Source organism: Cupriavidus lacunae (assembly GCF_003353055.1).
In the GTDB taxonomy this organism is placed as follows: Bacteria; Pseudomonadota; Gammaproteobacteria; order Burkholderiales; family Burkholderiaceae; genus Cupriavidus; species Cupriavidus lacunae.
Genome location: NZ_QKWJ01000007.1, coordinates 169,341 through 217,779, shown reverse-complemented (window position 1 = coordinate 217,779; position 48,439 = coordinate 169,341). Strand labels below are relative to the sequence as shown.

38 protein-coding genes, 6 tRNA genes and 1 other RNA gene (1 of these 45 running past the window's edge) are annotated in these 48,439 nt (G+C 67.6%); 31 read left to right on the top strand and 14 right to left on the bottom strand.

Features of this window, described 5'->3' with window-relative positions:
- Window positions 1-333: 333 nt before the first annotated feature.
- On the bottom strand, window positions 334-585 hold the full coding sequence (locus DN412_RS09235) for a DUF1488 family protein (protein ID WP_078196870.1): 252 nt from the start codon (window positions 583-585) through the stop codon (window positions 334-336).
- Window positions 586-816: 231 nt separating this feature from the next.
- Here DN412_RS09235 and DN412_RS43760 point away from each other — a divergent pair, with 231 nt between their 5' ends.
- The gene (locus tag DN412_RS43760) at window positions 817-954 is read left to right on the top strand and encodes a hypothetical protein (RefSeq protein ID WP_164704854.1); all 138 of its coding nucleotides are present in this window, start codon (window positions 817-819) and stop codon (window positions 952-954) included.
- Complete coding sequence (locus DN412_RS43755) at window positions 951-1,121, top strand: hypothetical protein (protein ID WP_164704853.1); 171 nt, start codon at window positions 951-953, stop codon at window positions 1,119-1,121. The genes DN412_RS43760 and DN412_RS43755 overlap by 4 nt, the downstream gene beginning before the upstream one ends.
- A gap of 20 nt (window positions 1,122-1,141) precedes the next feature.
- Here DN412_RS43755 and DN412_RS09225 read toward each other — a convergent pair whose 3' ends face one another.
- A complete protein-coding gene (locus tag DN412_RS09225; RefSeq protein WP_115014190.1) occupies window positions 1,142-2,044 on the bottom strand; it encodes a LysR family transcriptional regulator in 903 nt (300 codons plus the stop codon).
- 104 nt (window positions 2,045-2,148) lie between these two features.
- Between DN412_RS09225 and DN412_RS09220 the strand changes: the two genes are divergently transcribed.
- Together DN412_RS09220 and DN412_RS09215 are read left to right on the top strand one after the other, a co-directional pair.
- On the top strand, window positions 2,149-3,249 hold the full coding sequence (locus DN412_RS09220; RefSeq protein WP_115014205.1) for an NADH:flavin oxidoreductase/NADH oxidase: 1,101 nt from the start codon (window positions 2,149-2,151) through the stop codon (window positions 3,247-3,249).
- Between the two features lie 147 nt (window positions 3,250-3,396).
- Entirely contained in the window at window positions 3,397-4,641 is a 1,245-nt protein-coding gene (locus tag DN412_RS09215; protein ID WP_115014189.1) for an MFS transporter, read from the top strand.
- A gap of 101 nt (window positions 4,642-4,742) precedes the next feature.
- Here the strand turns inward: DN412_RS09215 and fabI are convergent, their stop codons facing one another.
- Window positions 4,743-5,531, bottom strand: a complete 789-nt coding sequence (gene fabI / locus DN412_RS09210) for an enoyl-ACP reductase FabI (RefSeq protein WP_115014188.1) — start codon at window positions 5,529-5,531, stop codon at window positions 4,743-4,745.
- Window positions 5,532-5,740: 209 nt separating this feature from the next.
- Between fabI and DN412_RS09205 the strand changes: the two genes are divergently transcribed.
- The 5 genes from DN412_RS09205 to DN412_RS09185 all read left to right on the top strand — a co-directional run bounded on the left by DN412_RS09205 (window position 5,741) and on the right by DN412_RS09185 (window position 12,624).
- On the top strand, window positions 5,741-7,642 hold the full coding sequence (locus tag DN412_RS09205) for an extracellular solute-binding protein (protein WP_115014187.1): 1,902 nt from the start codon (window positions 5,741-5,743) through the stop codon (window positions 7,640-7,642).
- Between the two features lie 49 nt (window positions 7,643-7,691).
- Window positions 7,692-8,741 (top strand): microcin C ABC transporter permease YejB, encoded by a 1,050-nt coding sequence (locus tag DN412_RS09200; RefSeq protein ID WP_115014186.1) that lies wholly within the window; start codon window positions 7,692-7,694, stop codon window positions 8,739-8,741.
- Window positions 8,738-9,874 carry an ABC transporter permease gene (locus tag DN412_RS09195; protein ID WP_115014185.1) on the top strand — a complete coding sequence of 379 codons (1,137 nt, stop codon included), beginning with the start codon at window positions 8,738-8,740 and terminating at the stop codon, window positions 9,872-9,874. The genes DN412_RS09200 and DN412_RS09195 overlap by 4 nt, the downstream gene beginning before the upstream one ends.
- Complete coding sequence (locus tag DN412_RS09190) at window positions 9,871-11,532, top strand: ABC transporter ATP-binding protein (RefSeq protein ID WP_115014184.1); 1,662 nt, start codon at window positions 9,871-9,873, stop codon at window positions 11,530-11,532. The genes DN412_RS09195 and DN412_RS09190 overlap by 4 nt, the downstream gene beginning before the upstream one ends.
- Window positions 11,533-11,937: 405 nt before the next feature.
- A complete protein-coding gene (locus DN412_RS09185; RefSeq protein ID WP_115014183.1) occupies window positions 11,938-12,624 on the top strand; it encodes a C40 family peptidase in 687 nt (228 codons plus the stop codon).
- Window positions 12,625-12,699: 75 nt separating this feature from the next.
- Here DN412_RS09185 and DN412_RS09180 read toward each other — a convergent pair whose 3' ends face one another.
- Entirely contained in the window at window positions 12,700-13,620 is a 921-nt protein-coding gene (locus DN412_RS09180; RefSeq protein WP_115014182.1) for a patatin-like phospholipase family protein, read from the bottom strand.
- 247 nt (window positions 13,621-13,867) lie between these two features.
- Here DN412_RS09180 and gltX point away from each other — a divergent pair, with 247 nt between their 5' ends.
- The 7 genes from gltX (at window position 13,868) to DN412_RS09145 (ending at window position 16,506) form a co-directional block, all read left to right on the top strand.
- Window positions 13,868-15,268, top strand: a complete 1,401-nt coding sequence (gltX, locus tag DN412_RS09175) for a glutamate--tRNA ligase (protein WP_115014204.1) — start codon at window positions 13,868-13,870, stop codon at window positions 15,266-15,268.
- 274 nt (window positions 15,269-15,542) lie between these two features.
- Window positions 15,543-15,618 (top strand) — tRNA-Ala (locus DN412_RS09170).
- Between the two features lie 66 nt (window positions 15,619-15,684).
- A tRNA-Glu gene (locus DN412_RS09165) sits at window positions 15,685-15,760 on the top strand.
- 69 nt (window positions 15,761-15,829) lie between these two features.
- Window positions 15,830-15,906, top strand: a tRNA-Asp gene (locus DN412_RS09160).
- Window positions 15,907-16,103: 197 nt separating this feature from the next.
- A tRNA-Ala gene (locus DN412_RS09155) sits at window positions 16,104-16,179 on the top strand.
- A 106-nt stretch (window positions 16,180-16,285) separates the two neighbouring features.
- Window positions 16,286-16,361, top strand: a tRNA-Glu gene (locus DN412_RS09150).
- A 68-nt stretch (window positions 16,362-16,429) separates the two neighbouring features.
- Window positions 16,430-16,506: transfer RNA gene (locus DN412_RS09145), tRNA-Asp, on the top strand.
- Window positions 16,507-16,641: 135 nt separating this feature from the next.
- Here the strand turns inward: DN412_RS09145 and DN412_RS09140 are convergent.
- The 7 genes from DN412_RS09140 to trxA all read right to left on the bottom strand — a co-directional run bounded on the left by DN412_RS09140 (window position 16,642) and on the right by trxA (window position 24,005).
- Window positions 16,642-17,193, bottom strand: a complete 552-nt coding sequence (locus tag DN412_RS09140) for a GntR family transcriptional regulator (protein ID WP_244222598.1) — start codon at window positions 17,191-17,193, stop codon at window positions 16,642-16,644.
- Between the two features lie 126 nt (window positions 17,194-17,319).
- On the bottom strand, window positions 17,320-18,672 hold the full coding sequence (locus tag DN412_RS09135; protein ID WP_115014181.1) for an MATE family efflux transporter: 1,353 nt from the start codon (window positions 18,670-18,672) through the stop codon (window positions 17,320-17,322).
- A gap of 115 nt (window positions 18,673-18,787) precedes the next feature.
- Entirely contained in the window at window positions 18,788-20,575 is a 1,788-nt protein-coding gene (locus DN412_RS09130; protein WP_115014180.1) for an ArnT family glycosyltransferase, read from the bottom strand.
- Window positions 20,576-20,820: 245 nt separating this feature from the next.
- Window positions 20,821-21,081 carry a type B 50S ribosomal protein L31 gene (locus DN412_RS09125; protein WP_078196858.1) on the bottom strand — a complete coding sequence of 87 codons (261 nt, stop codon included), beginning with the start codon at window positions 21,079-21,081 and terminating at the stop codon, window positions 20,821-20,823.
- A gap of 200 nt (window positions 21,082-21,281) precedes the next feature.
- Entirely contained in the window at window positions 21,282-22,133 is an 852-nt protein-coding gene (locus DN412_RS09120) for a M90 family metallopeptidase (protein ID WP_115014202.1), read from the bottom strand.
- A gap of 102 nt (window positions 22,134-22,235) precedes the next feature.
- Entirely contained in the window at window positions 22,236-23,498 is a 1,263-nt protein-coding gene (gene rho / locus DN412_RS09115) for a transcription termination factor Rho (protein WP_039014884.1), read from the bottom strand.
- Between the two features lie 180 nt (window positions 23,499-23,678).
- Window positions 23,679-24,005, bottom strand: coding sequence for a thioredoxin TrxA (gene trxA / locus DN412_RS09110; RefSeq protein WP_010814265.1), 327 nt, complete (start codon window positions 24,003-24,005; stop codon window positions 23,679-23,681).
- Between the two features lie 442 nt (window positions 24,006-24,447).
- Between trxA and DN412_RS09105 the strand changes: the two genes are divergently transcribed.
- From DN412_RS09105 to DN412_RS09095, 3 genes are all read left to right on the top strand, one after another.
- On the top strand, window positions 24,448-24,720 hold the full coding sequence (locus DN412_RS09105; protein WP_013957248.1) for a hypothetical protein: 273 nt from the start codon (window positions 24,448-24,450) through the stop codon (window positions 24,718-24,720).
- 147 nt (window positions 24,721-24,867) lie between these two features.
- The gene (locus DN412_RS09100; protein ID WP_115014179.1) at window positions 24,868-27,735 is read left to right on the top strand and encodes a PD-(D/E)XK nuclease family protein; all 2,868 of its coding nucleotides are present in this window, start codon (window positions 24,868-24,870) and stop codon (window positions 27,733-27,735) included.
- Window positions 27,732-31,346: a UvrD-helicase domain-containing protein gene (locus tag DN412_RS09095; RefSeq protein WP_115014178.1), complete on the top strand. Its 3,615-nt coding sequence runs from the start codon at window positions 27,732-27,734 to the stop codon at window positions 31,344-31,346. Before DN412_RS09100 ends, DN412_RS09095 begins: the two co-directional genes overlap by 4 nt.
- Window positions 31,347-31,534: 188 nt before the next feature.
- Here the strand turns inward: DN412_RS09095 and ffs are convergent.
- Window positions 31,535-31,633: signal recognition particle sRNA small type (ffs, locus tag DN412_RS09090), an RNA gene on the bottom strand.
- 167 nt (window positions 31,634-31,800) lie between these two features.
- On the opposite strand from ffs, the gene DN412_RS09085 reads away from it, so the two are divergent.
- From DN412_RS09085 to DN412_RS09035, 11 genes are all read left to right on the top strand, one after another.
- Window positions 31,801-34,284 carry an adenosylcobalamin-dependent ribonucleoside-diphosphate reductase gene (locus DN412_RS09085; protein WP_115014201.1) on the top strand — a complete coding sequence of 828 codons (2,484 nt, stop codon included), beginning with the start codon at window positions 31,801-31,803 and terminating at the stop codon, window positions 34,282-34,284.
- 120 nt (window positions 34,285-34,404) lie between these two features.
- Window positions 34,405-36,759: a DNA polymerase III subunit gamma/tau gene (locus tag DN412_RS09080; RefSeq protein WP_115014177.1), complete on the top strand. Its 2,355-nt coding sequence runs from the start codon at window positions 34,405-34,407 to the stop codon at window positions 36,757-36,759.
- Between the two features lie 70 nt (window positions 36,760-36,829).
- Window positions 36,830-37,162 carry a YbaB/EbfC family nucleoid-associated protein gene (locus DN412_RS09075; protein ID WP_062800650.1) on the top strand — a complete coding sequence of 111 codons (333 nt, stop codon included), beginning with the start codon at window positions 36,830-36,832 and terminating at the stop codon, window positions 37,160-37,162.
- A gap of 8 nt (window positions 37,163-37,170) precedes the next feature.
- Window positions 37,171-37,785, top strand: coding sequence for a recombination mediator RecR (recR, locus tag DN412_RS09070; protein WP_010814257.1), 615 nt, complete (start codon window positions 37,171-37,173; stop codon window positions 37,783-37,785).
- Window positions 37,786-37,852: 67 nt separating this feature from the next.
- Entirely contained in the window at window positions 37,853-38,758 is a 906-nt protein-coding gene (locus tag DN412_RS09065) for a LysR family transcriptional regulator (RefSeq protein ID WP_115014176.1), read from the top strand.
- Between the two features lie 179 nt (window positions 38,759-38,937).
- A complete protein-coding gene (locus DN412_RS09060) occupies window positions 38,938-40,134 on the top strand; it encodes a CaiB/BaiF CoA transferase family protein (RefSeq protein ID WP_115014175.1) in 1,197 nt (398 codons plus the stop codon).
- Window positions 40,131-41,099: a hydroxymethylglutaryl-CoA lyase gene (locus DN412_RS09055; RefSeq protein ID WP_115014174.1), complete on the top strand. Its 969-nt coding sequence runs from the start codon at window positions 40,131-40,133 to the stop codon at window positions 41,097-41,099. Before DN412_RS09060 ends, DN412_RS09055 begins: the two co-directional genes overlap by 4 nt.
- A 49-nt stretch (window positions 41,100-41,148) precedes the next feature.
- Complete coding sequence (locus tag DN412_RS09050; protein WP_115014173.1) at window positions 41,149-42,174, top strand: Bug family tripartite tricarboxylate transporter substrate binding protein; 1,026 nt, start codon at window positions 41,149-41,151, stop codon at window positions 42,172-42,174.
- 178 nt (window positions 42,175-42,352) lie between these two features.
- Entirely contained in the window at window positions 42,353-43,396 is a 1,044-nt protein-coding gene (locus DN412_RS09045; RefSeq protein WP_115014172.1) for an ABC transporter substrate-binding protein, read from the top strand.
- A 141-nt stretch (window positions 43,397-43,537) separates the two neighbouring features.
- Complete coding sequence (locus DN412_RS09040; protein WP_115014171.1) at window positions 43,538-44,350, top strand: ABC transporter ATP-binding protein; 813 nt, start codon at window positions 43,538-43,540, stop codon at window positions 44,348-44,350.
- Between the two features lie 30 nt (window positions 44,351-44,380).
- Window positions 44,381-45,172, top strand: a complete 792-nt coding sequence (locus tag DN412_RS09035; protein ID WP_115014170.1) for an ABC transporter permease — start codon at window positions 44,381-44,383, stop codon at window positions 45,170-45,172.
- Window positions 45,173-45,251: 79 nt separating this feature from the next.
- Here DN412_RS09035 and DN412_RS09030 read toward each other — a convergent pair whose 3' ends face one another.
- The gene (locus DN412_RS09030) at window positions 45,252-46,667 is read right to left on the bottom strand and encodes a sensor histidine kinase (protein WP_115014169.1); all 1,416 of its coding nucleotides are present in this window, start codon (window positions 46,665-46,667) and stop codon (window positions 45,252-45,254) included.
- Window positions 46,664-47,338, bottom strand: a complete 675-nt coding sequence (locus tag DN412_RS09025) for a response regulator (protein ID WP_078196842.1) — start codon at window positions 47,336-47,338, stop codon at window positions 46,664-46,666. The genes DN412_RS09030 and DN412_RS09025 overlap by 4 nt, the downstream gene beginning before the upstream one ends.
- Window positions 47,339-47,729: 391 nt before the next feature.
- Between DN412_RS09025 and DN412_RS09020 the strand changes: the two genes are divergently transcribed.
- On the top strand, window positions 47,730-48,439 hold the 5' portion of the coding sequence (locus DN412_RS09020) for a porin (RefSeq protein ID WP_115014168.1). The gene runs 349 nt beyond the window's last position; the window shows 710 of its 1,059 coding nt (coding positions 1-710); the start codon lies at window positions 47,730-47,732; its stop codon lies beyond the right edge, outside the window.

Here is a 48,439-nt window from a genome sequence, read left to right as displayed (position 1 = left end):
GATACGCCCTCGTGGAGACTCGCCAACCGCTGAGAACGCTCGATCAGCGCGACACCGTCTCAAAAGCCGCGGCGCACCGATCCATCGGATTCCCTCGGGCTCAAGTCCGACGGACTCCTAGGCTGGATTTCACCTGTCCAAGAGACCAGTAATTAACCTGGCTTGGCGAATGCACACAGACTGCGTGTGGGAGCACCGTTTGTGCTGGTCCAGAAGCAGCACAGCATGGCGCAGAACCCCGGCGGATTGAACTGACCTGGCGCCAAGCGTAGCGGGCAGTACAAAGCAGCGCGGCGGTGGGGTGCCACCGCCGCGCTGCGTTTGCGGCCTTGTTCAGGAGATCGTGTAGGTGGTGCGTTCCCCTGGGTTGTAGAGCTCTCTCGCCAGTTGCAGGATCTGGTCCCGATGATGGTCGAAGGTGGCGAGAAGGGCTGCTTCCTCGGCGGTGCCCTGGTGGCTCAGGCGCAAAAGGATGTCATCCGAGACCTGGAATGCGACCTCGCGCGCGTTGTCGTAGCCCCAGAAGCAAACACAGTGCCGCGCCGAATCGTAGCTGCGGCTGGGATTGGGGAAGTTCAGTGCCATTGCAGACTCCTGTCCGGTGATGGAACGCCGTGCAAGCTTGGCTCGCAGGCGCCGGCGGGTGCTGCCGATCCGACCCTAGTATGCGCCTGTTTGCCGGGAGCCGGGCATCTGTTCGCCGTCGCTTGCCGCGGCGCATGGACGCTGTTCCAGGAAAGATATTTCTTTGGCCGGCGATTTAGCGCGTATGCTGGGGTTGCCATTATCTCCAGGCAAGCCACTCAGGAGTTCATCATGGCCAAGAGTCAACTACGCAGCAGCCGCGAAGCCAAGAAACCCAAGCAACCGAAGAAGCCATCCGCGCCGGCCTCCCCCTTCAGCACGGTCCAGGTCCGGGGCGGGCACGATGATGTCGCCAAGAAGAAAAAATGATTGAAGCCGGCGGCACAGGGATCATCTGGCCCCTGGTCTTCCTGGCAGTGCTGGTCGGGCTTTACGGCTACATCATCCGGGTTGGCATCCACCATAAGCCGGTGTTCGGCATAGCGAAGCATTCGCTTCGGTACTGGTGGCACCGGCTGGCCCACGTGACCAGGTAACCGTGCGCAACGCAGGCCAGTCAGGCCGGCGCGGGGAAAGGTGTTGTCGCGCAACCCCACACATGCTGCCGCAGATAGTCGAGCACCCGCGTCGCGCGGGCGGACAGCGGCCACTCCGACCGGTGGATCAGCCATAGCGTGTCGACCACCGGCGACCCGCAATCGACCACCCTGACCGCGTCCGCGCGGGCAAAGGCCTGGTGCGCGTAGCGCGGGATCACCGTGAAGCCCAGCCCGCGCGCCACCGGTTCCAGGATCAGCCCGATGTGGTTGCAGAAGCCGCGGCAGGGCAGGCTGCCCACGCCGGGGTTGGCGGGAAAGCGCCGGCTGAGCAGCCGGCTCGCCATTGCCTGCCCGTCGGGGTGGTCGATAAAGCCAATGCGCGCCAGGTCCTCCCAAGTGTGGGCCGTCTCCTGCGCTGGGACCACCAGTTCGAGCGACTCCGAGGTGAAGGGGCTGGCCGTCAGGCGCGCATCGTCCGGCGGCAGCGTGACCAGGCCCAGTTCATAGCGGTTCTGCAGCACTGCTTCCACCACCTCCGGGTCCGGGGCGAAGCGATGGCGCACGACCACGCCGCGGTTGGCCTGCTGGAACGCCAGCAAGACCGGGTACAGGTACAGCCCGATGCTGCCCGGCGTGATCAGCGAGACTTCGCCGTTGGTGCCATCCGCATCCGACAGGCGCGTGCGCAGCCGCTCGTCGGCCTTGTACAGTTCCCGGCAGTAGTCCAGCAGCGCGTTGCCGGCGGGCGTCAGCTCGAGCGCGCGCGGGCGGCGGATCAGCAGCGGCCCGAACTCGCTCTCCAGATGGCGTACATGCTGGCTGACGGCGGCCTGGGTCAGCCCGAGCTGGTCAGCCGTGCGGGTGAAGTTGCCCAGTTCGGCGAGCGTGGCGAACGAGCGGAGCCACTGTGGATGCACCATAATGAATATTTATCACGACAATAATCGATGGGTGGTTTTCATTATAGTGGCTCGGGCCTAGCATAGCGGTCATGCCAACCTCCGCAATGCAGGAATCCAAGAGCATGTCTGCCCTGTTTACCCCGTTCGACCTGAAGGATGTCACGCTGCGCAACCGCATCGCGATCCCGCCGATGTGCCAGTACAGCGCTGTCGATGGCCTCACCAACGACTGGCACCTGGCCCACTACACCGGCCTGGCGCGCGGCGGCGCCGGCCTGGTCATCGTCGAAGCGACCGCCGTGTCCGCCGATGGCCGCATCACCCCGGGCTGCACCGGCTTGTGGAACGATGCGCAGATGGCCGGCATGGCCCGCATCGCTGCCGCGATCAAGGCCGGCGGCGCGGTGCCGGGCATCCAGATCGCGCATGCCGGGCGCAAGGCCAGCGCCAACCGCCCCTGGGAAGGGGACGACCATATCGCCGAAGGCGACCCGCGCGGCTGGGACACCCTGTCGCCGTCGGCCGTGGCATTTGGCGCACACCTGCCCAAGGTGCCCCGGGCCATGACCCTCGACGACATTGCCCGGGTCCAGCGCGACTTTGTCGACGCGGCGCGCCGGGCGCGCGAAGCCGGCTTTGAATGGCTCGAACTGCATTTCGCCCACGGCTACCTGGCGCAGAGCTTTTTCTCGCGCCACGCCAACCAGCGCAATGACGCATACGGCGGTAACGCCGCCGGCCGCAGCCGCTTCCTGCTGGAGACGCTGGCCGCGGTGCGCGAGGTATGGCCCGGGCACCTGCCACTGACCGCGCGTTTCGGCGTGATCGAATTCGACGGCCACGACGAGCAGACGCTGGCGGAATCCATCGAGCTGGCGCGCGCCATGCGCGAGGGCGGGCTGGACCTGCTCAACGTCAGCGTTGGCTTTTCCACGCCGGAAGCGAAGATCCCCTGGGCGCCGGCGTTCCTTGCGCCGATTGCCGGCCGCGTGCGCAGCGAAGCCCGGTTGCCGGTCGCTTCCTCGTGGGGCATCGACGATCCGCAGCTTGCGGACCGCGCGGTGGCGGACGGGCAGATGGACCTGGTGATGGTCGGCCGCGCGCTGCTGGCCAATCCGCACTGGCCCTATCACGCCGCCAGGCGCCTGCAGGTGCAGAGGCCGTCGTGGGTGCTGCCGGCGCCCTATGCACACTGGCTGGAGCGCTACCAGCTGCAGGGCTGACCTGGCGCGGCGCCGGCACGATTTGCGGTTTTGCCGCACAATACCGCCTGCGCGCCGCACAGGAGCACGCTGGATCGATCAGAGGCGAGGGCACTGACCTCGTCCGTCAGCGGGCGGCATTTTGTTGAACATCCTGCAATCCTGTACATGGCCGCCCCACATGCACAATCGGCCGCGGATCCCGTCCGCGGCGCCGACGCTTCCCTTGCTTCCGGCGATAACAATCCACCCGGCCGCCTGCCGCTGCTGGCGCTCGGCGTCGGCAGTTTCGCCATCGGCACCGGCGAGTTCGTCATCATGGGTTTGCTGCCCGATGCCGCGAGCGATCTCGCCATCTCCATCCCGCAGGCCGGCCACCTGATCAGCGCCTATGCGCTGGGCGTGGTCATCGGCGCGCCGCTGCTGGCGGTGCTGGGCGCGCGCTGGCCGCGGCGCAACCTGCTGATCGCGCTGATGGCGGTGTTTGCCGCCGGCAATATCGCCAGCGCGCTGGCACCTTCCTATCTGTCGATGATGGTGGCGCGCCTGCTCACGGGCTTTCCGCATGGCACGTACTTCGGCGTGGCGTCGCTGGTTGCCGCCAGCCTGGTCCCGCGCGAGCGGCGTGCGCAGGCGGTGGGGCTGGTGATGCTGGGCCTGACCAGCGCCACGCTGGTGGGCGTGCCGATCGCGGCCACCGTCGGCACCTGGCTGGGCTGGCGTTCGGCCTTCCTGATCGTCGGCGCGCTCGGCGCGCTGACGACGCTGCTGGTATGGCGCTGGGTGCCATTCGTGCCGGCCGACCGCCGTGCCAGCCCGTTGCGCGAGCTGTCGGCGCTCAGGCGCAAGCAGGTGTGGCTGACGCTGGGCATCGGCGCGGTCGGCTTTGGCGGCATGTTCTCGGTGTTCAGCTACATCAAGCCGACCATGCTGGAGCTGGCGCATATGCCGGCGGCGGGCATCCCCGTGGTGCTGGCGCTGTTCGGCATCGGCACGGTGGCGGGAAATCTCGCCGGCGCGAAGCTGGCCGACAAGGCACTGATGCCGACCATCGGCGCCGTGCTGGTGTGGGCGGCGCTGGTGCTGGGCGCCTTCACCTTCACCGCGTCGCATCCGTGGCTGGGTGCCATCAATGTGCTGCTGGTCGGCACCACGGTGGCACTGGGCCCGGCGTTGCAGATCCGGTTGATGGATGTCGCCGGCGACGCGCAGACGCTGGCCGCGGCCCTCAACCACTCGGCCTTCAACATGGCCAACGCGCTCGGTGCATGGCTGGGCGGTGTGACCATCGCCTCCGGCTACGGCTGGGAGTCCACCGGCTGGGTCGGATTGCTCCTGGCGCTGGGCGGGCTGGTGGTCTATGCCTGGTCGATGCTGAGCATGGGCCGGCAGGGCGCGCCCGTCGTGGCGTAGGGTGTCAGGGCGCACCTGGCGCGCGCTCACGTCCGCAGGCAAGAAAAAGGGGTGCCACGCCGGCACCCCTTTTTCATCCGCGTCCCGCAAACGGGCCGGGCTTACTGCACGTCCGCGACGCTTGCGCCGACCACGTTGAAGCCGCCGTCGACATAGGTGATCTCACCGGTCACGCCGCTGGCCAGGTCGGACAGCAGGAAGGCGGCCACATTGCCGACTTCTTCGATGGTGACGTTGCGGCGCAGCGGCGCGGCGTCCTCGAAGTGGCTGAGCAGCTTGCCGAAGCCCTTGATGCCCGAGGCGGCCAGGGTCTTGATCGGGCCGGCCGAGATGCCGTTGGCGCGGATGCCGCGCGGGCCGACCGAGGAGGCCAGGTAGCGCACGCTGGCTTCCAGCGAGGCCTTGGCCAGGCCCATGGTGTTGTAGTTGGGGACCACGCGCTCGGCGCCCAGGTAGGTCAGCGTCAGCAGCGAGGCCTTGTCCGACAGCAGCGGCAGCGCGGCCTTGGCCAGTGCCGGGAAGCTGTAGGCGGAAATGTCATGGGCGATGCGGAAGCCTTCGCGCGACAGGCCATCCAGGAAGTCGCCGGCGATGGCTTCGCGCGGCGCGAAGCCGATCGAGTGAACCAGGCCGTCGAACTTTTCCCAGCGCTGGCCCAGCGCCGCGAAGGTTGCCGCGATCTGCTCGTCGCTGCCGACGTCGCACTCGAATACCAGGTCGCTGCCGAATTCCTTGGCAAAGTCGCTGATCCGGTCCTTGAACCGTTCGCCGACGTAGGTGAAGGCCAGTTCGGCGCCTTCGCGCTTGCACGCCGAGGCGATGCCGTAGGCGATCGAGCGGTTCGAGAGCAAGCCGGTGATCAGGATCCGCTTACCTGCCAGAAATCCCATAAATTCTCCAAGGTGGTGTATCAGGCACGCTTCGTGCGTCCGCCGTGCGGCCGTGCGCGTGCCGGGCTGTCCTGCGGCCCTTTTATTGCGCCGCGCAGAGGGAATGTCCGGATGGCTGGAGCCACCCCAGACGCATGTAAAATTGTCTCATACTTGGCCCGGCCGCAGAACGCCGGGCCCCACAGGTGATAGTGGAGGAATCCAAGGGGATGCGTATTCAAGCACGTTGGCCGCTTCAGGCGGCATGGCAGTGCTTCCGGCGGGATGCGGTAGTGCGTGGTTGGGCGGCAATGGGGCTGGCGTTGACGCTGGCGGCGGGGGGGACTCTCTTTTCCAGTCCGGCACTGGCGGCGCATGGCTTCGCGCTGCACGGGGACCTGAAGTACAAGGCCGATTTCTCGCATTTCGACTATGCCAATCCCAATGCACCGGTCGGCGGCACGCTGACGCTCGCGAATCCGGACCGGCGCACCAGTTTCGACAAGTTCAACCCGTTCACGTTGAAGGGCACCGCCGCGCCCGGCCTGAACGCACTGATGTTCGAGTCGCTGCTGATCAGCAGCGCCGACGAGAGCGCCAGCGCCTATGGCTTGCTCGCGGACGATGTCACGGTGGCGCCGGACGAGTTGTCCGTCACGTTCACGATCCGCCCGCAGGCGCGCTTCTCCAATGGCGACCCGGTGCTCGCATCGGATGTCAAATATTCATATGACATGCTGATGAGCAAGGCTTCGAGCCCGGGCTACCGCAGCATGTGTACCGATGTGAAGGCGGTGACCGTCACCGGCGAGCGCTCGGTGCGCTTTGATTTCAAGCAGCGCAACCGTGAACTGCCGCTGATCGTCGGCTCGTTGCCGGTGTTCTCGAAGAAGTGGACCGACAAGGTCCCGTTCGAAAAGCTGACGTTCGAGCCGCCCGTCACCAGCGGGCCCTACCTGATCGAGCGCTACGACGCCGGCCGCGGCATTATCTTCCAGCGTGATCCGAAGTACTGGGGCAAGGACCTGGCGGTGCGGCGGGGGAGCTTTAATTTCGCGCGCGTGGTCTACCGGCTCTACAAGGACGAGACCGCCAGGCTGGAGGCATTCAAGGCCGGCGAGTTCGATGCCATCGTCGAATACAAGGCCAAGAACTGGGCCAAGAGCTACCAGGGCACGCGCTTTCGCAACGGCGAACTGCTCAAGACCGAGTTCCCGCACCGCAATGGCGCCGGCATGCAGGGCTACGTCATGAACCTGCGCAAGCCGGTGTTCCAGGATGTGCGCGTGCGCCAGGCGCTGATTCTTGCGCTGGACTTCGAGTGGCTGAACCGGCAGTTGTTCTATGGCGCCTACAAGCGTCTGGACAGCTGGTTCTCCAACAGCGAACTGGCCGCCAGCGCCACCTTCGATGGCCGCCCCGGCCCGGGCGAACTGCTGCTGCTGGAACCGCTGCGCGCGCAGTTGCCCCCGGAGGTGTTCGGCCCCGACGTGGTCCAGCCCAGCACCGCGGCGCCGCGCTCGCTGCGCGACAACCTGCGCCTGGCGCGGCGCCTGCTGGCCCAGGCCGGCTGGACCTATACCGATGACGCGCTGCGCAATGCCAAGGGCGAGCCGCTGGTGTTCGAGTTCCTTGACGACGGCGGCGCCATGAGCCGCGTGATCACCACCTATGTGCGCAACCTGGAGAAGCTTGGCATCCAGGTGCACCAGCGCACCACGGATTTCGCGCTGTACCAGAAGCGGCTGGAAGACTTCGACTTCGACATGGTGTCGATCCGCTTCCCCGACTCGCAAAGCCCCGGCAACGAACTGCGCGACCGCTTCTCCAGCGAGGCGGCCGGCACGCCGGGCTCGGACAACCTGTTCGGGCTGAAGTCGCCGGTGGTCGACAAGCTGGTGGACAATGTGCTGCACGCCCATACCAGGGAAGAGTTGGTCACCTCCGGGCGCGCGCTGGACCGGGTGCTGATGCATGGCTATTACATCGTGCCGAACTGGTACAGCGCCTCGCACCGGGTTGCATACCGCAAGACGCTGGCCTATCCGGAGCGGCTTCCGTATTTCTACACGGCTGAAGGCTGGATCCTGAGCCACTGGTGGCGCACGGACCTGCAGGCGCAGGCCCGTTGAGGCGCACGGGCGCTGACGCGTTCAGCAAGGACAAAGGAAGGAACGGGCCATGCTTGCCTATCTGCTCAAGCGCATCCTGCTGATGATCCCGACGCTGGTCGGGGTCATCACGCTGACCTTCGTCGTGATCCAGTTCGTACCGGGCGGTCCGGTCGAGCAGATGATGATGGAGCTGAAAGGGCGCGGCGCCGCTAGCGAAGCCAGCGGCGGCGGTGCCGAATACCGTGGGCGGCGCGGCGTCGACCCCGACAAGATCAAGGAGATTCAGGCGCTGTACGGGTTTGACAAGCCGCCGCTGGAGCGCTACTTCCTGATGCTCAAGCGCTTTGCGCAATTCGACCTGGGGCAAAGCTACTTCCAGCACCGCAGCGTGTGGGAGCTGGTCAAGTCCAAGCTGCCAGTGTCAGTCAGCATCGGTTTGTGGACCTTCTTCCTGACCTACCTGATATCGGTGCCGCTGGGCATCTCCAAGGCGATCCGGGCGGGCAGCCGTTTCGACGTGGTGACCAGCATCATCGTGCTGGTGGGCTATGCCATTCCGGGCTTCGTGCTGGGCGTGCTGCTGCTGGTGCTGTTCGGCGGCGGCACCTTCGTGCAGTGGTTCCCGCTGCGCGGGCTGACCTCCGACAACTGGGAGCAGCTGTCGCTGATGGGCAAGGTGATGGACTACCTGTGGCACCTGGTGCTGCCGATCACAGCCTCGGTGGTGGGCAGCTTCGCAGTGGTGACCATGCTGACCAAGAACGCCTTCCTCGAGGAAATCCGCAAGCAGTATGTGCTGACCGCGCGCGCCAAGGGCCTGGGCGAGCGCCGCGTGCTGTGGAAGCACGTGTTCCGCAATGCCTTGATCCCGCTGGTGACCGGCTTCCCGGCGGCGTTCATCGGTGCCTTCTTCACCGGCTCGCTGCTGATCGAGACACTGTTCTCGCTGGACGGGCTGGGCCTGCTGTCCTATGAGGCGGTGCTGCGGCGCGACTATCCGGTGGTGCTGGGCACGCTCTACCTGTTCACGCTGATCGGGCTGTTCACGCGCCTGATCTCCGATGTCTGCTACGTGCTGGTGGACCCGCGCATCCATTTCGAAGGCCTGCACCGATGAAACCCTTCACGCACGCGGTGCCCAACGGGCTGCCGCATTCGCCGTCGCCGCGCCAGCGCGCCTGGCAGCGCTTTCGCCGCAACCGGCGCGGCTATTGGAGCCTGGTGATCTTTGTCGCCATCTTCGTGCTGAGCCTGGGCGCCGAGCTGCTGTCCAGCAACCGGCCGCTGGTGGTGCATTACAAGGGCGAATGGTATTTCCCCATCGTCAAGGTCTACCCCGAAACCGCCTTTGACGGCGATTTCGCCACGCCCGCGGATTACCTGGATCCGTATATCCGCGACCGCATCACCACCAACGGCAATTTCGCGGTGTTTCCGCTGAACCAGTATTCATACGACTCGCTCAACTACTTTGCCAAGGAGCCCAATCCGGCGCCGCCGTCGGCGGAGAACTGGCTGGGCACCGATGACCGTGGCCGCGACGTGCTGGCGCGGCTGCTGTATGGCTTCCGCGTGTCGGTGCTGTTCGCGATGGCGCTGACCGTGATCGGCGTGCTGGTCGGCACGCTGACCGGGGCGCTGATGGGCTTCTTCGGCGGGCGCTTTGACTTGTTCTCGCAGCGGGCCATCGAGATCTGGAGCTCGATGCCCGAACTGTACCTGCTGATCATCTTCGCCTCGATCTTCGAGCCCAGCCTGGCGCTGCTGATCATCCTGCTGTCGCTGTTCGGCTGGATGGGTTTGTCCGACTACGTGCGCGCCGAGTTCTACCGCAACCGCTCGCTCGACTACGTCAAGGCCGCGCGGGCGCTGGGGCTGTCCAACGTGCAGATCATGTGGCGCCATATCCTGCCCAACAGCCTGACGCCAGTGATCACCTTCCTGCCATTCCGCATGAGCGCCGCGATCCTGGCCCTGACCAGCCTGGACTTCCTCGGCCTGGGCGTGCCGCCGACCACGCCCAGCCTGGGCGAACTGCTGGCGCAGGGCAAGGCCAACCTGGATGCGTGGTGGATTTCGCTGTCGACCTTCGCGGTGCTGGTGGTCACGCTGCTGCTGCTGACCTTCATGGGCGATGCGCTGCGCGATGCCTTCGATACCCGGCTGGGCCTGGCCGCGCTGCGCGGCCGCGTCGAACCCAAGATCCCGGCGGGCGCGCCCACCGGGGCGGCACCGGAGGCCACGCCATGACCGCGGTGTCTCCCGTGATCCAGCCGGATTTGGCGCCGGCGGAGGTGCCCGCGCCCGGCTCCCTGCTGATGTGCGTGGACAAGCTGTCCGTCACCTTCGGCCATGGCGAGCATGCCACCCGCGCGGTGCGCGAGGTCAGCTTCGACCTGCGCGCCGGCGAGCGCTATGCGCTGGTGGGCGAGTCGGGCTCCGGCAAGACCGTGACCGCGCTGGCGATGCTGCGGCTGGTGGAAGACGCGTACTACGACGGGGCGATCCGCTTCGAGGGCAAGAACCTGCTGGAGGTATCGGACCGCGAGATGCGCGGCATCCGCGGCGCCGAGATCGCGATGATCTTCCAGGAGCCGATGACCGCGCTCAACCCGCTGTACACCATCGGCAACCAGATCGTCGAAACCCTGGCCCTGCACGAGGGCCTGGACCGCCGCGCCGCGCGCGAGCGCGCCATCGCGCTGCTGGAGCGCACCGGCATCAGCGACGCCGCCCACCGTTTCGACAGCTTTCCGCACCAGCTCTCGGGCGGCCAGCGCCAGCGCGCCATGATCGCCATGGCGCTGGCGTGCCGCCCCAAGCTGCTGCTGGCCGACGAGCCCACCACGGCGCTGGACGTGACCATCCGCGCACAGATCATGGACCTGCTGCGCGACCTGCAGGCCGAGTTCGGCATGGCGGTGATGCTGATCACCCACGACCTCAACCTGGTGCGCGCCTTCGCGCAGCGCATAGGCGTGATGGAGAAGGGCGTGCTGGTCGAGACCGGCGAGACCGCCAGGGTGTTCGCCGCCCCCCAGCATCCCTATACCCGCAAGCTGATCGACAGCCGCCCCCGGCGCGAGGTACTGCCGCTGGTGCCGCTGGCGCCGGTGCTGCTGGAGGCCCGCAAGCTGGGCGTCAACTATGCGCGCAAGCGCCGTGGCCTGGCCGGCTGGTTCGGCAAGGACCAGTTCGCCGCGGTCAAGGATGTGGACTTCCTGCTGCGCGAGGGCGAGACCCTGGGCATCGTTGGCGAGTCCGGTTCGGGCAAGACCACGCTGGCGCATACCGTGCTGGCCCTGCAGCGCAAGAGTGCGGGCACCATCCATTTCCTCGGACGCAGCTTCGACACCGCCACCCGCGAGGATCGCCGCCAGTTGCGCGCGCGCATGCAGGTGGTGTTCCAGGATCCGTTCGGGTCGCTGGCGCCGCGCATGACCATCGAGCAGATCGTTGGCGAAGGCCTGGCGCTGCACCAGCCCGGGTTGTCGCGCGAGGGCACGCGCCAGAGCGTGATCGAGGCGCTGCGCGAGGTCGGCCTGGACCGCACCGCGCTGGGGCGCTATCCGCATGAATTCTCGGGCGGTCAGCGCCAGCGCATCGCCATTGCCCGGGTCCTGATCCTCAAGCCGCAGGTGCTGGTGCTGGATGAGCCAACCTCGGCGCTGGATGTCTCGATCCAGCAGCAGGTGCTGGCGCTGCTGTCCCAGTTGCAGCACAAGTACAACCTCAGCTACCTGTTTATCAGCCACGACCTGGCAGTGATCCGTGCCATGGCGCACCGGGTCATCGTGATGAAGGCGGGGGAGGTAGTCGAGGCCGGCGACACCGAAGTGGTGCTGGGCGCACCGCAGCATCCCTATACGCGCAAGCTGATGGCGGCAGCGCAGGTCGGCGCGGCTTGAATGGCCGGCGCCGGTGCTGCGGCGCATCAGTGCCGCGGCGCCGTCCGGCTAGCACCGATCGATAGGATAAATCCGATAAAGAAGATGCGAAAACCTGCCTATATCATTGATTCGGAAGCCAAATCCGCCGAATTTGTAACGAACTTTGACATGTGAATGGCAACCCTTTACCATCCCGCCAGAGCTATTTTTGGGGGTGGTCCGTCCGACGCATTGACGCGTGCCACGCACGTTTGCGGTGCAGGACCGGCCAGAGCGCCTGGCGCGGATGTTGCGTAGGGTCTGCCCCGTAGTTCACAGGATTTTCACGCGACGTTCCTGAAACGTTCACGCGAAATTCACAAATACCCAGCCGCCCCGGACTTTGTGCCGGGGCTTGCTTTGGAACGTTCAACGGGAGAACCAATGCAGCGATCGGTGCTTCATTCCCTGGCGCGCGCCGCCGTCGGAATTGCCATTGCCTGCGGTGCGACTGTGTCGAATGGAGTGCTGGCGGACACGGTATTCAAAGATGCCGACACCCGTATCGATGCCACGGCCCAGGCCGCGGACTCGCATCCGGAAGGCAAGCGCGGCTTGCTGTCGTCGGTGGTGAATTCCACCAGCAATGTTGCCAGCAAGGCTGGCGACCTGGTCATGAATGCGCTGGGCCTGATCGGCGTGCGTTACCGCTTCGGCGGCAACAGCCCCGAATCCGGCCTGGACTGCAGCGGCTTCGTCCGCTACGTGTTCCAGGACACCTTCGGCTTCATGCTGCCGCGCCGCTCTGTTGAAATCAGCCGTGTCGGCACCACCGTGGCTGCCAGCGACCTGCGACCGGGCGACCTGGTGTTCTTCAACACCATGCGCCAGACCTTCTCGCACGTCGGCATCTATATCGGCGACAACAAGTTCGTGCATGCCCCGTCCACGGGCAGCAAGATCCGTGTCGACGACATGCGTGCGACATACTGGGTGACCCGCTACAACGGTGCCCGCCGCATTGACGACGGCAAGGACGGCAGCAGCCGCGTCGAAGGCCTCGGCGACATGGTCGAGACGCTCAAGCGCTACGACCCCAACGCCGCCCGCGCATCGATGTACGGCGGCTGAGGATTCGGTACGCTACAAGCAAAAAAGGACTGCCGCGGCAGTCCTTTTTGTTTTGGCCAGGCCTGGCCTCCCGGGCTATTGCGCCGCGACCGTGCCGGCCGGCGTCAGGCGGGCCTGTTCCAGGCGCTGGCGCAGCGTTGCCATGACCGCGGCGGTGGCCTGCTCGCCCGCCAGCACGGCGCGGTTGCGCGCGTTGAAGTCGCTGCCGCCCATGTCGGGCAATTCCGGCCGGATCACCACGTCGGCGCGCGCCAGCGCCATCTTGTTGATCGACTGGCCCATGATCGCGGTGGTCTGCAGCAGGACGCCGCTCTGGCCGGCGTTCTTCTGCGCCGACGGGTCGGCCGAGATATTGACCGCGATGACAAAGTCCGCGCCCATGCTGCGCGCGGAATCCACCGGCACCGGCTCGACCAGGCCGCCGTCGACATAATCGCGCCCCTGGATCGATACCGGCTGGAACACGCCGGGCACGCTGCTCGACGCACGCACGGCCTGGCCCGTATTGCCGCGGCGGAACAGGATCTTCTCGCCGCTCTTGAGGTCCGTGGCGACAATGCCCAGCGGCAGCTTCATGGCCTCGATGGTCCGGTTCTGCACCAGCCGGTTGACGTAGTTCTGCAGCGCCTCGCCCTTGAGCCAGCCGCCGAAGCGGGTGCCGAAGGGCAGGGCCCAGTCGGCGATGGCGGCTTCGTCCATGGTCAGCGCCAGCTTGTTCAGCTGGAAGCCGTTGAGTCCGCTGGCGTACAGCGCCGCCACGACTGCACCGGCGCTGGTGCCGGTGACCAGGTCGACGTGGATGCCCTGGGCCTCAAGCGCCTTGATCACGCCGATATGGGCGAAACCGCGCGCCGCGCCGCCGCCCAGCGCCAGGCCGATCTTGATGGGCCGCGGCGCGGGCGGCGTGGTGGCGACCGGCGGCGCGGGCCGTGGGCCGAACGCGCAGCCAGCCAGCAGGGCGGCGGCGGAAATGCCGAGGAAATGACGTCGTTGCATGAAGCGGGATCAGTAACCAGGTGGGACCGGCGGATTCGGGGATGTGATGCGGGCGCTGCTCCCAGGAGGCTGGCGCCGCATTGCCTGAATCACCGGCATCACCTCAGACCGGCGCAAGCATAAATGATTCCGCACGGCGCCGGCACGCCGGGCGGGGCGGGCTATACGCGTTGGTATAATGCAATGCCTGCACATACACCAGCCTGCGCGCCGCCGCGCGCGGGCTTTCTTGTTTCTGCCCCTGACCATGACCCAACGCGTCCGCACCCGCTTTGCGCCGAGCCCGACCGGTTTCATCCACCTCGGCAACATCCGCTCCGCGCTCTATCCCTGGGCCTTCGCCCGCCGCATGCAGGGCGACTTCATCCTGCGCATCGAGGACACCGACGTCGAGCGTTCGTCGCAGGAAGCGGTCGACGTGATCCTCGAAAGCATGGCCTGGCTGGAACTGGACATCGACGAAGGCCCGTTCTACCAGATGCAGCGCATGGACCGCTATCGCGACGTGGTGGCGCAAATGGTGGATGCCGGCCTGGCCTACCGCTGCTACATGAGCACCGAAGAACTGGACGCACTGCGCGAAGCCCAGCGCGAGCGCGGTGAGAAGCCGCGCTACAACGGCTTCTGGCGTCCGGAACCGGGCAAGGTCCTGCCCGAGCCGCCGGCCGGCGTAGACCCGGTGATCCGCTTCACGAACCCCATCGGCGGCAGCGTGGTGTGGGACGACGCGGTCAAGGGCCGCATCGAGATCTCCAACGACGAACTCGATGACCTGGTGATCGCGCGCCCGGACGGCACCCCCACCTACAACTTCTGCGTGGTGGTGGATGATCTCGACATGCAGATCACGCACGTGATCCGCGGCGACGACCACGTCAACAACACCCCGCGCCAGATCAACATCATCCGCGCGCTAGGCGGCACGCCGCCGGTCTACGCTCACCTGCCGACCGTGCTCAACGAGCAGGGCGAGAAGATGAGCAAGCGCCACGGCGCCATGGCAGTGACCGGCTACCGCGACGAGGGCTACCTGCCTGAGGCCGTGCTGAACTACCTGGCGCGCCTGGGCTGGGCCCACGGCGACGCCGAGATCTTCTCGCGCGAGCAGTTCGTGGAATGGTTCGACCTGGATCACCTGGGCAAGTCGCCCGCCCAGTACAACCCCGAGAAGCTGGCCTGGCTGAACAACCACTACATCAAGTCCGGCGACAACCAGCGCCTGGCCACACTGACGCAGCCGTTCATCGAGGCGCTCGGCGGCAAGGTGGAAGGGGTGGACCTGGTTGGCGTGATCGCGCTGGTGAAGGATCGCGCCAATACGCTGAAGGAAGTCGCACAGGCCGCGCTGCTGTTCTATCGCGGCGAGCCGCAGGCCGAAGCCGCGCTCAAGGCCGAGCACCTGACGCCGGAAATCCAGCCCGCGCTGGCCGCGCTGGCGACCCAGCTGGCCGCCCTGCCGGAGTGGAAGCGCGAGGCCATCGGCGCCACCTTCAAGGCAGTGCTCGCCGAATTCGGCCTGAAGATGCCCAAGCTGGCCATGCCGGTTCGCCTGCTGGTGGCGGGGCAGTTGCAGACGCCGGGCATCGACGCCGTGCTGGAACTGTTCGGCCGCGACACAGTGCTGCGCCGCCTGGCGGCAGCCGCGTAAAAAGTCGTGAAAAAGTCCGCGCCGGGGGCTTGCGCTTCGGGCCGGACTTGCGCATAATCTCGTTCTCCCTGCAGCGCGGTCTCTGACCAAGCGGGACGGCGGATCCGCAAGGATCCTCGCAATCCCCGAACGGATTTTTGAAGTGACGGGAAAGCGAAAAAAACCAAAACGGGAGCTTGCAAAGATTAGTAGTTGATATATAATCTTGGCTTCGCTTGAAACGGTAGTTAAATCAGGCGAAAACGCAGCAAGTAGCAGTAAATGGCAGTACCATGGGGCTATAGCTCAGCTGGGAGAGCGCTTGCATGGCATGCAAGAGGTCAGCGGTTCGATCCCGCTTAGCTCCACCAAGATTTCGGTGTCATCCAGGCAGTATCGGGTGGCACCAGACGGAACGTGTTGAAAGACAAGTTTCTGTCCCCTTCGTCTAGAGGCCTAGGACATCACCCTTTCACGGTGAGTACAGGGGTTCGAATCCCCTAGGGGACGCCATAACAGCAGGGTGTAATCAGACGCCCAGCATGTCGTCTCAAGCATTAGCTTGAAACGGCAGCCGACTAAGGAGTGGTAGTTCAGTCGGTTAGAATACCGGCCTGTCACGCCGGGGGTCGCGGGTTCGAGTCCCGTCCACTCCGCCAAAACTAAGCCCGCATGGTTTGCGCCATGCGGGTTTTTCTTTGGGTGAGGGATTATGTCGTTAATCGCTGCAAACGCAATAAAAAATGTTGCATTCGTTGCGAAATTCGCTATATAATCCTGTCTTCGCTGCAAATGCTGCGGTAAGCGGCAGACAGCGAGGTGGTTCCAGCAGTAACCGTCCAGCATTACCGGATACGGGGCTATAGCTCAGCTGGGAGAGCGCTTGCATGGCATGCAAGAGGTCAGCGGTTCGATCCCGCTTAGCTCCACCAGGAATTTGGGAAGCGTCTGAAAAGAAGCTTCCCAGGCGCGAAAAAGCCTGCTAACATGGCGGACTTTCCAGCGCAAGGCAGAAAACGCGTTGTAAAACAAGTTTCTGTCCCCTTCGTCTAGAGGCCTAGGACATCACCCTTTCACGGTGAGTACAGGGGTTCGAATCCCCTAGGGGACGCCATAACAGCAGGGCGTAATCAGACGCCCAGCCAGTCGTCAGGAGCAATAGTTCCAGACGGCGCCGACTAAGGAGTGGTAGTTCAGTCGGTTAGAATACCGGCCTGTCACGCCGGGGGTCGCGGGTTCGAGTCCCGTCCACTCCGCCAAATTAGAACGCCCGCGCAAGCGGGCGTTTTTCTTTTCCGCGGGACTCGAAGGGCTGCGCTTGCAAGCACAGCCGCGGCATGTGGGCGAGCCCCATCCACTCTGCCAAAAATCAAGGAGTTACAGCATTTCAGTCATCAGCGCTCCGGGGCCTCGGCGGGCCCGAGCGCCAGGATCTGCTTGACGATGCGGCCCGTTTCCCGATAGTGCCGTGCCAGCAAGCCGGCCGCGTGCCCGGCATCACGCGCCACCGCGGCGTCGAGCAATTGGCGGTGCTCCGTGGCCACGTCTCGTTCCAGCTTGAAGTACCTGCGGTCGCGTAGGCTCGGCCGCCTGTAGCGCTCCGTTTGCGCATAGAGCTGCGCGGACAAGTCGAGCAGCCAGCGCGAGCCACAGGCTGAAATCAGGCTGCGGTGGAATTCATAGTGACGTTCCTCCAGTTGCTCGTCATCGGCTGGCGGGTCGCCGGCGGCGTCCGAGATCCGGTGCCCGGATGCCAGCATCAACGCATGGAAGGCCGCGACCAGCCGGGATTCCCAGACATCGTCGCCCTTGGCCAGCGAGCGGCGAAGCGCTTCGCAGTCGATGACGATGCGGGTCTCGATGGCATCCCACATCTCCTCTTCGGAAAATGGTGCGACCCGGAATCCGCGCGAGGTGGTCGATACCACCAGCTTCTCGCTCTGCAATCGGTTGAGGGCTTCGCGCGGGCAAGCAGCTGGTTCGACAGCCTCAGGTGGATGCGGCTTGTCTGCCAGTGAATCCCGCTTGGAGATGAAGGGCGCCGCCACCGTGGGCGGCCACTCCTGGCAGGCTCAGTTTTCCGGATCCTTGCTGACCCGGCTGAAATACCGCACCAGCAGCATGCCCGCGATTGCCAGGCTGATGCTATTGGCCAGCCAGAAGCCGCTCGCGCCGCGCGTGAAGGCCGGCATGCCATCGATCAGGCCGAAGCCCAGGGCGTACCCCCCGCCCAGCCCGATGCCCCAGAGGGAGCCGGCGTAGATCAGCGTCGGGATCAGCGCGATCTTGTAGGCGCGCAGGATGAAGGCCGTCATTACCTGCACGGCGTCAAAGGCCTGGTAGAACGCCACGAACAGCACCAGCGGCAGCGCCGCCGCAACCACCGCGGGATCGTTTGCGTAGGCGTGCAGCACCGGCTTGCGCAGCAGCCACAGCAGCGCGCCGGTCAGCGCCGCCAGTGTCACCGCCATGCGGATGCCCCGCCAGGCAAGGCGGCTTGCGCCGGCCAGGTCGCGCGCGCCGAGATGCTGCGCCACCAGCGTCGAGGTGGCAATCCCAAGCGACAGCGGCAGCATGTAGGCCACCGCGCCCAGGTTGGCGATGATCTGGTGCCCGGCCAGCGTCACCGTGCCCAGGCGCGTGATGAAAATCGACATCAGCGTGAACGAGGTGATCTCGATCAGGTAGGTCAGGCCCATCGGCACGCCCAGGCGCAACAGCGCGCGCAGCGGTGCGGCGGCCGGCCAGCTCCAGGTGGCGAAGATCCGCAGCGGGTGATAGGCGCTGCCATAGCGCAGGATCAGCAGCCCGGCGATGCACCAGGCCCAGCTGATCAGCGCCGAGGCCAGGCCGCAGCCGGGGCCACCCATCGCTGGCACGCCCAGGCCGCCGTGAATGAACCAGGCATTGAGCGGCACCTTCAGCGCCAGCCCCCCAATCTGCAGCACCGTCACCATGATCGGGCGCGACAGCGCATTGTTCAGCGCCGAATAGATGCGGAAACCTAGTGCCGCCGGCAACCCGAAGGCGCCGAAATGCAGGTAGGTGGTAGCTTTCTCGACCAGCTCGGGCGGGGCCTTGGCGAAGGCCAGCAGCGGTCCGGGGAAAGCCAGCAGCAGCACGCCGGGAAGCGCCAGCGCTGCGCCCAGCCAGGCGGCCTGCCGGACCTCCGCGCCGATCGCCTCGATGCGGCCGGCGCCATAAAGTTGCCCGGCGATGGGTGACAGCGCCTGCAGCACGCCCATCAGGCTGATATAGATGGTGACGTAGATCGAGCCGCCCAGGCCCACGGCGGCGAGGTCGGTGGCGGAGGCGCGCCCCGCCATCACGGTATCGATCACGCCGAAGGCGATCACGGCGAGTTGGCCGGCGAGCACCGGGGCGGCGAGGCTGGTAATGCGGCGAAAGTCTTGGAACAGGGTCATTCAGGGCTCTGCAGGCTCGGTCGGGGCTGGCGCTTCAGCCCCGCAGCTGCCTGCGGCCGGAATGGTTCGATGGCGCGTCAGGCGCTGCGTATGTTGCGGGGTGCGCGGCTACGGCTCAGGGCTGGCGCGGCAGGCGATGCCGCGGCAGGTCCGGGCGCGGATGGGCGGCGCGCGAGGTATCGACCAGGCGATACATGCGGAAGCGTTCGTCGCGGTCCGCGGGGCGGCGGCCTTCCCAGACCAGCCGCCACTCGAAGTGCGGGATATTTCCCGGTTCGCCGTAATCGACCCCGTCATGGCGCAGCAGCACGTCGCAGCCGTCGTTGGGGCCGCCAAAGCGGATATGGCCGAAGTAGGCGAACGACGCCAGCTGCGCATCGCCCATGCGGATCGGCTGCACGCACTGGTACGCGGGGGGCAGCGCCATGGCCGCGGCCTGGGCCACGTCGCGGTAGGTCTTGCCGTAGTTGATCGAAGGCAGCCACAACGTCATCGCCATCACCCACATCAGCGTGGTGCCGGCGGCGGAGATCACCACCGGGCGCCAGATCTGCTTGGGTGCGCGCGACAGGCGCCAGCGCACGATCAGCACCCACGCGAGCGTGGCCGCCAGCGCGAACACCACCGCGGCGACGGTGAACTCATGCTGGAAGCCCGGCAGCTGGCGGAACACGTTGCGCGCGATGCGCGGGGGCCAGCCGGTGGTCTTGGCGATCCACATGAACCAGACCGTGCCGCCGAAGATGGTGAAGAACAGCAGCGCGAACCAGTCGATGGCGTTGATCACGCCGCGCGCCAGCGTGGGCAGCGCAAAGGCTGCCAGCACGGCCATCGGCGGCAGCAGCAGGATGAACTGCGCATCGCCCGCATTGCGTTGCAGGAACAGCAGGATCAGCACCGGCAACAGCAGCGCCAGCGGTGCCGCGACGTGGGGCGCCCGGCGCATGCCGGTCCACGCAATCCAGGCCCAGCCTGCGATCGGCCACACCGGCCAGGTGTACAGGAACAGGTTGCGCATGTTGAAGCCGAAGGTCGCCATATTCGGCGCACCGTAGCTGCGGCGGTCATAGCGCGACCAATCGCGGATAAAGGTCACGGCCTCGTTGCGGTCGGCCGCGCCGAAATAGGCGGCCGCCATCCACGCCAGCACGATCAGCAGCGCCAGCGGAATGCCGATGGCACCCAGGCGCCGCCACGGCAGCGGCTTGCATGCCAGCGCGCAGACCGCGCTGCCGCCCAGCAGCGCGAGCGGCAGCAGGGGTCCGCTGGCCAGCGTCAGCCCGCCCAGCGCTGCGCCATAGATCAGGCTGCCCTGGATGGGCTTGTCGAGGCTGCGCACCATGCCATACAGGGCCAGTGCGATAAAGGCGACCTGGCCCACCTGCGGCGTGGTCTCGTGCCCGCGCATGGCCAGGCCCACGCAAGCCAGGAAGATCAGCAGCGCGCCGTCGGCCAGGGTACGGCCGTAGTCGCGCGCATTGGGCTGGCCGCCGAAGGCATAGGCAAACGGCTGGACCTCGTCGCGCCGGCCCAGCAGGTAGGTGGTGTACCAGATGCAGGCGCAGGTCGCGAAGAAGAACAGCGCCGTGGCCAGCCGCGCGGCGTCAGCCGCGCCCAGCCAGCCGCCGAAGCCGCGGATCATCAGCGCACCGATCCAGAACACCAGCGGGCCGTCCTCGCTGTACGGACGGCCGACGATATTCGGCATCAGCCAGTCGTGCATGCCGCCGGTGGCCACTTGCCACATCACGCCAAAGCCGGCGGCGTCCTCGTTCTTCCACGGGTCGCGGCCGAACAGGCCGACCAGGCCGTAGATGATGCAGATCGCCAGCAGCAGCGCGCGCGGCAGGGCGCCGGTCGCGGCAGCGGTCAACTGGACGGGTGAGGTATTGGCTTGACGCATCGATGCTCAGGTCGGGCCGTGGCGCCATGGCGCGAAGGCCACAGTATCGCGCATGCGGCGGCCGCGCGGGCTGTGGCATGGCGTGGAGGCCACACGGGGTGTGGGGAGAATCCCAGGGTGCAGCAGTGCCGGCCAATGGCCCGGCACAAAAGCAAAGAGGCAGCCGATGCTGCCTCTTTGCTGGTTCGCACAGGCCCCGGAGCATCTGTCCGCGGGCCTTGCAAAGCGGGGTTCGCCGACAGCGATTACTTCGCAGCCTTGCCCAGCTTGCTGCCGAACTTCTGGCGGAACTTTTCCACGCGGCCGGCCGTGTCCATAATCTTCTGGGTGCCGGTGTAGAACGGGTGCGATTCCGACGAGACTTCGATCTTGGCCAGCGGGTATTCCTTGCCGTCCTTCACGATCTTGTCCTTGGTCTGGATGGTCGAGCGGGTGATGAAGCTGAAGTCGCTGGACATGTCCTGGAACACGACTTCGCGGTAATTCGGGTGAATGCCTTCTTTCATGATGAGTCCTTTCTGGTTGGGTAGCCAGTCCGTTGCAATCCGCAGTTCTCCGCCAAATGGCGAGAGGGCATGGCGCGGCGACGAACGAACCACTTGCCGGTAACGGGCAAACCGGGATTATGGCAGAAAAACAAAAACTTGGGGAAGGAGCCGCGCAGTGTCGGACACAGAAAGTGTTGCGCGAAAATATAGCAATAACGTCACATCGTGGCCGGATCCTGCCGGTAGAACGCGGCCAGCGACTGGTAAACCACCGGCCAGTGCCGCGCCAGTCCGCCCGGCTCGACAAAAAATGCCTCTGACGTCACGGCGAAGAACTCGCTTGGCGCTTCGCTGCCATATGGGTCGATGATGCGCAGCGCTGGCGGCAACCGTTCGGGGTGCTCCCAGTCGGCCTCGTCGCGCGCGTCCCAGGCTTCGGCAAAGCGGTCGTATTCGGTCAGGAAGGTTTCCGCCCAGGCCTCGGCGTCGATGTCCGGATGCAGCACGCGCGAGAAGGGCGGCACGCCGTCAGGCTCGCCGTCGAGCATGTCCAGCTTGTGGGCGAATTCGTGGATGACCACATTGTAGGTGTCGGCCGGCAGGTCGTGATCGCTGTCGATGCCTGCACCCGGGGTGTGCACGTCGGGCCAGGACAGGATCACCGGCCCGTGCTCCCACGCTTCGCCGCTGGCTTCCTCGACCACGCCGTGCACCAGGCCGATCTCGTCCTGCACCGTCCGGCGGATGATGAACTCGCCCGGGTAGAGCACGATGCCATGCCAGCCGCGATACCACGGCAGCCCCAGCTTCAGGATCGGCACGCAGGCCTGCACCGCGACGCTCACCACCATGTCGTCGGCCAGCGGCAGGTCGTGCGCGGTGGAGTATTCCTTCTCGGCAATAAACAGCGTGGCCAGTTCGCGCAGCGCCGCCAGGTCGGTGCTGCCGTAGCGCTGCACGAACGGCAGCGTGGCCACGGTTTGTGTCCACAGCGCGTCGGGGATCGCGTAGTGCTCCAGCTTGCGGGCCCGGGAGCGGGTGCGCAGGAATGCGGTCAGTTTGCCGAGCATGGCGAGGCGCCGGCTGGTCCGGCGCGTGAAATCGTCGGGAAACAAAAAAGGCGTGCCGTGGCACGCCTTCCTGTCTGCGTTGCGGCAATGCCGCAGCGAGGCTTAGCCGCCTCTGCGCATCATATCGAAAAACTCGGCGTTGTTCTTCGTGGCCTTCATCTTGTCCATGATGAATTCCATCGCCTGCACTTCATCCATGTCGGAGATGAACTTGCGCAGGATCCAGATCTTCTGCAGGATTTCCGGCTTGATCAGCAGTTCTTCGCGGCGCGTACCCGACTTGTTCAGGTTGATCGACGGATAGACGCGCTTCTCGGCCAGGCGGCGTTCCAGGTGCACTTCCATATTGCCGGTGCCCTTGAACTCTTCGTAGATCACGTCGTCCATGCGGCTGCCGGTTTCGATCAGCGCGGTGGCGATGATGGTCAGCGAGCCGCCTTCTTCCAGGTTACGCGCGGCACCAAAGAAGCGCTTCGGGCGCTGCAGCGCGTTGGCGTCCACACCACCGGTCAGCACCTTGCCCGAGGCAGGCACCACGGTGTTGTAGGCGCGCGCCAGACGCGTGATGGAGTCCAGCAGGATCACCACGTCGCGCTTCAGTTCGACCAGGCGCTTGGCCTTTTCGATCACCATTTCGGCAACCTGCACGTGACGGATGGCCGGTTCATCGAAGGTCGAGGCCACCACTTCGCCGCGCACCGAACGCATCATCTCGGTCACTTCTTCCGGGCGTTCGTCGATCAGCAGCACGAACAGGTCGGCTTCGGGATGATTGTTGGCGATGGCGTGGGCGATGTGCTGCAGCATCACGGTCTTGCCGGACTTGGGCGATGCCACCAGCAGCGCGCGCTGGCCGCGGCCGATCGGCGCGATCATGTCGATGATGCGGCCGGTGATGTTCTCTTCGGCCTTGATATCGCGTTCGAGCGTGAGCGGCCGGTTCGGGTGCAGCGGCGTCAGGTTTTCGAACATGATGCGGTTCTTGACCGCTTCGGGCGGCTGCCCGTTGACCTTGTCCACCTTGACCAGCGCAAAGTAGCGTTCGCCGTCCTTGGGCGTGCGCACTTCACCCTCGATCGTATCGCCGGTATGCAGGTTGAAGCGGCGGATCTGCGACGGGCTGATGTAGATGTCATCCGTGCTGGCCAGATACGAGGTCTCGGGCGAGCGCAGGAAGCCGAAGCCGTCGGGCAGCACCTCGAGCGTGCCGTCTCCAAAGATGGTTTCGCCCATCTTGGCGCGCTTCTTCAGGATCGCAAACATCAGTTCCTGTTTGCGCATCCGTTGTGCGTTGTCGATCTCGAGCGTAGCCGCCATTTCGAGAAGCGCAGACACGTGAAGCGATTTGAGTTCTGTCAGGTGCATAGACGAGGGGTACAGATGGGCCCGGACGGGCGAGACCTAATGGAAGGGGGAGAAAATGAGCGAACGCTCGGGGAGTTGTTGGTGGCATCTTAGCACAATCCGACCGGCGCGCCAGGGTGTGGCGCACGCACGTCGGATCGTGACGAAACCGGGACCGTTGGTCAGGTGCCGGCGCGCAGCTTACAGATTGCCGTCGAGGAAGGCCGTCAGTTGCGACTTGGACAGCGCGCCGACCTTCTGGGCCGCGACCGCGCCGTTCTTGAACAGGATCAGCGTCGGGATCCCGCGGATGCCGAACTTGGCCGGCACCTGCTGGTTTTCATCGACATTGATCTTGGCGATCTGCAGCTTGTCGCCGTAGTCCTTGGCGACTTCGTCCAGGATCGGCGCGATCATCTTGCAGGGGCCGCACCATTCCGCCCAGAAGTCGAGCAGGACGGGTTTGTCGGACTGGAGGACGTCAGCGTCGAACGAGGCGTCGCTCACATACTTGATTTGTTCGCTCATGGCGGAAAACCTCTGGTTTCGCTCTGTTTATGTTGAAGGCTGGAGACTTCGGAGGGCCGAACCGTTACCTTACACGAGATTGCGCGGACCCGTCGGGCGGCCTCCGCAGCCCGCAAACAGGCTGTGGGGGCCGCTGCCGCGCCCGGTGCTGCCGATATGTTACCAGTTTGCCGATTTTCAAGACCGGCCTGGCAAACACTCGGAAGACCGCCGGCACGGAAATGATTCTGCTGCAATCGGGGGATTCATTGAAATGCTTATTTTCTATGGCGCCGAGAGATTCGGACAATCGCTTGCCGTGTGCGAATGGGTGTGTCATAGAATGCACTTATGCGTGCGCGCGGTGCCGGATGCGTGGGACGTACGCGTAGAATAGAAAGCGGTTCGCGGGCGCCGCCGGCGGACCATCCATGCATCCTGCGCCACTGACTAGGTCATCGACATGAACACCGATCCCCGCAAGCCTTCGCAGCCCGAGCCCGGCCAGGCGCCGGACGTGGACCACCTGAGCGATGCGCTGGACCATATCAGCAGCGCCGTGGAGACCAACAGCATTGCCAGCGGTGCCGCCCGCGGCCTGGTCTACAGCATCATCGAGACCCTGGGTACCCTGGTGGGCGATCCCGACCTGCCCGAGCATGCACGCTCCGGGTATGAAGGCCTGCTTGAAACCGCGCGCGAGATCCGCGCCCGCCTGGAAAGCGGTTCGGACTGAGCCGGCACCGACTGGTCCGCATCGCATTTGCCGCCTGCCGCCCGGGCCGGCGGCCTCCGTTTTGTTCCCGTTCGTTCCGTTGCTACCTGACGCTTTCGCCGACCGACGCAGTTCACGCAGCCACTCCGGGCTGCGCCCCACGCGCCCATGACGTCGCTACGTTTCCGCCCTGGCCCTGATTTCCTCGACCAGGCGGCCACCGCTGCCTGGTATTTCCTCGACCGCTGTGGCGCGCCAGAGGCGCGCGCGCACGTGGTCGTGCCGACCGCCGCGCAGATCCCGGGCGTGCGCCAGGCGCTGGACGCCGCCGCGCGCGCCGCGGGCCGCCCGCGGCTGCTGCCGCGCGTGGTGACGCTGGGCCACTGGCTGCTCGACCTGCCGCCCGACGGCGCCCCGGTGCGCAGCCCGGCCGCGCGCTTGCTGGCCGTGCAGCAGGCGGTGCGCGGGCAGGACTGGCTGCGCCGTGCCTTCGGCGCCCAGAACGAGACCGCCGCATGGGGCCTGTCGCAGACGCTGCTGTCGGTCTGCGATGAACTCAACGCGCGCTGGCTCGAAGATGCTGCCATCCGTGACGATGACGAGATCGACGGCGACGATCGCGCCGGCCTGCTGCAGGGCGCGCTGGAGCGGACCTATTCGCATCTGTCCGAGCGCTTCCTCGGTGAAGAAGCGCGCATCGTGCTGGCATTCTGGCAGGCGCTGTCCGGGCCGGACGACCCGCTGCCGGCGCGGCGCCGCGCCTTGCGCGAGCTGTCACAGCAGCTGCGCGGCCCGGTGATCTGGATCGCGCCGACCCCGCCCACGCCGCTTGAAGCCGCGTTTCTGCGCGATGCCGCCGAGCTGGTGCCGGTGCTGCAGGTCGGCTATGACTGGACCGGGCAGGGCGAGAGCGATGCCGACTGGTACCAGACGCTGCTGGCGCTGTGGCCGGAAGCGAGGATCGCCGACGATGCCGAAGCCGTTGCACCTGCGCCGGCAATGCCTGCGCTGCCCCCGCAGCGCCCCTCGGTCCGCGTGATCGGCAGCGCGCGCTTCGAGGATGAGGCCGCCGCCGCGGCCGCGCAGCTGGTGCAATGGCTCAACGAGGGCCGCCGCCAGGTGGCGCTGGTCGCCCACGACCGCGTGGTGGCGCGGCGCGCGCGTGCGCTGCTGGCGCGTGCCGGTGCGCCGGTGCGCGACGAGACCGGCTGGAAGCTTTCCACCACGCGCGCCGCCGCCGCGCTGATGCGCTGGTTCGACCTGCTGGTGCGCGACGGCGACACCGCCGCGCTGCTGGACCTGCTCAAGAGCCCGTTCTGCCTGCCGGAGGTTGCCGGGCGCGGCGCGGCCATCGCGCTGCTCGAGCGCCAGGTGCGGCGCGAAGGCATCACCGGCGGCTGGGCGCGGCTGCGCCAGCTGTTCGGTCACGCACCGACGGCCGCGCAGCAGGCGCTCAGTGACGACGAGGATGCGGGCGAAGGGCCGCGCCGCGCGGCGCACGGCCTGATTGCCTTGCTCGCCGACGAAGCCGCGCGCTGGCCGCGCGGCCTGGCACAGCATCCGCTGGCGACCTGGCTGGAACGGCTCGACGGCATGCTCGATGGCCTCGGCATGCGCGCAGCGCTGGCCGCGGACGATGCCGGCAGCCAGCTGCTCGATGCGCTGGCGCGGCTGCAGGAGTTGCCGCGGGATGAGACCGGCGGCCATGCCACGCTGTCGCAGGGCGAGTTCCGCGCGATGCTGTCGGCGCTGCTGGAATCAGTCGCCTACAAGGAACCCTCGGCCAGCGGCCCGGCGCGCATCACCATCCTGCCGCTGAACGGCGCGCGCATGCGCCGCTTCGAGGGCGTGGTGATCGTCGGCTGCGATGACGCGCAGTTGCCATCGAGCGCCGCCGAGCTGATGTTCTTCTCCAACCAGATGCGGCGCGAGCTGGACCTGGAAGACCGCGAGGCCCGCTTCGCGCAGCAGGCGCGCGACCTGGCCGAGGTGCTGCTGAACAACGACGACGTGGTGCTGACCTGGCAGCGCTATGGCAGCCGCGGCGAACCGCACCATGTGTCGGGCTGGATCGAGCGGCTGGCGGCGTGCTGCGCGCGCGCGGGCGCCAGCATCGAAGCCACCGCGCCGCCGCAGGCACACGAAACCTTCGCCGATCCGCACGGCATGCCGGCCCCGGCGGCGGAGCCCGCGCTGGTGCCGGTGCGCTGGAGCGCGCAGGCCTACAACATGCTGCGCCGCTGCCCCTACCAGTTCTTTGCCGGCCGCATGCTGGGCCTGGCCGGGCTGGAGACGGTCAGCGACGAGCTGGAGAAGCGCGAGATCGGCGAAACCCTGCACCACGTGCTGCTGCGCTACCACAAGGACTTGCAGGCACGGCGCGAGCGCGGCGAGACGCTGGCCGAGGACCAGCGCCTGGCCCGCCTGGCCGAGATCTCCGAGGAGGTCTTCGGCGCGCTGATGGCCGAGGACGGCAACGCCATCGCCTACTACCGGCGCTGGCGCGAGGTGCTGCCGTCGTACGTCGCCTGGCAGTCCGCGCGCGAGGCCGAGGGCTGGTTCTGGCGCGGCGGCGAGCTCGATGCCGGCATCGACCTGCCGATGCCCGACGGCCAGCCGCTGCGCCTGACCGGGCGCATCGACCGGCTCGACCAGGGGCCGGGCGGCGCGCATGCCGTGCTCGACTATAAGACGCAGAGCGCCACCCGCCTCAAGCGCAAGCTGGCCGAGGTCGAGGAAGACTGTCAGCTGCCGTTCTACGGCCTGCTGCGTGCCGATGCGGCAGCGGGCAGTTGGGTGTCGCTCGAAGGCGCGCGCGAGGGCGCGCCGGCGGCGCAGCGCGAAGTCGGCCTGCCGGATTTTGAAGCCGCCGTCACCTGGCTGGAACGGCAGATGCGCGACGACGTGATGCGCCTGCGCCAGCGCGCGCAGCTGCCGGCCTTCGGCGATGCCTCGGCCTGCCTGTATTGCACCGCCCGCGGCCTGTGCCGCAAGGGCTTCTGGGAATCCACCGCCGTGCCGGCGCTGACATCATGACGCCCCACGACCTAGACCACATCCAGCCTTACCAGCGCGACGGCCAGCCCGTCTCCGAGGCCGAGTTCACGCGCGCCGCCTGCGATCCGGCGCACTCGGTCGTGGTGGAAGCCTGCGCCGGCAGCGGCAAGACCTGGCTGCTGGTGGCGCGGCTGGTGCGCCTGCTGCTGGCCGGCGCCGCGCCGCACGAGATCCTGGCCATCACCTTTACGCGCAAGGCTGCCGAGGAAATGCGCGACCGCCTGCTCGAGGTGCTGGCGCAGCTGTCGCGCGACAGCGACGAGGACGTGATCGCCGCGCTGGTGCAGCGCGGGCTCTCGCCCGACGCCGCGCGCGGGGCGCTGCCGCGCGCGCGGCACCTGCATGCGCAGGTGCTGGCCGCGCCCGGGCGCATGGCCATCGATACCTTCCATGGCTGGTTCGGCACGCTGCTGCGCGGCGCGCCGCTGGCCTCGGGCATCGTGCCGGGCGCGGCGCTGCGCGAAGATGCGCTGCGCATGAAGCGCGAAGCCTGGGCCCCGGTCTGGCGCGCGCTAGCCACTGAGCCATACGCCGAGCTGCGCGCCGCGTGGGAAACGCTGGTCGATACCGTCGGCGATTTCCAGGCACGCACGCTGCTGGACGCGATGTTCCACGCCCGCAGCGAGTGGTGGGCGATGCAGGAAGGCGGCGAACCGCTGCAGGCCCTGTCAGATTGCCTGGGCGAAGACGCGCAGGGCGACGTGCTGCTGCAGGCGCTGGCCGACGAAGGCTGGCGCGATGCCTGCGAGTCGCTGGCACTGCGCCTGGGCTCGGCAGGGAAGACCGAGCAGACCCACGCCGCCCGCATCACCGATGCGCTGATGGCGATCACCGCCTGGCGCGAAGCGGGCGCCGCACCCGGCAAGCCCGCCGAACGGGTGTTCGCGCAGCTGCGCGTCGCGTTCTTCACCACCACCGGCGGCCCGCGTTCCCTGCGGCGCACGGCGGCGCTGGTCAAGGCCGCCGGCGGCGAAGGCATGGTCGATGCGTTGCTGGACGAGCATGCCTCGATCTGCGCCATGCTCGACGACATCAGCGCACGCTGTTGCGAGGCCGCGGTGCTGGCGATCAACCAGGCCCTGTTCCGTATTGGCGATGCCTTGCTCAAGCGCTACCAGCAGCACAAGGATGAACAGCGTGCGATGGACTTTGCCGACCTGGAATGGCAGGCCGCGCGGCTGATGTCGGACGAAGAAACCGCCACCTATCTGCAGGTGCGGCTCGATGCGCGCTACCGCCACCTGCTGCTTGATGAGTTCCAGGACACCAACCCGCTGCAGTGGCGCATCCTGCAGGGCTGGCTGGCCGGCTACGCGGGCCTGGGCGAGCGGCCGACGGTGTTCCTGGTGGGCGACCCCAAGCAGTCAATCTACCGTTTCCGGCGTGCCGATGCACGGCTCTTTGGTGCGGCCGGCGAGATGCTGCGCGATGCGTTCGGCGCCACCGTGCTGCGCACCAACCGCACCCGGCGCAATCGTGCCGAAGTGCTCGACTGGGTCAACGCCGTGTTCGACAACGCGCGCGCCGAAGGCCGCTATCCGCTGTATGCGACCCAGACCACGGCACTGGCCGGTGGCAACGGACCGGTCTGGCTGCTGCCGCTGGTCGAGCCCGAGGACAAGGCTGAAGACGCCGTTGACGATGGTGCAGAGGACCAGTCCGCCGAAGCCGCCACCGCTCATCGCGACACGCTGTTGCAGCCGCGCCGCCAGGCCGGCGACTCGCTGCGCCTGGAGGAAGGCCGGCGCGTGGCCGCGTGGCTGCGCCTGGTGCGCGACTCCGTGCCGGTCCACGAAGGCGGCGAGCAACGCCCCGCGCGCTGGAGCGACATGCACCTGCTGGTGCGCCGCAAGACCCATCTGGCCGACTATGAGCGCGCACTGCGCGAGGCCGGCATCCCGTGCCTGAGCCCGCGCCGCGGCGGCCTGCTGGCCACGCTCGAGGCGCTCGACCTGTCGGCGTTGCTGGCGTTCCTGATGACGCCGGAATCGGACCTGGATCTCGCCCATGTATTGAAGAGCCCGCTGGTGGGCGCGACCGACGACGACCTGCTGGCGCTGGCCCGGACGGAAGGCGAGGGCGGCTGGTGGGCGCGCATCGAGGCCGGCGGCCTGCCCGCGCACGTCTCCGACGCGCTGCGCGAAGGCGTGCCGCGGCTGCGCCAGTGGCTGCGCGTCGCGCCGCACCAGCCGGTGCATGACCTGATCGACCAGATCTTCCACGGCGGCGAAGTGCGCCGCCGCTACGCCGAGGCCGCGCCGCCGGATATCCGCGAGCAGGTGCTGGCCAACCTCGACGCCTTCCTGAAGCTGTCGCTGGACCTCGACGGCGGGCGCTATCCGAGCCTGCCGAAGTTTATCGACGAACTGCAGGCAATCCGCCGCGGCGACGAGGGCGAAAGCCCCGACGAAGGCGGCATGGGCGAGAGCGCCGAAGACGTGGAGCCGGCCGAGGATGATCCGGCGTATGCCGGCCTCGACGCGGTCCATATCCTGACGGTGCACGCGGCCAAGGGGCTGGAGGCGCCGTTCGTGGTGCTGCTCGATGCCAACCATAGCGAGCCGGCCGCGGACCGGGGCGGCATCCTGGTCGACTGGCCGCCGTCGTCGCCGGTGCCGCGGCATTTCTCGGCCTACGGCAAGCGCAGCGAGCGCGGGCTGGCGCGCGCGCCGTTGTTCGAGGCCGAGGCGGCGCTCGGCGAGCGCGAGAACTGGAACCTGCTGTATGTGGCCATGACGCGCGCGCAGCAAGGCCTGCTGGTCAGTGGGGTCAAGGGCCGTGCCAGCCGCAGCAGTGCCGGTGAGGGCAATACCGAGATCGCCGGCAGCTGGTACGTGCGGCTGCAGGCTGCGGGCGTCGGCGAGATGGTGCCGGCCTATCCGGGCGAGCTTGCTGATGTGGCCAACGCTCAGGACCCGGCCCCGACGCTCGCGCGCCTGAGCGAGCCGGTGCGCTTTACCGACTTCCGGCTGCGCTACCGCGATGCCGTGGATGACCAGCAAGGGATTGCCTTTGCGGAAGACGGCACGGAAGTGGAAGACGAGTCCGACGGCATCGTCTTCAACGCCGCGGCGGCCCGCCACGGCGAGCTGGTGCATGCCTTGCTGGAACGCCTGACGCGCTATCCGGAAGCCTTCGCCGGCGTGCCCGCGATCGACACCGTCCTGCGCTGGTTCCCGCTGACGGGCGCGCACACCGAGCCGGCACGGCAGGCCTGGCGGCAACAGGTGGAAGAAGCGCTGGAAGCCGTGGCCGCGATGCTGCGCGCGCCGGCGCTGGCGCCGTTGCTGGAGGCGGGCGATGCCTGCAGCGCGCGCAACGAGGTCGAACTCTATGACGCACGCGGCCGGCTGCTGCGTATCGACCGGCTGGTGGAGTTCGACGACCGCGTGGTGATCGTCGACTACAAGCTGCGCCTGCTGCCACAGGAGCACGCGTCCTATCGCGCGCAGCTGGGCCGCTATGCGGCGGCGATCGCGCCGATGTTCCCGGGCAAGCGCATCGAGGCCGGTGTGGCCACTGCCGATGGCGAATGGATTCCCGCCGAGCGCTTGGCGCCGCCGGTGCCGCAGCAGGGCTCGCTGTTCTGAGAGCCGGTCTGGCGCCCGGACAGGGTGCCAGAATCGGCGCAAAATGGGGTGTGCGGCGCGCGCGATGGCGGCCCGGCTGTACTAAAGTGACAGGGACTGCGCTGCAGGCGGCTGGTGCGTGCGGTTGGGTATTACCGGGGTGGGTTGAAGCAGGGGTACGGCAGGGGTAAAGCAGGAGGGGGTGTGAGGTGGACGAGCCTGACCCTCGGCACTGGCGGAAAACGGCTGTGGCTGCTTCGTTCCCGACCTGACCAGGTTGACCGCGCCACCATGCGAGGAGGCCCGTCCGAGCGGCATTGTAACCCAGACCGCGAAGTCGCGGAGAAATTGCGTCGAATGCCCCTTGCGAACGCGGGTCATTGCCCGCGGCATGGCGCTGGCTTGATCTGGCGCAGGCGATGTGGGCCGCGCCGGCCCGACCATTCACGAACCCGCACACGTGGTGAGCCAATACATGAACGCAAACGACCAGATCATTCGCGGTGCGCTGGCGCCGCAGGAAATCTCCACCGAAGTCCTGATCGAGAAATACGCCAAGGGCGAAGAGGGCAGCATTGCCGAGGTCAGGCAGCGCGTGGCGCGCGCGCTGGCGCAGGCCGAGCCCGAGGACCAGCGCGAGGCCTGGGGCGCGCGCTTCCTGTGGGCGCAGGAAAACGGCTTCGTGCCGGCCGGGCGCATCAATTCGGCGGCGGGCACCGGCATCCAGGCCACGCTGATCAATTGCTTCGTGCAGCCGGTGGGCGATTCGGTGTCGGAGCCGCGCGACGGCCGCCCCAGCATCTACACGGCGGTGGCGCAGGCCGCCGAAACCATGCGCCGCGGCGGCGGCGTGGGCTATGACTTCTCCGCGATCCGTCCGGCCGGCGCGCTGGTGCGGGCCACGCATTCGCGCGCATCGGGTCCGGTGTCGTTCATGAAGGTGTTCGATGCGTCGTGCTCCACGGTGGAGTCGGCCGGCGCGCGCCGCGGGGCGCAGATGGGCGTGCTGCGCTGCGACCATCCGGATATCGAGAGCTTTATCCACGCCAAGGACAAGGGCGAACTCAGCAACTTCAACCTCTCCATTGGCGTCACCGATGCCTTCATGCAGGCGGTGCAGGCCGACGGCGAGGTCGAGCTGGTGCATGAGGCCGAGCCGGGCGCCGACATGATTGCCGCGGGGGCCTACCGCCGCGACGACGGGCAATGGGTGTACCGGCGTGTGCCGGCGCGCAACCTGTGGGACCAGGTCATGCAGGCCACCTACGACCATGCCGAGCCGGGCATCCTGTTCCTGTCGCAGATCAACGCCGACAACAACCTCTATTACTGCGAGCGCATCGAGGCCACCAACCCCTGCGCCGAGCAGCCGCTGCCGTCCTATGGCTGCTGCTGCCTGGGCTCGGTCAACCTGACCCGCTTCGTGCGCCAGCCGTTCACGCCGCAGGCCGAGTTTGATTTCGATGCCTTTGCCGAGGTGGTGCGCGTGGCCACGCGCATGCTCGACAACGTCCTCGACGTGACCTTCTGGCCGTTGCCGGAACAACAGGCCGAGGCCCACGCCAAGCGCCGCGTCGGGTTGGGCTTCCTGGGGCTGGGCAGCGCGCTGGTGATGCTGGGCCTGCGCTACGACACCGAGCCGGCGCGGCAGCTGGCGGCGCGGATCTCGGAGCGCATGCGCGACGATGCCTACCTGGCGTCGACCGAACTGGCCGCGGAGAAGGGTGCCTTCCCACTGTTCGATGCCAGTGCCTACCTGCAGAGCGGGTTTGCCAGCCGGCTGCCCGAGCGCGTGCGCGATGCCATTGCGCGCAACGGGCTGCGCAACTCGCACCTGCTGTCGATCGCGCCCACCGGCACTATCACGCTGGCCTTTGCCGACAATGCGTCGAATGGCATCGAGCCGGCCTTCTCGTGGACCTACAACCGCAAGAAGCGCATGCCGGACAACGGCTATCGCATTTTCGAGGTGGCGGACCATGCATGGCGGCTTTATCGTCACATGGGGGCCGACATGTCCCAGTTGCCGGACGCCTTCGTCACCGCGCTGCAGATGTCGGCGCTGGATCATATGCGGATGCTGGAAGCGGTGCAGCCGTATATCGACACCAGCATCAGCAAGACCGTCAACGTGCCGGAGGACTACCCGTACGAAGCCTTCCGCAATCTGTACCTGGAGGCCTGGAAGGCCGGCCTGAAGGGGCTGGCGACCTATCGCCCCAATTCGGTGCTGGGGGCCGTGCTGTCGGTGGGGGCCCCGGCGGCGGCCGCTGCCGTGGCCGACGACAACCCGCTGGTGCGACCCTTCGGCAGCCGGCCGGTGGGCGACCTCGAGGGCGTGACTTCCAAGGTCGAATACCTGACCTACGAGGGCCACAAGACCGTCTACCTGACCGTCAACTTCATGCGCGTCGCCGGCGTGGCCGACGGCAAGCCGGTGGAGATCGAGCGTCCGGTGGAGTTCTTCATGCCGGCGGGGCAGCGCAGCGAGGGCCAGCAGTGGATCACCTCGACCATGCGGCTGTTGTCGATGGTGGCGCGCTCGGGCGGGTCGGTGGCCAAGGCGCTGGCGGACATGCGCAACGTGGTCTGGGACAAGGGCACCGTGCGCTACGGCACGCTGGTGCGCCAGGACGGCACTGAGGTGCCGCGCTTCCATGACTCGGAAGTGGCCGCGCTCAGCTACGCGCTGCAGCGCATCCTGATCAAGCGCGGCTTCCTGGATGCCGAGGGCGGCCAGGTGCCGGTGGCCGCCCTGGCGGCACGGCTGGCGCAGCGCGAGGGCGGGCAGCAGGCGCTGGACGCCGGGGCGGATCTCGCCAGCCAGTCCCGCATGGCTCCCGGCACCCCCGGTGTCGGCACCGGCAAGCCGTGCCCGGAGTGTGGCGCGCACGCCCTGCACAAGGTCGATGGCTGCGCCAAATGCGCCAATTGCGGCTATGTGGGCGAGTGCGGCTGAGCCCCGCCGCGCGCGGGTTGCGGCCACCGGGGCGGGCCCGCGGCGCATGGGGCAGATAAAGACCGCAAGCCAGCGGCAGCGGCGGCCGGGGGAGGGCCGCCTTTTGCTACAATCGCCGCCATGAGTTATCAAGTTCTAGCGCGCAAATGGCGCCCCAGGGATTTCACCACGCTGGTCGGCCAGGAGCACGTGGTCCGCGCGCTCACGCACGCGCTGGAACAGCAGCGGCTGCACCACGCCTACCTGTTCACCGGCACGCGCGGAGTCGGCAAGACCACGCTGTCGCGGATCCTGGCCAAGGCCCTGAACTGCACCGGCCCTGACGGCAATGGCGGCATCACCGCCCAGCCGTGCGGCCAGTGCAAGGCCTGCCAGGAGATCGACAGCGGCCGCTTCGTCGACTACATCGAGATGGACGCCGCCTCCAACCGCGGCGTCGACGAGATGGCGCAGCTGCTGGACAAGGCGGTCTACGCCCCGACCTCCGGGCGCTTCAAGGTCTACATGATCGACGAAGTGCACATGCTGACCAACCACGCCTTCAACGCCATGCTGAAGACGCTGGAAGAGCCGCCGGGGCACGTCAAGTTCATCCTCGCCACCACCGACCCGCAGAAGATCCCGGTCACGGTGCTGTCGCGCTGCCTGCAGTTCAACCTGAAGCAGATGCCGCCGGGGCATATCGTCTCGCACCTGGACCATATCCTGGCGCAGGAAGGCATTGCCCACGACGGCAACGCGCTGCGCCTGCTGGCCCAGGCCGCGCACGGCTCGATGCGCGATGCCCTGTCGCTGACCGACCAGGCCATCGCCTACAGCGCCGGCCAGGTGTCGGAAGACGCGGTGCGCGGCATGCTGGGCGCGATCGACCAGGGCTACCTGGTGCAGCTGCTCGACGCGCTCGCCGCCGAAGACGGCGCCGCCATGCTGGCGATTGCCGATGCCATGGCCGACCGCAGCCTGTCGTTTGCCGGCGCGCTGCAGGACTTGGGCTCGCTGCTGCACAAGGTGGCGCTGGCGCAGGCCGTGCCTGCCTCGGTGCAGGACGAATGGCCCGAAGCCGACGAGGTGCGGCGCCTGGCCGGCGTGTTCGACGCGCAGGAAGTGCAGCTGTTCTACCAGATCGCCAACCTGGGCCGCAGCGAGCTGGCGCTGGCGCCGGACGAGTACGCCGGCTTCACCATGACGCTGCTTCGCATGCTGGCGTTCCGGCCGTCGGCTGAGCCGACCGCGACGCAAGGGCAGGGCGGCGGCGCAGCACCTGCGCGCCAGCGCGGCACCGCTGCGCCAGAGGCCGCCCAGCCCGTTGATGGCCGCTATGCGACGGCTGCAGCCAGTCCCGTCGCGCAGGCCAGGGTTAATACTGCGGCGGCACCGGCACCGGCACCGGCACCGGCGCCTGCCCGTGCCCCGATGCCCGCGCGGGCGGTACCGCCCGCGCCCGTGGCCGAAGCTGCCGCAGCGCCGGCCACCGTTCCCGCATCCGCTGAAGCCACGCCAGCGCGCCCGGCGGCCGGCAACGCAGCCATGTCGCCCGCCGCCGCCGCACTGGCCGCTGCCCGCCAGGGTTCCGCCGCACGCGGCGGCGGTGCCCGCAAGACCCCCCCGCCGGCCATGCCGGCCGCACCGGCCGCCGCCCAGCGCCCGCCGGCCCAGCCCTTGCGCGCACCCGGCGCGGCAGCCGTAAGCCGCCCGCCGGCAGCGCCGGCTGCGAAGGCGTCCATGCCGTCGCCAGTCCAGTCGCCCGTGCCGGCGGCACGACCCGCGGCGCGCCAGCCGGAGCCGGAATCCGTGCCGCCCTGGGAGTTGGCGGGTGGCAGCGACGTGCCGCCGTGGGAAGAACTGCCGCCTGACCTGCCGGTCATCGGCCCCTATGACAGCGATCCCGGCTACAGCGACCACGGATTCAACGAACCGGCACCGCGTGCCGCCGCGCCACGCAACGGCGCCGCCCGGCCGGCCAGGGCGCCTGCGCGTGAGGCCGAGCCGGCCCGCGAGGCCGCTGCTCCTGCCACGCAGCCGGCCGCGGCGCCCGCGGAGTCCGCCAGATTCGTCGCCCCTCGCCCGCCTGCGGCGGGCGAGGATGGCACCCCGCCGGCCTTCACTGGCGAATGGCCGGTGCTGGCCGCCGGCCTGCCCCTGAAGGGCCTGGCGCAGCAACTGGCCTACCAGAGCGAACTGACCCAGGTGGTCGGGCGTACCTTCCACCTGCGCATCCCGGTCGCGGCCCTGGGCGAGAACGGCGTGGCCGAGCGGCTGCAGCAGGCGCTGTGCGACCACTTCGGCGAACCCGTACGCGTGGTCTGCGAGGTGGGCGGGGTTTCCGTTACCGCGGCGGCCGCCGATGCCGAGGCCCGCGCCGAACGCCAGCGCCAGGCCGAGGCCGTGATCGAGGCCGATCCCTTCGTGCAGGGGCTGCTGCGCGACTTTGGCGGCCAGATCGTGCCGGGCTCGATCCAGCCGCGCGCTGCCTGATCCGCGGCTTGCATTTGCTTTACCGAATTTCAGTCACCGAATTTCTTACCGAATCCAGGAGCATTCCATCATGATGAAAGGTCAACTCGCCGGGCTGATGAAGCAAGCCCAGCAGATGCAGGAAAACATGAAGAAGATGCAGGAGCAGCTGGCCCTGATCGAGGTCGAGGGCCAGTCCGGCGCCGGTCTCGTCAAGGTGGTCATGACCTGCAAGAACGACGTCAAGCGCGTCACCATCGACCCCAGCCTGCTGGCCGAGGGCGAGGACAAGGACCTGTTGGAAGACCTGGTTGCCGCCGCCTTCAACGACGCCGTGCGCAAGGCCGAAGCCACCACGCAGGAAAAGATGGGCTCGATGACCTCGGGCCTGCCGCTGCCCCCGGGCTTCAAGCTGCCGTTCTGAAGACAACCGTGAAGGCATCGTCCCCGACCTCGCTGCAGGCACTGGTCGAAGCGCTGCGGGTGCTGCCCGGCGTCGGGCCCAAGTCCGCCCAGCGCATGGCCTACCACCTGCTGCAACACGACCGCGAGGGCGCGCGCAAGCTGGGCGATGCACTGCGCGGCGCGGCGGACCATATCCGCCACTGCCAGCGCTGCAATACCTTCACCGAGCAGGAGATCTGCGAGACCTGCCTGGATGACCGCCGCGACGCCTCGGTGCTGTGCGTGGTGGAAACCCCGGCCGACCAGGTCATGATCGAACAGACCCTGACCTATCGCGGCAAGTACTTCGTGCTGATGGGCCGGCTCTCGCCGCTGGACGGCATCGGCCCGCGCGAGATCCACCTGGACCGGTTGCTCGCGCGCGCGACCGAGCCTGAGCTGGGCGGCCCGGTCGGCGAAGTCATCGTCGCCACCAACTTCACCAGCGAGGGCGAGGCCACCGCGCACTACATCGGCGAGATGCTCAAGGCGCGCGGGCTCAAGGTGTCGCGCCTGGCGCGCGGCGTGCCGGTGGGCGGCGAGCTGGAATACGTCGATGCCGGCACCATCGCCCGCGCGGTGATGGACCGCCGCAACCTCTGAGCACGATCGCGCGGGGCCGCTTGCCCGCGCGCCGGTCTTTGGATTTCTCCGCTTTCTTGCCTGCCCCATGAACCTGGCCCGCTTCGATCTCGTCACGCTTGGCTTGTTCGTCGCCGTGGCCCGGCAGGGCAGCATCTCGGCCGGCGCGCGCCAGTCGCACCTGGCCGTGGCGGCCGCCAGCAAGCGCATCTCCGACCTGGAAACCGCGGTCGGCGCGCCGCTGTTCTTCCGCCATGCCGCCGGCGTGCAGCTCACCGAAGCCGGCCAGGCCTGTTTCCACCACGCGCTGACCATCCTGCAGGATGTGGAGCGCATGGCCGGCGTAATGTCGGACTACGCCTCGGGCGTGCGCGGGCAGGTGCGCGTATGCGCCAACACCTCGGCGATCACGCAGTTCCTGCCCGACGACCTGGCGTCGTTCATGCAGCGCCATCCCACCATCCGCATCGAGCTGGAAGAGCAGAACAGCCGCGATATTGTCGCCGCGCTGGTCGAGAACCGCGCCGACGTGGGCATCTTTGCCGACCGCACTCCCGCCGCCGGGCTGATGACGATCGAGTACCGGCAGGACGAGCTGGTCATCATCACGCCGCCCAATCACCCGCTGGCCACGCGCGGCCCGGTGCGCTACGCCGATACGCTGGAATTCGACTTCGTCAGCCTGCCGCAGGAGACTTCGCTGGCTGCGCGCCTGCTGGAGGAGAGCAGCCGGCTGGACCGGCCGTTCCGGCTGCGCATCCAGGTGCGCAGCTTCGACGCCATGTGCCGCATGGTGATGGCGGGGCTGGGCGTGGGCGTGCTGCCGCGCATCGCGGCCGAGCCGCACGTCAAGTCGATGGGGCTGTCGCTGGTGTCGCTGCAGGACGCGTGGGCGCGCCGCTCGCTGCTGATCGGGCTGCGCGACCCGGCCGGGCTGACCGTGTCCGCACGCTTGCTGATCACCCACCTGTGCGGGGACCGAGCACCGTTCTGACACGCGCCTCTTAGGGCTTTCCCCGGGCCTTTCGCGTTCCGAGAAAGCCCGCTTCACCGATTGCCGATTCCTGGCAGGCCCCATGCTGGGGCACACTCCGTCCGAACGCAATGTATGGCACGCCAGTCATTGGTCTTGCCGCACTGCAACAAGACAGCCGCATCGCACGGAGACACCCCATGGCGCAACAGATCCTCGAGGGCATTCGCGTCCTCGAACTCGGACAACTCATCGCCGGCCCCTTCGCCGCCAAGACCCTGGCCGACTTTGGCGCCCACATCATCAAGGTGGAGCCGCCGGGGCAGGGCGACCCGCTGCGCAAATGGCGGATGCTGCACGAAGGCACCTCGGTCTGGTGGGAAGCGCAGTCGCGCAACAAGGAGTCGATCTGCATCGACCTGCGCCAGCCGGAAGGCCAGGCGCTGGTGCGCAAGCTGGCCGCCGAGGCCGACGTGCTGATCGAGAACTTCCGCCCCGGCACCATGGAGAAGTGGGGCCTGGGCTGGGACGTGCTGCATGCCGACAACCCGCGCCTGATCATGCTGCGCGTGTCGGGCTACGGCCAGACCGGCCCGAAGAAGGACGAGCCCGGCTTTGCCGCCGTGGCCGAAGCCATGGCGGGCCTGCGCCACCTGACCGGCGAGCCGGGTCGCGCGCCGGTGCGCGCCGGCCTGTCGCTCGGCGACACCATCGCCGGCCTGCACGGCGCCATGGGCGTGCTGCTGGCGCTGTACCAGCGCGACGCGCGCGGCGGCGAAGGCCAGGTCATCGACGTGGCGCTGTATGAGTCGCTGTTCAACCTGAGCGAAAGCCTGCTGCCGGAGTACTCGGCCTTCGGCGCGGTGCGCCAGCCCGCCGGCGGCGCGCTGCCGGGGATCGCGCCGTCCAACGCCTATCCCTGCGCCAGCGGCGAATACGTGCTGGTGGCCGCCAACGGCGACGCCATCTTCAAGCGCATGATGCTGGCCATCGGCCGCGCCGACCTGGCTGACGATCCCGCGCTGGAGCGCAACGACGGCCGCGTGCAGCGCGTCGACGAGATCGATGCCGCCATCGCCGCCTGGACCCGCACGCAGACCGTGGAATCGGCGCTGGCGGTGCTGCGCGATGCACAGGTGCCGTCGGGCCGCATCTATACCGTCAAGGACATCGCCGAAGACCCGCACTACCGTGCCCGCGGCGTGATCGAGTCGGTGACCTCGGCCGGCGGCCTGACCGTGGAGGTGCCGGGCGTGGTGCCCAAGCTGTCGGCCAGCCCCGGCGCCATCCATGACCGCGCGCCGGCGCTGGGCGAGCATACCGATGCCGTGCTGAAGCAGGCAGGCTTCGATGACGCCGCCATCGCCGACCTGCGCGCGCGCAAGGTGATCGCATGAGCGCCGCCAGCCGGTTGCGCGGCCCCGCGCGCATCGAGATCAACGAAGTCGCGCCGCGCGACGGCCTGCAGATCGAGCCGGTGGTGGTGCCGACCGACGCCAAGGTCGCCTTCCTCGATGCGCTCTCTGCCTGCGGCTTTGCCCGCATTGAGGCCACCTCGTTCACCTCGGCCCGCGCCATTCCCGCGCTGGCCGATGCTGAGGCCCTGATGCACCGCATGCAGCGCCACCCCGGCGTGCGCTACACCGCACTGGTGCCCAACCTGCGCGGGCTGGAGCGTGCGCTGTCGTGCCGCCCGGACGAGGTCAACCTGGTGATGTCGGCCAGCGAGACGCACAACCGCGCCAACCTGCGCATGACGCGCCAGCAGTCGCAGCAGCAGTTGCTGGCCATGATTGCCGAGGCGGGCGCGGCCGGCGTGCCGGTCAATGTATCGCTGTCGACGGTGTTCGGCTGCCCCTTCGAGGGCGAGGTCGACAGCGCCGCGGTGATGGCGCTGGCCACGCGCTTTGCCGAGGCGGGCGCGGCCGGCATCACGCTGTGCGACACCACCGGCATGGCCTATCCGGACCAGGTCGCGGCACTGTGCGAGACCTTCCAGGCAGCGCTGCCCGATACCGGCCTGACCATCCACCTGCACAACACCCGCGGCATGGGCCTGGCCAATGCCCTCGCCGCGTGGCAGACCGGCGTGACGCGCTTCGACGCGGCCGCCGGCGGCCTCGGCGGCTGCCCCTATGCCCCCGGTGCCAGCGGCAATGTCAGCACCGAAGACCTGGTCCACATGTTCGACTGCATGGGCGTCGAGACCGGCGTCGACCTGAGCGCGCTGCTCGACGTGGTGGCCGGCATGCCGGCGCTGGTCGGGCGCGACATCCACAGCCAGTTGCTCAGCGCCGGCCCGCGCCTGCGCACGCACCAGCCGCCGGCCTGGATGGCGGAGCATTTCGCCGGGCAGGCATAGCCTGGCACCCAGACAAGAACAACACATCCACAAGATCACGGAGACCCTCATGAAGAATGCCCTTCAACACAAGCCAGTCATGCCCACCATGCCTGCACGGCGCAAGGCCGTAGCCGCCACGCTGGCGGCACTCGGTGCGGCGTGGTTCGCCCCCGCCGCGCTGGCGCAGGACGGCAGCTATCCCAACCGGCCGGTGACGCTGGTGGTATCGGCCGCGGCCGGCGGCACCACCGACCTCGCGGCGCGGATGATTTCCGAGCCGCTGGCCAAGGCGCTCGGCCAGGCGGTGGTGGTGGACAATCGCCCCGGTGGCAGCGGCAGCATCGCCGCGCAGGTGGTGGCGCGCGCCAGGCCGGACGGCTACACGTTGCTGGTCCAGTACTCGGGCTACCATGTCATCACGCCGCTGCTGATCAAGAACCTGTCGTGGGACCCGGTCAGGGACTTCGCGCCGGTGGCCAATATCCTGTCGGCGCCGCAGGTGCTGGTGGTGCGTCCGAGCCTGCCAGTCAAGACGCTGAAGGAACTGGTGGCGTACGCCAAGGCCCATCCGGACAAGCTCAACTACGCCTCGTCGGGCAACGGCTCGCTGCAGCACGTGTCGACCGAGCTGCTGAACCAGATGGCCGGCACGAAAATCACGCACGTGCCGTACAAGGGCACGGGCCCGGCCATGACTGACCTGCTGGGCGGCTCGGTGGACCTGACCATCACCACGCCGCCGCCGCTGATGGGCCATATCGCCGCCGGCAAGCTGCGCCCGCTGGTGGTGACCAGCAAGACCCGCCTGCCCAGCCTGAAGGATGTACCCTCGGCCCCCGAGGCCGGCTACCCCGACCTGGACGTGTCGTCGTGGTTCGCGATGTACGCGCCGGCGGGCACGCCCAAGGCGGTGATCGACAAGCTGACCGGCGAGATCGAGAAGATCATGCGCACCGAGGCCTTCCGCAATAAGGCCGAGGAACTGGGCGCCGAAGCTAAGTACATGAACCCGCAGCAGCTGGCGCAATACCAGAAGGCGGAGCTGGTGCGCTGGGCCAAGGTGATCAAGTCCGCCGACATCCACGCGGAATGATGGCGAGGGCTGAGGCAAGGTGATCGAAAGGTAGGGGCGCTAGGCTGCCGGGTTTGCTAGGTATTGATACCGATGCGGTACATCACACCGACCGGTAGCATCGCAATTTGCCGCACCGCGGCGCGCCCCCTGCGAGCGCACGTGCCGCAGCGCCAGTCCAAACGGGTAGGAGATTCGCATGTATAACAAAAAATTCTGGAAGCAAGTCCTGATCGCGCTGGCGCTGTTCCTGGCGGGCTGGTTCACCTTCGGCCAGGCACAGGCGCAGGGCAAGCCCGAGAAGACCAAGGTCACCATCGCGGTGGGCGGCAAGAACCTGTTCTACTACCTGCCGCTGACCATCGCCGAGCGACTCGGCTACTTCAAGGAAGAAGGGCTGGACGTCGAGATCGTCGACTTCGCCGGCGGCGCCAAGGCACTGCAGGCCGTGGTGGGCGGCAGCGCCGACGTGGTCTCGGGCGCGTACGAGCACACCATCAACCTGCAGGCCAAGGGCCAGCGCTACCAGGAATTCGTGCTGCAGGGCCGCGCCCCGCAGATCGTGCTGGTGGTGTCGAACAAGACCATGCCCAACTACAAGTCGATCGCCGACCTGAAGGGCAAGAAGATCGGCGTGACCGCGCCGGGCTCGTCGACCAACATGATGGCCAACTTCGTGCTGGCCAAGGCCGGCCTGAAGCCGTCTGACGTGTCCTTCATCGGCGTGGGCGCCAGCGCCGGCGCGGTGGCGGCGATGCGTTCGGGCCAGATCGACGCCATGGCCAACCTGGATCCGGTGGTGTCGATGCTGACGCAGAAGAACGAGGTGCGCATCGCTTCGGATACGCGCACGCTCAAGGATACGCAAGCCGTGTTCGGCGGCAGCATGCCGTCGGGCTGCCTGTATGCCTCGCAAGCGTTTATCCACCAGAACCCCAACACCACGCAGGCGCTGACCAATGCCATGGTGCGCGCGCTCAAGTGGCTGCAGAAGGCGGGCCCGTCGGATATCGTCAAGACCGTACCGGAAAGCTACCTGCTGGGTGACCGCGCGCTGTACCTGGCCGCCTGGGAAAAGGTCAAGGAAGCCATTTCGCCGGACGGCACCATGCCGGCCGACGGCCCGCGCACCGCGTTCAACGCGCTCAGCCAGTTCGACGCCGAACTGAAGGGCAAGTCGGTCAAGCTGGAAGACACCTACACCAACGCCTTCGTGCAGAAGGCCAACGCCAAGTACAAGTAAGACCCTTGCCGCCGGTGCCGCCGGTGCCGACGGCCCGCTGTCCGCAGCGGGCCTTTGCTTTGCGGCATCGATGGCCAATCCATCATCACCCGCCCGCGCCGCGCCCCGGCGCCGCCACGGCGGGGACCGAGACGGTTCACCATGAGCACTCCCGCACTTTCCCTCGACAAGGTCACCTGCACATTTGTCTCGCGCGATGACCGCAGCCAGCGCTATACCGCGGTCAAGGACGTCACGCTATCGATCCAGCCCGGCGAATTCCTTTCCGTGGTCGGCCCGACCGGTTGCGGCAAGTCCACGCTGCTGAACGTCGGCGCCGGCCTGCTGGAGCCCTCCAGCGGCGAGGTGCGCGTGTTCGGTGAGCCGCTACGCGGCATCAACCGGCGCGCCGGCTACATGTTCCAGGCGGAGGCGCTGATGCCCTGGCGCAGCGCGCTGGACAACGTCGTAGCCGGCCTGGAATTCCGTGGCGTAGCGCGTGCCGACGCCGTGCAGCAGGGCGAGGAATGGCTGCGCCGCGTGGGCCTGGGCGGCTTTGGCGACCGCTATCCGCACCAGCTTTCGGGCGGCATGCGCAAGCGCGTCAGCCTGGCGCAGACGCTGGTGCTGGACCCCGACATCATCCTGATGGACGAGCCGTTCTCGGCGCTGGATATCCAGACCCGCCAGCTGATGGAGAACGAGGTGCTGGAACTGTGGGCCGCCAAGCGCAAGGCCGTGCTCTTCATCACCCACGACCTGGATGAGGCCATCGCCATGAGCGACCGCGTGGTGGTGCTGTCGGCCGGCCCCGGCACGCACCCGATCGGCGAGTTCGAGATCGACCTGCCGCGCCCGCGCGACGTGGCCGAGATCCGCAACCATCCGCGTTTTGTCGAACTGCACGCCGCGATCTGGGACGTGCTGCGCGAGGAAGTGCTCAAGGGTTACGCCCAGCAGCGCAAGGTGGCCTGAGCCATCCAACATAACAAGACCTGAATCCCGATGGCATTCCGTACTGATTCCAAAGGCATGCTGCGCGTCTGGCAGCTGCTCGTCCTGGTGGTGATCCTCGGCGTGTGGCACATGGCCACGCGCTCGCAGGAGGTTGCCTTTTTCTTTGGTGAGCCGCTGATGGTGGCGCAGCGCATCTGGAGCTGGTTTTTCGTCGAGCGCGATATCTACCTGCACCTGGGCGTGACGCTGATCGAAACCGTGCTGGCCTTCGGCATCGGCACGGTGGCGGGGCTGGGCGTGGGCCTGTGGCTGGCGCTGAGTCCGCTGACCTCGGCCATCCTCGATCCCTACGTCAAGGCCATGAACTCGATGCCGCGCGTGATTCTGGCGCCGATCTTCGCGGTCTGGTTTGGCCTGGGCATCTGGTCGAAGGTGGCGCTGGCGGTGACGCTGGTGTTCTTCATCGTCTTCTTCAACGTCTACCAGGGCGTCAAGGAAGTCAGCCCGGTGGTGCTGGCCAACGCGCGCATGCTGGGCGCCAACCAGAAGCAGCTGCTGCGCCATGTCTACCTGCCGAGCGCGACCAGCTGGGTGTTCTCATCGCTGCATACCTCGGTGGGCCTGGCCTTCGTGGGCGCGGTGGTGGGCGAATACCTGGGCTCGGCGCGCGGCGTGGGCTACCTGATCCTGCAGGCCGAAGGCACGTTCGACATAAATACCGTGTTTGCCGGCATCGTGGTGCTGACGGCGTTTGCACTGGTGCTGGACTGGATGGTTGGCACCGGCGAGAAGCGGTTGATGAAGTGGCAGCCGAAGAGCGGGGAGACGGAAAAGCTCTGATGCAGGACCTGCCGGCAAGCGTGGCAGGCCGGCGGTTTGCTCCCCTCTCCCGCTTGCGGGAGAGGGAGCGCGCAATCGGTTAAGGACAAACCTCGAGTTTGTCTACAGCGTCGAAACTTACCGACACCGTCAGCCCGCCTCCGGCCGTATCCTCAAGCCTAACCGTTGCACCATGCAGCCGCGAAATCTCGCGCACGATCGACAGCCCCAGGCCCGTGCCATCCACCGCCTGTCCACGTTCGCCCCGATAGAAGCGCCCGAACACCGCATCGCGTTCGGCCGGCGCAATGCCAGGGCCGTTGTCGATCACCTGCAGCCGTGGCACGCTGCCTTCGAGCACCACGCGTACCGTCACCACCGCGCCACGGCCCGCATAGCGGATCGCGTTGTCGATCAGGTTGCCCGTCAGCTCCTGCAGCAGCTCGGCCTGGCCCGCGACCGCCACCGGCCCTTCCTGCTCGAAGCCCAGGTCCACGTCGCTGCCACGCGCCACCGGCGCCCAGTCCAGCGCCACGCCTTGCGCCAGCGTGTCGAGGCGCAGCGGCCTGAGCGTGGGCACATAGCCCGCATCGGGTTCCAGCCGCGATAGCGACAGCAACTGCTGCACGCCCTTGGACGCATGGCGCACGGTGCCGTGCAACAGCCGCATATGCTCGCGCACGCGTTCGCCGTCGCGCTCGCGCAGTGCCAGCTCGGACTGCGCCTGGATGATCGCCAGCGGTGTCTTTAGCTGGTGCGCGGCATCGGCGAAGAAGCGCTTGCGCGCCTGCACCATGCCGTGAAGCCGGTCCATATACTGGTTCAGCGCCTGCACCAGCGGCTTCATCTCGGCGGGGAGGTCCTTCTGCTCGATCGGGTCGAGCTGCGTGCCGCGCCGCGCCACTGTGTCGGAGAGCCGGTTCAGCGGCCGCAGCCCGCGCCTCACCCCTAGCCAGACGATGCCCAGCGCCAGCGTCACCAGCATCAGCTCCTGCAGCAGCGAGCCGATCAGGATGTCGCGCGCCACCAACTGGCGCGGCTCGATGGTCTCGCCCACCAGCACCCATACCAGCCGCGTATGCACCGAGCCCACGTCGTGCACAGGCAGCGGCTGGGCCGCCATGCGCAGCGGCTGCTCGCGGAATACGGTGTCGTAGAACACGGTGCGGTACAGCCGCAGCGGCGCCTCGGCCGGCATCGGCAGGTCGTCGTAGCCGGTCACGGTGGCGCCGTCTTCGTCGCGGATGCGGTAGTAGATATGCGGGCCGGCCTGGTCGTCGAAGAGTTCCAGCGCCAGGTTGGGCACGTCGACGTCGAGCCGCCCCTCGCGCAGGCCGATGCCTTCGCGCATCGCGCGCAGCGACGCCTCCAGCGTGCGGTCGAAGGCGATATGCGCGGCCGACATGGCGCGCTCATAGGTCAGCCAGGCATCGAAGGCGAGCAGGCCCATCAGCGGCAGCAGCAGCCACAGCGACAGCTGCAGCCGCAGGCTGGGCGCCTGGCGCGGCCGCTTCATGCCGCCGGCCGCGCTTCGAGCAGGTAGCCCAGCCCGCGCAGCGTGACGATGGCCACGCCGCTGCCGTCGAGCTTCTTGCGCAGGCGGTGCACGTAGATCTCGATCGCGTCCGGATTGACCGACTCGTCGATGCCGAAGATCTTCTCCGACAGCGCTCCCTTGTTGACCGCGCGGCCGTCGCGCAGCAGCAGCACTTCCAGCACGGCGCGCTCGCGCCCGGTCAGTGGCAGCAGCTCGCCATGGAGCAGGAAGGCGCGGCTGACGCTGTCGTAGTGCAGCGGGCCGCAGGCGATCTGCGTGCTGTCGTGGCCATGGGCGCGGCGGATCAGCGCGCGGGCCCGCGCTTCCAGCTCGGACAGGTCGAAGGGCTTGGCCAGGTAGTCGTCGGCGCCCAGGTCCAGCCCGCGCACGCGGTCCTCGACCGAGCCGTGCGCGGTCAGGATCAGCACCGGCAGCGGGTTGCGGCGCTGGCGCAGGCGGCGTAGCACTTCCAGCCCGTCCAGTCCGGGCAACCCCAGGTCCAGGATCAGCAGCGCGTAGTCCTGCGTGCTGAGCAGGTTGTCGGCACTGCGGCCGTCGTGCATGCAGTCGACCGTGAAGCCGGCCTGGCCCAGGGCCTGGCTCAGGGAGTTAGCCAACATCACATTGTCTTCGGCAAGCAGGATACGCATGGGGCAGGGCAGTCAGGCGGCAATACGGAAAAACGGCCGGAACGGCCGAGGCCAGACTGATACAGGGAAGCGCGCCTGCTTTGAAGCTAGGGAAACCACTAAGCCCGCAGCCGCGCCGTGCCCGCGAAAAGCCTGCATTCCGAAAGCGAACTGAAAGTGCGCGTCCCCTACCATCCGGCCCATTCCAGCGTCCCGCATCGCGCGGGGCGCCATAACCAGCAACAGCGAGCAGGAGACAACCGCGCTGGACGCCGCCGCCGGCCACCCGCCGCACGGGGCGGACCGCGGCCATGACGGGTGGCCGCCATTCAGCCGGCAATCCTTCGCCTGACGGGGCAGCGCCAACGACGGCGCCAACGATTACCACAACAAGCACAAGCAAGGAGAGAGCATGAAGCGTACGGCAATGACATTCGCAGCGATGGGTCTGGCTGCGGCCGGGTCGGCATCCGCCCAATCGAGCGTGACCATGTATGGCCTGGTGGACGCCGGCATCGAATATGTCAGCCACGCGGGCCCCGAAGGCTCGGCGGTCAAACTGACCTCGGGCGGCAAGAACACCTCGCGCTGGGGTATTCGCGGCAGCGAAGACCTGGGCGGCGGCCTGAAGGCGATCTTCGCCCTGGAAAGCGGCATCGCCATCGACACCGGCAAGCTGGACACCGACAACACGCTGTTCGACCGCCGCGCCACGGTGGGCCTGTCCAGCCGCTACGGCCAGGTGGTGCTGGGCCGCACCTTCACCACGACCTACGACTTCATGCTGCCGTTTGACCCGATGGGCTACGCGCCGGCCTATTCGTGGGCCACCTCGTCGACCGCGACCGGCGGCCGCAAGGACGGCCTGTTCTCGCGCGCCTCGAACGCGATCCGCTATGACGGCAGCTTCGGCGGCCTGAAGCTGGGCGCGACCGTGGCGATGGGCGAAGTGGCGGGGGATTTCAAGAGTTCGTCCAAGTACGCGCTGGGCGTGGGCTACAACGCCGGCAAGTTTGCCGCGGCCGCCACCTGGGACCGGCAGAACGGCGCCGGCAGCAGCACCACGCCGGCCGACAGCACCAACTACATCCAGGGCATCCATGCGGGTGCCAGCTACGACTT

Coding starts and splice junctions, on each gene's coding strand:
- DN412_RS09235 (WP_078196870.1), bottom strand. CDS start 585: ATGGCACTGAACTTCCCCAATCCCAGCCGCAGCTACGATTCGGCGCGG.
- DN412_RS43760 (WP_164704854.1), top strand. CDS start 817: ATGGCCAAGAGTCAACTACGCAGCAGCCGCGAAGCCAAGAAACCCAAG.
- DN412_RS43755 (WP_164704853.1), top strand. CDS start 951: ATGATTGAAGCCGGCGGCACAGGGATCATCTGGCCCCTGGTCTTCCTG.
- DN412_RS09225 (WP_115014190.1), bottom strand. CDS start 2,044: ATGGTGCATCCACAGTGGCTCCGCTCGTTCGCCACGCTCGCCGAACTG.
- DN412_RS09220 (WP_115014205.1), top strand. CDS start 2,149: ATGTCTGCCCTGTTTACCCCGTTCGACCTGAAGGATGTCACGCTGCGC.
- DN412_RS09215 (WP_115014189.1), top strand. CDS start 3,397: ATGGCCGCCCCACATGCACAATCGGCCGCGGATCCCGTCCGCGGCGCC.
- fabI (WP_115014188.1), bottom strand. CDS start 5,531: ATGGGATTTCTGGCAGGTAAGCGGATCCTGATCACCGGCTTGCTCTCG.
- DN412_RS09205 (WP_115014187.1), top strand. CDS start 5,741: ATGCGTATTCAAGCACGTTGGCCGCTTCAGGCGGCATGGCAGTGCTTC.
- DN412_RS09200 (WP_115014186.1), top strand. CDS start 7,692: ATGCTTGCCTATCTGCTCAAGCGCATCCTGCTGATGATCCCGACGCTG.
- DN412_RS09195 (WP_115014185.1), top strand. CDS start 8,738: ATGAAACCCTTCACGCACGCGGTGCCCAACGGGCTGCCGCATTCGCCG.
- DN412_RS09190 (WP_115014184.1), top strand. CDS start 9,871: ATGACCGCGGTGTCTCCCGTGATCCAGCCGGATTTGGCGCCGGCGGAG.
- DN412_RS09185 (WP_115014183.1), top strand. CDS start 11,938: ATGCAGCGATCGGTGCTTCATTCCCTGGCGCGCGCCGCCGTCGGAATT.
- DN412_RS09180 (WP_115014182.1), bottom strand. CDS start 13,620: ATGCAACGACGTCATTTCCTCGGCATTTCCGCCGCCGCCCTGCTGGCT.
- gltX (WP_115014204.1), top strand. CDS start 13,868: ATGACCCAACGCGTCCGCACCCGCTTTGCGCCGAGCCCGACCGGTTTC.
- DN412_RS09135 (WP_115014181.1), bottom strand. CDS start 18,672: ATGACCCTGTTCCAAGACTTTCGCCGCATTACCAGCCTCGCCGCCCCG.
- DN412_RS09130 (WP_115014180.1), bottom strand. CDS start 20,575: ATGCGTCAAGCCAATACCTCACCCGTCCAGTTGACCGCTGCCGCGACC.
- DN412_RS09125 (WP_078196858.1), bottom strand. CDS start 21,081: ATGAAAGAAGGCATTCACCCGAATTACCGCGAAGTCGTGTTCCAGGAC.
- DN412_RS09120 (WP_115014202.1), bottom strand. CDS start 22,133: ATGCTCGGCAAACTGACCGCATTCCTGCGCACCCGCTCCCGGGCCCGC.
- rho (WP_039014884.1), bottom strand. CDS start 23,498: ATGCACCTGACAGAACTCAAATCGCTTCACGTGTCTGCGCTTCTCGAA.
- trxA (WP_010814265.1), bottom strand. CDS start 24,005: ATGAGCGAACAAATCAAGTATGTGAGCGACGCCTCGTTCGACGCTGAC.
- DN412_RS09105 (WP_013957248.1), top strand. CDS start 24,448: ATGAACACCGATCCCCGCAAGCCTTCGCAGCCCGAGCCCGGCCAGGCG.
- DN412_RS09100 (WP_115014179.1), top strand. CDS start 24,868: ATGACGTCGCTACGTTTCCGCCCTGGCCCTGATTTCCTCGACCAGGCG.
- DN412_RS09095 (WP_115014178.1), top strand. CDS start 27,732: ATGACGCCCCACGACCTAGACCACATCCAGCCTTACCAGCGCGACGGC.
- DN412_RS09085 (WP_115014201.1), top strand. CDS start 31,801: ATGAACGCAAACGACCAGATCATTCGCGGTGCGCTGGCGCCGCAGGAA.
- DN412_RS09080 (WP_115014177.1), top strand. CDS start 34,405: ATGAGTTATCAAGTTCTAGCGCGCAAATGGCGCCCCAGGGATTTCACC.
- DN412_RS09075 (WP_062800650.1), top strand. CDS start 36,830: ATGATGAAAGGTCAACTCGCCGGGCTGATGAAGCAAGCCCAGCAGATG.
- DN412_RS09065 (WP_115014176.1), top strand. CDS start 37,853: ATGAACCTGGCCCGCTTCGATCTCGTCACGCTTGGCTTGTTCGTCGCC.
- DN412_RS09060 (WP_115014175.1), top strand. CDS start 38,938: ATGGCGCAACAGATCCTCGAGGGCATTCGCGTCCTCGAACTCGGACAA.
- DN412_RS09055 (WP_115014174.1), top strand. CDS start 40,131: ATGAGCGCCGCCAGCCGGTTGCGCGGCCCCGCGCGCATCGAGATCAAC.
- DN412_RS09050 (WP_115014173.1), top strand. CDS start 41,149: ATGAAGAATGCCCTTCAACACAAGCCAGTCATGCCCACCATGCCTGCA.
- DN412_RS09045 (WP_115014172.1), top strand. CDS start 42,353: ATGTATAACAAAAAATTCTGGAAGCAAGTCCTGATCGCGCTGGCGCTG.
- DN412_RS09040 (WP_115014171.1), top strand. CDS start 43,538: ATGAGCACTCCCGCACTTTCCCTCGACAAGGTCACCTGCACATTTGTC.
- DN412_RS09035 (WP_115014170.1), top strand. CDS start 44,381: ATGGCATTCCGTACTGATTCCAAAGGCATGCTGCGCGTCTGGCAGCTG.
- DN412_RS09030 (WP_115014169.1), bottom strand. CDS start 46,667: ATGAAGCGGCCGCGCCAGGCGCCCAGCCTGCGGCTGCAGCTGTCGCTG.
- DN412_RS09025 (WP_078196842.1), bottom strand. CDS start 47,338: ATGCGTATCCTGCTTGCCGAAGACAATGTGATGTTGGCTAACTCCCTG.